The organism is Actinomadura sp. B10D3, assembly GCF_039871695.1.
GTDB lineage: Bacteria > Actinomycetota > Actinomycetes > Streptosporangiales > Streptosporangiaceae > Spirillospora > Spirillospora madurae.
Map to the genome: position 1 here is coordinate 1 of NZ_JBDPLY010000025.1, position 54,925 is coordinate 54,925.

54 protein-coding genes and 1 rRNA gene (1 of these 55 cut by a window edge) are annotated in these 54,925 nt (G+C 73.5%); 32 read left to right on the forward strand and 23 right to left on the reverse strand.

Features of this window, described 5'->3' with window-relative positions:
- Positions 1–103 (forward strand): 5S ribosomal RNA (gene rrf / locus ABGB11_RS30125); the annotation flags it as partial.
- Positions 104–217: 114 nt separating this feature from the next.
- On the opposite strand, the gene ABGB11_RS30130 is transcribed toward rrf, so the two are convergent.
- Both ABGB11_RS30130 and ABGB11_RS30135 read right to left on the reverse strand, forming a co-directional pair.
- The gene (locus ABGB11_RS30130; RefSeq protein ID WP_347638270.1) at positions 218–718 is read right to left on the reverse strand and encodes a tetratricopeptide repeat protein; all 501 of its coding nucleotides are present in this window, start codon (positions 716–718) and stop codon (positions 218–220) included.
- 183 nt (positions 719–901) lie between these two features.
- Entirely contained in the window at positions 902–2,134 is a 1,233-nt protein-coding gene (locus ABGB11_RS30135) for an MFS transporter (protein ID WP_347638272.1), read from the reverse strand.
- Positions 2,135–2,197: 63 nt separating this feature from the next.
- On the opposite strand from ABGB11_RS30135, the gene ABGB11_RS30140 reads away from it, so the two are divergent.
- Positions 2,198–2,785 carry a TetR/AcrR family transcriptional regulator gene (locus ABGB11_RS30140; protein ID WP_347638274.1) on the forward strand — a complete coding sequence of 196 codons (588 nt, stop codon included), beginning with the start codon at positions 2,198–2,200 and terminating at the stop codon, positions 2,783–2,785.
- 69 nt (positions 2,786–2,854) lie between these two features.
- Here ABGB11_RS30140 and ABGB11_RS30145 read toward each other — a convergent pair whose 3' ends face one another.
- Entirely contained in the window at positions 2,855–3,295 is a 441-nt protein-coding gene (locus ABGB11_RS30145) for a hypothetical protein (protein WP_347638276.1), read from the reverse strand.
- 64 nt (positions 3,296–3,359) lie between these two features.
- Here ABGB11_RS30145 and ABGB11_RS30150 point away from each other — a divergent pair, with 64 nt between their 5' ends.
- The 6 genes from ABGB11_RS30150 to ABGB11_RS30175 all read left to right on the forward strand — a co-directional run bounded on the left by ABGB11_RS30150 (position 3,360) and on the right by ABGB11_RS30175 (position 10,857).
- A complete protein-coding gene (locus tag ABGB11_RS30150) occupies positions 3,360–3,986 on the forward strand; it encodes a LysE family translocator (RefSeq protein ID WP_347638278.1) in 627 nt (208 codons plus the stop codon).
- Between the two features lie 57 nt (positions 3,987–4,043).
- Entirely contained in the window at positions 4,044–5,345 is a 1,302-nt protein-coding gene (murA, locus tag ABGB11_RS30155; RefSeq protein WP_347638280.1) for a UDP-N-acetylglucosamine 1-carboxyvinyltransferase, read from the forward strand.
- A gap of 81 nt (positions 5,346–5,426) precedes the next feature.
- Positions 5,427–6,581, forward strand: coding sequence for a cytochrome P450 (locus tag ABGB11_RS30160; RefSeq protein WP_347638282.1), 1,155 nt, complete (start codon positions 5,427–5,429; stop codon positions 6,579–6,581).
- 49 nt (positions 6,582–6,630) lie between these two features.
- Positions 6,631–7,488: a hypothetical protein gene (locus tag ABGB11_RS30165; RefSeq protein ID WP_347638284.1), complete on the forward strand. Its 858-nt coding sequence runs from the start codon at positions 6,631–6,633 to the stop codon at positions 7,486–7,488.
- Between the two features lie 87 nt (positions 7,489–7,575).
- Positions 7,576–9,177: a long-chain-fatty-acid--CoA ligase gene (locus tag ABGB11_RS30170; RefSeq protein WP_347638286.1), complete on the forward strand. Its 1,602-nt coding sequence runs from the start codon at positions 7,576–7,578 to the stop codon at positions 9,175–9,177.
- Positions 9,178–9,282: 105 nt separating this feature from the next.
- Entirely contained in the window at positions 9,283–10,857 is a 1,575-nt protein-coding gene (locus ABGB11_RS30175; RefSeq protein WP_347638288.1) for an FAD-dependent monooxygenase, read from the forward strand.
- A gap of 85 nt (positions 10,858–10,942) precedes the next feature.
- On the opposite strand, the gene ABGB11_RS30180 is transcribed toward ABGB11_RS30175, so the two are convergent.
- Positions 10,943–11,350, reverse strand: coding sequence for a DUF2795 domain-containing protein (locus ABGB11_RS30180; RefSeq protein WP_347638290.1), 408 nt, complete (start codon positions 11,348–11,350; stop codon positions 10,943–10,945).
- A 98-nt stretch (positions 11,351–11,448) separates the two neighbouring features.
- Between ABGB11_RS30180 and ABGB11_RS30185 the strand changes: the two genes are divergently transcribed.
- On the forward strand, positions 11,449–11,790 hold the full coding sequence (locus ABGB11_RS30185) for a hypothetical protein (protein WP_347638292.1): 342 nt from the start codon (positions 11,449–11,451) through the stop codon (positions 11,788–11,790).
- Between the two features lie 19 nt (positions 11,791–11,809).
- On the opposite strand, the gene ABGB11_RS30190 is transcribed toward ABGB11_RS30185, so the two are convergent.
- On the reverse strand, positions 11,810–13,213 hold the full coding sequence (locus ABGB11_RS30190; protein ID WP_347638294.1) for a cytochrome: 1,404 nt from the start codon (positions 13,211–13,213) through the stop codon (positions 11,810–11,812).
- A 141-nt stretch (positions 13,214–13,354) separates the two neighbouring features.
- On the opposite strand from ABGB11_RS30190, the gene ABGB11_RS30195 reads away from it, so the two are divergent.
- Positions 13,355–13,543, forward strand: coding sequence for a DUF5302 domain-containing protein (locus ABGB11_RS30195; protein ID WP_347638296.1), 189 nt, complete (start codon positions 13,355–13,357; stop codon positions 13,541–13,543).
- 61 nt (positions 13,544–13,604) lie between these two features.
- Here ABGB11_RS30195 and ABGB11_RS30200 read toward each other — a convergent pair whose 3' ends face one another.
- The 3 genes from ABGB11_RS30200 to ABGB11_RS30210 form a co-directional block, all read right to left on the reverse strand.
- Positions 13,605–14,243 (reverse strand): pyridoxamine 5'-phosphate oxidase family protein, encoded by a 639-nt coding sequence (locus tag ABGB11_RS30200; protein ID WP_347638298.1) that lies wholly within the window; start codon positions 14,241–14,243, stop codon positions 13,605–13,607.
- 77 nt (positions 14,244–14,320) lie between these two features.
- A complete protein-coding gene (locus ABGB11_RS30205) occupies positions 14,321–15,289 on the reverse strand; it encodes an MBL fold metallo-hydrolase (RefSeq protein ID WP_347638300.1) in 969 nt (322 codons plus the stop codon).
- Positions 15,290–15,442: 153 nt separating this feature from the next.
- Positions 15,443–16,333: a hypothetical protein gene (locus ABGB11_RS30210; protein ID WP_347638302.1), complete on the reverse strand. Its 891-nt coding sequence runs from the start codon at positions 16,331–16,333 to the stop codon at positions 15,443–15,445.
- Positions 16,334–16,440: 107 nt separating this feature from the next.
- On the opposite strand from ABGB11_RS30210, the gene ABGB11_RS30215 reads away from it, so the two are divergent.
- Positions 16,441–16,653: a DUF5988 family protein gene (locus ABGB11_RS30215; RefSeq protein WP_347638304.1), complete on the forward strand. Its 213-nt coding sequence runs from the start codon at positions 16,441–16,443 to the stop codon at positions 16,651–16,653.
- On the opposite strand, the gene ABGB11_RS30220 is transcribed toward ABGB11_RS30215, so the two are convergent.
- A complete protein-coding gene (locus ABGB11_RS30220; protein WP_347638306.1) occupies positions 16,650–17,978 on the reverse strand; it encodes a M20/M25/M40 family metallo-hydrolase in 1,329 nt (442 codons plus the stop codon). The genes ABGB11_RS30215 and ABGB11_RS30220 overlap by 4 nt on opposite strands.
- A gap of 205 nt (positions 17,979–18,183) precedes the next feature.
- On the opposite strand from ABGB11_RS30220, the gene ABGB11_RS30225 reads away from it, so the two are divergent.
- From ABGB11_RS30225 to ABGB11_RS30260, 8 genes are read left to right on the forward strand one after another with little or no spacing between them, the layout of a single operon-like run.
- Positions 18,184–19,803, forward strand: a complete 1,620-nt coding sequence (locus ABGB11_RS30225; RefSeq protein WP_347638308.1) for an ABC transporter substrate-binding protein — start codon at positions 18,184–18,186, stop codon at positions 19,801–19,803.
- Between the two features lie 6 nt (positions 19,804–19,809).
- The gene (locus tag ABGB11_RS30230; RefSeq protein WP_347638309.1) at positions 19,810–20,736 is read left to right on the forward strand and encodes an ABC transporter permease; all 927 of its coding nucleotides are present in this window, start codon (positions 19,810–19,812) and stop codon (positions 20,734–20,736) included.
- A 7-nt stretch (positions 20,737–20,743) separates the two neighbouring features.
- Positions 20,744–21,700 carry an ABC transporter permease gene (locus ABGB11_RS30235; RefSeq protein WP_347638311.1) on the forward strand — a complete coding sequence of 319 codons (957 nt, stop codon included), beginning with the start codon at positions 20,744–20,746 and terminating at the stop codon, positions 21,698–21,700.
- 8 nt (positions 21,701–21,708) lie between these two features.
- Positions 21,709–22,743, forward strand: coding sequence for an ABC transporter ATP-binding protein (locus ABGB11_RS30240; RefSeq protein WP_347638313.1), 1,035 nt, complete (start codon positions 21,709–21,711; stop codon positions 22,741–22,743).
- Entirely contained in the window at positions 22,727–23,746 is a 1,020-nt protein-coding gene (locus ABGB11_RS30245) for a dipeptide ABC transporter ATP-binding protein (protein ID WP_347638315.1), read from the forward strand. Before ABGB11_RS30240 ends, ABGB11_RS30245 begins: the two co-directional genes overlap by 17 nt.
- Before the next feature lie 43 nt (positions 23,747–23,789).
- Positions 23,790–24,650 (forward strand): fused MFS/spermidine synthase, encoded by an 861-nt coding sequence (locus ABGB11_RS30250; RefSeq protein ID WP_347638317.1) that lies wholly within the window; start codon positions 23,790–23,792, stop codon positions 24,648–24,650.
- A gap of 33 nt (positions 24,651–24,683) precedes the next feature.
- Positions 24,684–25,457, forward strand: a complete 774-nt coding sequence (locus ABGB11_RS30255) for an SDR family oxidoreductase (RefSeq protein WP_347638319.1) — start codon at positions 24,684–24,686, stop codon at positions 25,455–25,457.
- A gap of 60 nt (positions 25,458–25,517) precedes the next feature.
- Positions 25,518–27,521: an ATP-binding SpoIIE family protein phosphatase gene (locus ABGB11_RS30260; RefSeq protein WP_347638321.1), complete on the forward strand. Its 2,004-nt coding sequence runs from the start codon at positions 25,518–25,520 to the stop codon at positions 27,519–27,521.
- 7 nt (positions 27,522–27,528) lie between these two features.
- Here ABGB11_RS30260 and ABGB11_RS30265 read toward each other — a convergent pair whose 3' ends face one another.
- From ABGB11_RS30265 to ABGB11_RS30315, 11 genes are all read right to left on the reverse strand, one after another.
- On the reverse strand, positions 27,529–28,665 hold the full coding sequence (locus ABGB11_RS30265) for a hypothetical protein (RefSeq protein ID WP_347638323.1): 1,137 nt from the start codon (positions 28,663–28,665) through the stop codon (positions 27,529–27,531).
- A gap of 86 nt (positions 28,666–28,751) precedes the next feature.
- Positions 28,752–30,344, reverse strand: coding sequence for a fused response regulator/phosphatase (locus ABGB11_RS30270; protein ID WP_347638325.1), 1,593 nt, complete (start codon positions 30,342–30,344; stop codon positions 28,752–28,754).
- A complete protein-coding gene (locus ABGB11_RS30275) occupies positions 30,341–32,053 on the reverse strand; it encodes an ATP-binding protein (protein ID WP_347638327.1) in 1,713 nt (570 codons plus the stop codon). Before ABGB11_RS30275 ends, ABGB11_RS30270 begins: the two co-directional genes overlap by 4 nt.
- Positions 32,054–32,056: 3 nt before the next feature.
- Entirely contained in the window at positions 32,057–33,109 is a 1,053-nt protein-coding gene (locus tag ABGB11_RS30280) for an ATP-binding protein (RefSeq protein ID WP_347638329.1), read from the reverse strand.
- Positions 33,097–33,507 carry an ATP-binding protein gene (locus tag ABGB11_RS30285; protein ID WP_347638331.1) on the reverse strand — a complete coding sequence of 137 codons (411 nt, stop codon included), beginning with the start codon at positions 33,505–33,507 and terminating at the stop codon, positions 33,097–33,099. The genes ABGB11_RS30280 and ABGB11_RS30285 overlap by 13 nt, the downstream gene beginning before the upstream one ends.
- Positions 33,504–33,890: an STAS domain-containing protein gene (locus ABGB11_RS30290; RefSeq protein WP_347638333.1), complete on the reverse strand. Its 387-nt coding sequence runs from the start codon at positions 33,888–33,890 to the stop codon at positions 33,504–33,506. The genes ABGB11_RS30285 and ABGB11_RS30290 overlap by 4 nt, the downstream gene beginning before the upstream one ends.
- Positions 33,890–34,723: an STAS domain-containing protein gene (locus ABGB11_RS30295; protein ID WP_347638335.1), complete on the reverse strand. Its 834-nt coding sequence runs from the start codon at positions 34,721–34,723 to the stop codon at positions 33,890–33,892. Before ABGB11_RS30295 ends, ABGB11_RS30290 begins: the two co-directional genes overlap by 1 nt.
- Before the next feature lie 191 nt (positions 34,724–34,914).
- On the reverse strand, positions 34,915–35,751 hold the full coding sequence (locus ABGB11_RS30300) for a DUF4253 domain-containing protein (RefSeq protein WP_347638337.1): 837 nt from the start codon (positions 35,749–35,751) through the stop codon (positions 34,915–34,917).
- Between the two features lie 112 nt (positions 35,752–35,863).
- A complete protein-coding gene (locus tag ABGB11_RS30305; RefSeq protein ID WP_347638339.1) occupies positions 35,864–36,034 on the reverse strand; it encodes a hypothetical protein in 171 nt (56 codons plus the stop codon).
- A gap of 12 nt (positions 36,035–36,046) precedes the next feature.
- Entirely contained in the window at positions 36,047–38,473 is a 2,427-nt protein-coding gene (locus ABGB11_RS30310; protein WP_347638341.1) for an FtsX-like permease family protein, read from the reverse strand.
- Positions 38,470–39,216, reverse strand: a complete 747-nt coding sequence (locus ABGB11_RS30315; RefSeq protein ID WP_347638343.1) for an ABC transporter ATP-binding protein — start codon at positions 39,214–39,216, stop codon at positions 38,470–38,472. The genes ABGB11_RS30310 and ABGB11_RS30315 overlap by 4 nt, the downstream gene beginning before the upstream one ends.
- A 172-nt stretch (positions 39,217–39,388) precedes the next feature.
- Here ABGB11_RS30315 and ABGB11_RS30320 point away from each other — a divergent pair, with 172 nt between their 5' ends.
- Genes ABGB11_RS30320 through ABGB11_RS30330 form a run of 3 tightly spaced genes read left to right on the forward strand, consistent with a single transcriptional unit; the run spans position 39,389 to position 41,696 of the window.
- The gene (locus ABGB11_RS30320) at positions 39,389–40,609 is read left to right on the forward strand and encodes a sensor domain-containing protein (protein WP_347638345.1); all 1,221 of its coding nucleotides are present in this window, start codon (positions 39,389–39,391) and stop codon (positions 40,607–40,609) included.
- The gene (locus ABGB11_RS30325) at positions 40,597–41,235 is read left to right on the forward strand and encodes a response regulator transcription factor (RefSeq protein WP_347638347.1); all 639 of its coding nucleotides are present in this window, start codon (positions 40,597–40,599) and stop codon (positions 41,233–41,235) included. The genes ABGB11_RS30320 and ABGB11_RS30325 overlap by 13 nt, the downstream gene beginning before the upstream one ends.
- 17 nt (positions 41,236–41,252) lie before the next feature.
- The gene (locus tag ABGB11_RS30330; RefSeq protein WP_347638349.1) at positions 41,253–41,696 is read left to right on the forward strand and encodes an NUDIX hydrolase; all 444 of its coding nucleotides are present in this window, start codon (positions 41,253–41,255) and stop codon (positions 41,694–41,696) included.
- Here the strand turns inward: ABGB11_RS30330 and ABGB11_RS30335 are convergent.
- Positions 41,693–43,027 carry an aminotransferase class I/II-fold pyridoxal phosphate-dependent enzyme gene (locus ABGB11_RS30335; protein ID WP_347638351.1) on the reverse strand — a complete coding sequence of 445 codons (1,335 nt, stop codon included), beginning with the start codon at positions 43,025–43,027 and terminating at the stop codon, positions 41,693–41,695. The genes ABGB11_RS30330 and ABGB11_RS30335 overlap by 4 nt on opposite strands.
- A 131-nt stretch (positions 43,028–43,158) precedes the next feature.
- On the opposite strand from ABGB11_RS30335, the gene ABGB11_RS30340 reads away from it, so the two are divergent.
- The 6 genes from ABGB11_RS30340 (at position 43,159) to ABGB11_RS30365 (ending at position 50,011) form a co-directional block, all read left to right on the forward strand.
- A complete protein-coding gene (locus ABGB11_RS30340; RefSeq protein ID WP_347638353.1) occupies positions 43,159–44,097 on the forward strand; it encodes an ABC transporter substrate-binding protein in 939 nt (312 codons plus the stop codon).
- A complete protein-coding gene (locus ABGB11_RS30345; RefSeq protein WP_347638355.1) occupies positions 44,094–44,903 on the forward strand; it encodes a nitrilase-related carbon-nitrogen hydrolase in 810 nt (269 codons plus the stop codon). The genes ABGB11_RS30340 and ABGB11_RS30345 overlap by 4 nt, the downstream gene beginning before the upstream one ends.
- On the forward strand, positions 44,900–45,841 hold the full coding sequence (locus tag ABGB11_RS30350; RefSeq protein WP_347638357.1) for an ABC transporter substrate-binding protein: 942 nt from the start codon (positions 44,900–44,902) through the stop codon (positions 45,839–45,841). The genes ABGB11_RS30345 and ABGB11_RS30350 overlap by 4 nt, the downstream gene beginning before the upstream one ends.
- A gap of 7 nt (positions 45,842–45,848) precedes the next feature.
- Entirely contained in the window at positions 45,849–46,787 is a 939-nt protein-coding gene (locus ABGB11_RS30355) for an amino acid ABC transporter permease (RefSeq protein ID WP_347638359.1), read from the forward strand.
- Between the two features lie 26 nt (positions 46,788–46,813).
- Positions 46,814–47,566: an amino acid ABC transporter ATP-binding protein gene (locus ABGB11_RS30360; RefSeq protein ID WP_347638519.1), complete on the forward strand. Its 753-nt coding sequence runs from the start codon at positions 46,814–46,816 to the stop codon at positions 47,564–47,566.
- A gap of 78 nt (positions 47,567–47,644) precedes the next feature.
- Positions 47,645–50,011 (forward strand): penicillin acylase family protein, encoded by a 2,367-nt coding sequence (locus ABGB11_RS30365; RefSeq protein WP_347638361.1) that lies wholly within the window; start codon positions 47,645–47,647, stop codon positions 50,009–50,011.
- Here ABGB11_RS30365 and ABGB11_RS30370 read toward each other — a convergent pair.
- Complete coding sequence (locus ABGB11_RS30370) at positions 49,989–50,156, reverse strand: hypothetical protein (protein ID WP_347638363.1); 168 nt, start codon at positions 50,154–50,156, stop codon at positions 49,989–49,991. The two genes, ABGB11_RS30365 and ABGB11_RS30370, sit on opposite strands and share 23 nt — an antisense overlap.
- 90 nt (positions 50,157–50,246) lie before the next feature.
- On the opposite strand from ABGB11_RS30370, the gene ABGB11_RS30375 reads away from it, so the two are divergent.
- A complete protein-coding gene (locus ABGB11_RS30375; RefSeq protein ID WP_347638365.1) occupies positions 50,247–51,107 on the forward strand; it encodes an alpha/beta hydrolase in 861 nt (286 codons plus the stop codon).
- Here the strand turns inward: ABGB11_RS30375 and ABGB11_RS30380 are convergent.
- A complete protein-coding gene (locus tag ABGB11_RS30380; RefSeq protein ID WP_347638367.1) occupies positions 51,082–52,023 on the reverse strand; it encodes a LysR substrate-binding domain-containing protein in 942 nt (313 codons plus the stop codon). The two genes, ABGB11_RS30375 and ABGB11_RS30380, sit on opposite strands and share 26 nt — an antisense overlap.
- Before the next feature lie 111 nt (positions 52,024–52,134).
- Here ABGB11_RS30380 and ABGB11_RS30385 point away from each other — a divergent pair, with 111 nt between their 5' ends.
- The 3 genes in view from ABGB11_RS30385 to ABGB11_RS30395 are tightly spaced (at most 11 nt apart) and all read left to right on the forward strand, a layout consistent with a single transcriptional unit that may run on beyond the window.
- Positions 52,135–53,571 (forward strand): 2-hydroxymuconic semialdehyde dehydrogenase, encoded by a 1,437-nt coding sequence (locus tag ABGB11_RS30385; protein WP_347638369.1) that lies wholly within the window; start codon positions 52,135–52,137, stop codon positions 53,569–53,571.
- Between the two features lie 11 nt (positions 53,572–53,582).
- Positions 53,583–54,368 carry a fumarylacetoacetate hydrolase family protein gene (locus ABGB11_RS30390; protein WP_347638370.1) on the forward strand — a complete coding sequence of 262 codons (786 nt, stop codon included), beginning with the start codon at positions 53,583–53,585 and terminating at the stop codon, positions 54,366–54,368.
- A protein-coding gene (locus tag ABGB11_RS30395) for a fumarylacetoacetate hydrolase family protein (protein WP_347638372.1) crosses the window boundary here: on the forward strand, positions 54,368–54,925 show its 5' portion. The gene runs 186 nt beyond the window's last position; the window shows 558 of its 744 coding nt (coding positions 1–558); it begins with the start codon at positions 54,368–54,370; its stop codon lies beyond the right edge, outside the window. Before ABGB11_RS30390 ends, ABGB11_RS30395 begins: the two co-directional genes overlap by 1 nt.

A 54,925-nucleotide genomic window follows, 5' to 3' on the forward strand; every position in this document is an offset into this window, starting at 1 on the left:
CGAGGGGGAAACACCCGGTCCCATTCCGAACCCGGAAGTTAAGCCTCTCAGCGCCGATGGTACTGCATGGGAGACTGTGTGGGAGAGTAGGACACCGCCGGACTCATATTGCAGGAAGGCCCCGCCGATTTCCGGCGGGGCCTTTCTCATTTCACCATGCCGATCCTGGCTGTCGGATGCCGTGGAACGGTGCCAGCAGTGTCGAGTGAGCCAGGAGCTACCCGGCGGGGCTTTCCTCCAGCAGAGCCTCGGCGTAGGCGGCGAGCGAGCGGTTGTACCGGGGGAGGTGGCGGGAGAGGGCGCGCAAGGTTAGCGACACCGCTTCTCTCTCGCGTCCGGCATCGGTGAGTGCGAGTGCGAGAAACGCGATCACGGCGTCATCGAGGTCGTCCGACACGGCGTCGCGTGCGGTGGTCAGCAACGCGATGCTCTCCTCGGCCCGGCCGAGATTTCGAAGGGTGCTGGCGTACTGGATCGTCCCCTCGCGGCGACGCTTCCCGGCCAGTCCGGCCTCGAACGCCCTCTGGTAGTGGACGGCGGCCTCCGCCTCGTTGCCGATCGAGTCATGGGCCGACGCGATCTCGTACTCGGCGACCGCGTCGCCGGGCGGAAGCTCGCCGGCCAGTTCCTCGACCTTGGCGAGGAAGGCCGCCGACTCGTGGTCGTCGAAGGAGGCCCAGAGATCGGCGATCCGCCGCTCCCAATCCGAGGTGATCATGGGGTCGAGGATAGGGCCCGAGGTCACCGTCGCGGGGGCGGGCCCCGTTCCGGGGCAGCGGCGCAACGGTTGTGCAACCTCCGACCGTGCAGAATTGGTCCGCTCGATACTGGTCGGGATCATGGTCGCGCCGGTGCCAACCCACACATCTTGCACCGGCGCGGCCACCGTCCCGGCGAGGAGTCAGGTGCGCGCCTCGCAGCGGACGCGTTCGGCGAGTCCCCCCGCGGCGACAGGAGCGGGGGCGTTGCGCTCCGCCAAGCCGAACAGGGCCAGGGCCAGCAGGGCGCAGGCTCCGGCCCCGACGGGCAGCGCCCCGGCGCCGAGGATGCCGAGCAGCCATCCGCCGAGGCCCGCACCGAGCGAGGCTCCGACGTAGACGGCGCTGCTGCTGAGCGCCAGAGCCTGCGGGCCGCTCTCAGGTCCGGCGAACGCCAGGACGCGCGCCTGGACCGGCGGCGGAACCGACCAGGCCGCCGCCGACCACACCAGCAGCAACGGCACGACGAACGCCAGATGCGCCGGACGCAGCGACCAGACCAGCGCCAGCCCCGCCATCGCCGCGGTGAAGACGGCGGCTGCCAGGGCGAACGTTCTCGCCGGGCCGAAGCGGTCGACCAGCGTGCCGCTGAACCGCCCCCCGATGATTCCCGCGACGCCCGTCAGCACAAGGAGCCCGCCCAGCCCGGACGACGAGATACCCGCCATCCCGTCCAGGAGGGGCGCGAGGTACGTCTGGATCATCAGGTTGCCGAGCACGGCCGCGACGGCGGCGCACAGCACGAACAGCACGGCCGGACGTCCCAGCGGTCGGAGCCGTTCACCCAGGCCGGCCGGGGGCGGCGGCGCGACGTCTGGCACAGCGATGCGCAGGAAGGCCAGGGAGACGAGACCGAGCAGGCCGCCCGTCACGAACGTCGCCCGCCAGCCGAAGGCCGCGCCGACCCAGGTTCCGAGCGGGACGCCGACGACGATGGCGCCCGTCAGCCCGGCCATGACCGTCGCCAGGTCGCGGCCCTGCCGGCCCGGCGGGGAGAGGGCGGCGGTGACCGCGAACACGGTCGGCAGCACGACGGCGGCGGCGAGGGCGGCGACGACCCGCAGGGCCATCAGCGCCGGATAGGACGTGGCGAGCGGCACGGCGAGGTTGGCGGCGCTGAACACCAGCATCCCGCCGGCGAGCAGGTGCCGCCGCGACCACGACGCCGTGACCACCGCCGCCACGGGGGCGCACACGGCACAGACGACGGAGAAGACGGTCACCAGCTGCCCGGCCGCGGCCTCACTGACCGAGAGGCCGGTCGCGATGGACGGCAGCACGCCCACGATCACGAAGTCGTCGGTCTGGAGAGTGAACGCGGTCAGGGTGAGGGCGACGAGCCACAGCCCGCTGGACGGGCGCCGGAAGGTGAGCATGGCGGTTAAGGTAACACGTGTTACCTTATAGGCTGAACATTCCGACGTGAAGGAGGGCAGGGAGTGGCCAGGCCGCGCGACCCGCGTCGCCGCATCGAGATCCTCGACGCGGTGCTCGACCATCTTGCCGAGCACGGGATGTCCGGCCTGTCGATGCGCCCGATCGCCCAGGCCCTGGGCCAGAGCACGCGCGTTTTGACCCACCACTTCGCCGACAAGGACGCGCTGCTCGCCGCGCTGCTGAAGCGCCTGGACGAGATCCAGCACGAGCGGCTCCAGGCGACGGAAGGCTGGGACGACACGGACCGGGGGATCGGAGCGATCATCCGCGCCTCCTGGGACCGCCACCTGGCGCCGGAGAACATCGCGCACACCCGGCTCGTCCTCGAGATCGAAGGACTCGCCGCCGCCGGACGTCTAGGCGACAAGGTTCCGAGATTCCTGGCGGAACGCGCGGAGTTCGTCGCGGGCGCCTTGACCGCCCGCGGACTCGATCCCGCCCAGGCGCGCATCAAGGCGACCTTCCTCAACAGCGCCTACGCAGGCCTGCAGACCGACTTCCTCACCACCGGGGACCGGGAACGAACCGAGACCGCGCTCGCCGAACTCTGCGCGCTCGCCGACTCGTGGACGGAGACGGCCGCAGTCTGAGCGGTCGGCACGGATCGCGATCGCCTGAGCGCCGAACCGTCACAGGACGGTCCAGCCGGTGTCCCTTGATCACGGAAACGCGTGCTCGCTCCGTGCCCGAACCGGCGCCTGTAGGCCGCATTCAGCCCGCCGTTGGAACAGCGTGGCGGTGAGGAGGCGGCTCCGGTGGAGGCGCTCCAGGCCCTCGGAGACGTCCGGCCAGGCACGGAGGCGGTGCCAGGCCCGCACCAGGTGCTCCCGGTCGGCGTCGGTGAGCGCGTCGAGCCCGTGGGCGGGCAGCACCTCGTCCAGCATGAGGCGGTGCAAGGCGTCCAGCGGGCCCCACGGCAGGTCTCCGGCGACGACCCGTCCGAGCGTGGGGCGGTAGCGGCGCCGCCAGCTCTCGGCGACGGCCGTCCAGTCGGCGTGGAGGCCGGCACGTTCACCGACCTCGGCCAGCTCGGCCGCCACGCTCGACCGCCAGTCGGTCAACGTCCCGAACACATCGAACACCGCCGCGTCAACGTTCATGGCAGCCACATCGAGCACGCCCGCCGGAGGAGCGAACCGTAAGGAGCGTCGATAGGATTCGATCATGGCCACCGCCGTGCTCGCGTTCGCCCTCGCCGCGATGATCGTCAATGTCATGCCCGGCCTGGACACGTTGCTCGTGCTCAGGACGTCCATCGTGCAGGGGCGGCGCAGCGGGCTCGCGGCGGCGCTCGGCATCCTGACCGGGTGCGGCGTCTGGGGGCTCGCGACGGCGGTCGGGCTGACCGCCTTGCTGACCGCCTCGCAGGTGGCGTACGACGTGGTGCGCGTGTGCGGCGCCGCGTACCTGGTCTGGCTGGGCACGACGGCGCTGTGGCGCGCGCGGAGGAAGTCCGGCGGGGGCGCCGCGCCGGAACCCGCCGTGGCCGCGACCGGCTTCGCGGCCTTCCGGGCCGGGGTGGGGACGAACCTACTGAACCCGAAGGCCGGCGTGTTCTACATGAGCCTCGTCCCGCAGTTCATGCCGCACGGGGCGCCGGTGTTCGGCACGACCATCCTGTTCACCGCGATCGACCTGGTCGAGCTGGCGGTCTGGTTCTGGCTCGTCTCGGGGGCGGCGGCCGCGCTGGGGGACAGGCTCCGGCGGCCGTCCTTCCGGCGGCGCATGGAACAGGTCAGCGGCGTGGCGTTCATCGGCTTCGCGGCGAACCTCCTGGCGGACCGTCCCTGATCCGCAGCCCGCGGGGAATGCCGGAACCGGACTCGCCGGACGCCGTAGGCTGCTCGGATGACTGACAAGTTGTGGCGCATCGAGCCGTCGGGGCCGCTTCGCGGGGACGTCACCGTGCGGGGGGCGAAGAACGCGGTCAGCAAGCACATGGTCGCGGCGATGCTGGGGGACGGGCCGAGCACCATCGGCAACGCGCCCGACGTCGGCGAGGTCGGCATCACCGCGGGCATGCTGGAGCATGTCGGGATGACCGTGGAGCGGTCCGGCGGGGACGTGACGGTCGTGCCGGGGCCGGTGACGGACCCGAGCGTCGGCAAGGCGTTCACCGGGCTGAACCGCATCCCGATCCTGATGCTCGGCCCGCTGCTGCACCAGGCGGGCGAGGCGTTCGTCCCGCTGGTCGGCGGCGACCCGATCGGGCGGCGGCCGGTCGATTTCCACGTCGAGGCGCTGCGGGCGTTCGGCGCCGAGGTGTCGCACGCGGCGGACGGGATCCACGCGCACGCGACACGGCTCGTGGGCACGCGGATCGACCTGCCCTACCCGAGCGTCGGCGCCACGGAGACGGTGCTGCTGGCCGCCGTGCGGGCCGAGGGGAAGACCGTCATCCGGAACGCCGCGACGGAGCCGGAGATCATCGAGCTGGCGCTGTTCCTCCAGCGGATGGGCGCGCGGATCTCCTTCGCGCCCGACCGGCGGATCGTCGTCGAGGGCGTCGAGCGGCTGAGCGGCGCGCAGACGCGGCTGGACGGCGACCGGATCGAGGCGTTCTCCTACCTGGTGGCCGGGCTCGTGACCGGGGGAGAGGTCCGGGTGCACGGGTGCCCGCAGGACCGTCTCGTCACCGCGATCACCACGCTCACCAGGATGGGCGCCGAGTTCGAGATCACCGACGACTGGATCATGGCGTCCGCGCCGGACGGGCTGAGCCCCGCCGCGGTGCAGACCGACACGCACCCGGGGTTCGCGACGGACTGGCAGACCCCGCTGATGGTGCTGTTCACCCAGGCGGACGGCATGTCGGTGCTGCACGAGACCGTCTACGAGAACCGGCTCGCCTACGTTCCGGCGCTGCAGGGCATGGGCGCGGAGATCGAGGTGTACGACACCTGCCTCGGCGGGCCCGCCTGCCGGTACCACGACACGGCGGCGCTGCACTCGGCCGTGGTGCGCGGCGTGACGAAACTGCGCGGCGGGGACGTCACCATGCCCGACATCCGGGCCGGGTTCTCGGCGGTGCTGGCGGCGGCGGTCGCGGAGGGCCCCTCCACGCTGCGCGGCGTCCACCACATCGAACGCGGCTACCACCGCCCGGTCGAGCAGTTCCGGGCACTGGGGCTCTCGCTGCAGGCCGACTAGCGAGGCGGCCAGGCTCGGCCGGGCGATTCCCACGCGCCACTCCGTTCCCTACCGTGGTGATCAACCGCCGAAGGGACGATCGTGGAGTTCGACCGGACCGACCCCTACCCGTTCTACGCACGGGCCCGCGAGACGGAAGGGCTGACCTACGTCCCCGAGCTGGAAGCCTGGCTCGTCGCCCGGCATACCGACGCGCGGGCGGTCCTGCGCGATCCGGAGACGTTCTCGTCTGCGAACGCGCTGCGGCCCGAGGTGCTGCCGGCGCCGGAGGCCCTCGCCGTCCTGCGGTCGGTGCCGGAGGGCCGTCCCGTCGTGGTCACCGCGGACGGCGACGACCACCGGCGGGTGCGCGAGCCCCTGACCCGCGGGCTGTCGCCGAAACGGGTCGCCGAGACCGTGCCGTTCATCACCGCGCGGGCTCAGGAGCTGGTGGCCTCCTTCGCCGGCGACCACCGGGTCGAGCTGATGGGACGGTACGCGCGCGTCCTGCCGGGCGAGGTGATCGGCCACCTGCTGGGCATCGACCCGGCCGACGTCCCGGCCCTGATCGAGGGAAGCTATCGCGCCGACGACCTGGTCTTCCGGCCGATGAAGACCGCGGAGCAGGTGGCCGCCGCCCGGTCGGTCGCCGGCATGAAGCGGACGCTGGACGCCCACGTGCGGAGCCGCGAGCCGCGCGACGATCTGTGCGACGAGATGGTCCGCGCCATCGAGCCGCACGACACGCTGCTGTCGAACCTGCAGAACATCCTGCTGGCCGGGCACCTGACGACGACGGCGCTCATCGGCACGGCCGTCCTGCATCTGCTGCGGAACCGGGAGCAGTGGGAGCTGCTGTGCGAGCGGCCCGACCTGGTCCCGGCGGCCGTCGAGGAGACCGCCCGGCACGATGCCGCGGTCCAGGGGTTCCGCCGCGTCACCACCCGGCCGGTGACGGTCGCGGGCACCGAGCTCCCCGCGGGCGCGGAACTCTTCGTCGCCTTCGCCGCGGCCGGGCGCGACCCGCGGGCCCACGAGCGCCCCGACGAGTTCGACATCACCCGGACGCCCGCACGGCACATGGCGTTCGGGCACGGCGTCCATGCCTGCCCGGGCGCGCAGCTCGCCCGCGAGCAGGTGAGGATCACGCTGGAGACGCTGACCCGGGAGCTCCCGGGACTCCGCCTCGCGGAGCCGGTGAGGATGAGCCGGAGCCTGATCCACCGGTCGCCCGAGGAGCTGGTCCTTACCTGGTGATGGCCGGAACCTACAAGACGGGTGCCCGGGCGGCGGCCACGCTGGAGTCATGAACCTGACGAAGGCATCCGCATTCATGGCCACGCACGCGCGTCCCCTCGACCGGCGGCGGTTCGAGCTGCTGACCGGCGAGGGCGACCGGGACGCGCTGCTCGCCGCGCTCAACGCCTACCGCAACCCCGACGGCGGCTACGGCCACGGCCTCGAACCCGACCTCCGGTCGCGCACCAGCCAGCCCGGCCCGGCGCTGCACGCGTTCGAGGTCTTCGAGGAGCTGGGGCCGGCCACGGCGCCGGAGGCGGTCGCGCTCTGCGACTGGCTGGACTCGGTGGCGCTGCCGGACGGCGGCCTGCCGTTCGGGCTGCACGTCCCCGACCCGGCCGGGTGCGCGCCGTTCTGGGCCGGCGCCGACCCGACGGTGTCCTCGCTGCAGATCACGGCGGTCGTGGCGGCGACGGCGCAGCGCGTCGCCGTCCACGACAAGGCCGTCGCCTCGCACCCGTGGCTCGAACGCGCCACCCGCTACTGCCTCGACGCCCTGCGCGCGAAGGACGAGCTGCACGCCCTGGAACTGGCATTCGCGCTGTGGCTGGCCGACGCCGTCGAGGACATCGAGGCCATCGACCTGCTGGGACGGCACATCCCCGAGAACGGCCTCGTCCACGTCCAGGGGGGGCAGGAGGACGAGATGATGCGGCCGCTCGACTTCGCCCCCTACCCCGGGCGCCCGGTCCGGAGGCTGTTCAACGACGACCTCGTGGCCGCCGAGCTGCGGCGCCTCGACGAGGAGCAGCAGGACGACGGCGGGTGGCGCGTCGACTTCGCCTCCTACTCGCCCGCCGCCGAACTGGAATGGCGCGGCTACGCCACGGTCAAGGCCGTCTCGATCCTGACCCGCAACCCCTGAGCCCGCCGCGGGACCCGTGCGATCCTGGGGGCGCAGGCGACATCCGCTGGGGGCCGGAGCCTCCAGCAGACGGCACCGGAGGCTCCCATGGACAACGGCCCGGGCTACACGGCGCTCACCCCGCTGGCGTTCCTGCGGCGGTCGGCGGAGGTGTTCCCCGGCAAGACCGCGTACGTCCACGGGGACCGCCGCACCACGTACGCGGACTTCGCCGCCGAGGCGACCCGGCTGGCCTCCGCGCTGCGCGCCTCCGGGATCGGCCCCGGGGACCGGGTCGCCTACCTGGCGCCGAACATCCCGGAACTGCTCGTCGCGCACTTCGGCGTGCCGCTCGCCGGAGCCGTCCTCGTCGCGATCAACACCCGGCTCGCCCCCGAGGAGATCCGCTACATCCTCGACCACTCGGGAGCGAAGGCGCTGGTGATGGACGCGGCGCTGCACCCGTCCGTGGCGCCGCTCGCCGGCGGCCTGCCGCAGGTGGTGACCATCCCGGCCGCCGGCGCCGACCCCGACCCGGCGGTCGGCGGCATCGGCTACGGGGAGCTGACGGCGCGCGGCTCGGACGGCCCGCTCTCCTGGGACGTCGACGACGAGAACGCCGCCATCTCGATCAACTACACGTCCGGGACCACGGGACGTCCCAAGGGCGTCATCTACACGCACCGCGGCGCCTACCTCAACGCGCTCGGCGAGGTCGTGCACTCGCGGCACACGCCCGAGAGCGTCTACCTGTGGACGCTGCCGATGTTCCACTGCAACGGCTGGTGCACGCCGTGGGCGCTCGCCGCGATCGGCGGGAGGCAGGTGTGCCTGCGCGCGGTCGTTGCGGGCGAGGTGTGGCGGCTCATCGACACCGAGGGCGTGACGCACCTGAACGGCGCCCCGACCGTCCTGGTGACGATCGCGAACGCGGCGGAGGCACATCCGCTGGAGCGGGGGCTGACCGTCACGACGGCGGGCGCGCCGCCCAGCCCGACGATCATCGGGCAGATGGAGGCCCTCGGCGCGAGCATCGTGCACGTGTACGGGCTCACGGAGACCTACGGGCCGTACTCGGTGTGCGACCCGCAGCCGGGGTGGCCGGAGCTGGCCGCCGGCGACCGGGCCCGCCTGCTGGCCCGGCAGGGCGTCGGCATGATCCAGACGGACGGGCTGCGCGTCGTCGACGACGACATGAACGACGTCCCCGCCGACGGCGCGACGCTCGGCGAGATCGTCATGCGCGGCAACAACGTCATGAAGGGCTACTACCGGGACGAGGAGGCCACCGCGCGCGCCTTCCGCGGCGGCTGGTTCCACTCAGGCGACCTCGGCGTCCTCCACCCCGACGGGTACGTCGAGCTGCGCGACCGGTCCAAGGACATCATCATCTCCGGCGGCGAGAACATCTCCACGGTCGAGGTCGAGCGGGCGATCGACTCGCATCCGGCCGTGCTGGAGGTCGCCGTCGTCGCGGTCCCCGACGAGAGATGGGGCGAGCGTCCGAAGGCGTTCGTCGTGCTCCGCGACGGGCACGCCGTCACCGGGACCGAGCTGGTCGAGCACGTCCGCAAGAGCCTCGCCCGGTTCAAGGCGCCCGACGCCGTGGAGTTCGTCCCCGAGCTGCCGAAGACGTCCACCGGTAAGATCCAGAAGTTCCAGCTCCGCGAGCGGGAGTGGGCGGGCCGCGACCGCCGCGTCCAGGGCTGAGACCCCCGGCGCGACAGGGCCTCCGGCGAGGTGATGGCCGGCGGTTCGTGGGAAGTGTTCCCTGCGCGACGGCCGAGCGCCGGCCGCCGAGCGAGAGGGGATCGGATGCCCACCGGGAGGCCCGCCGGAAGACCGGACGGGGACGTGCTGATCGTGGGGGCGGGCCCGACCGGCCTCCTGCTGGCCGGCGACCTGGCCGCGGCCGGGATCGCCTGCACGGTGCTGGAGCGCCGCGAGCAGCAGGCGAGCAACCTGACCCGGGCGTTCGCCGTGCACGCCCGCACCCTGGAGATGCTGGACGCCCGCGGCGTCGCGGAGGAGCTGGTCGGGACGGGCGAGCGCGTCGCGCAGCTGCGGCTGCTCGGCGCGACCGGCCTCGACCTGTCGCGGCTCCCGGGGCGCTTCCCGTACGTCCTGGTCACACCGCAGTACGAGACGGAGCGCGTCCTCACGGAGCGGGCGCTGGCCGCCGGCGCGGAGATCGTGTACGGGGCCGAGGCCACCGGGCTCCGCCAGGACGCGGCCGGCGTCGACATCGACGTCCGGGCCGCGGACGGGACGACCCGGACCCGGCGCGCCGCCTACGTCGTCGGCGCCGACGGGGTCCGCAGCACGGTGCGGCGGGCGCTCGGGCTGCCGTTCCCCGGCCGGGCGGTGGTGCGGTCGGTGATGCTCGCGGACGTCCGGCTGGACGAGGCGCCCGCCGACGTCCTGACCGTCGGCGCGACCGGGGACGCGTTCGCGTTCCTCGCCCCGTTCGGCGACGGCTGGTACCGGGTGATCGCGTGGAACCGCCGGCACCAGGCGCCCGACTCCGCGCCCGTCGACATGGACGAGCTGCGGGAGGTGGCGCGCCGCGCGCTCGGCACCGACCTCGGCATGCGCGACCCCCGCTGGACGTCGCGGTTCCACAGCGATGAGCGGCAGGTCCCGCGGTACCGGGTGGGCCGGGTGTTCCTCGCCGGGGACGCCGCGCACGTCCACTCCCCGGCGGGCGGGCAGGGCATGAACACCGGGATCCAGGACGCGGCGAACCTCGGATGGAAGCTCGCGGCCGGACTACAGGGGTGGGCGCCGTCGTGGCTGCTCGACAGCTACCACGAGGAGCGGTATCCGGTCGGCCGGCTGGTTCTGCGGGGCAGCGGCCTGCTGCTGCGGTTCGCGCTGGCCGAGCCGCTGTGGCTGCGGACGGCGCGCGGCGCGGCGGCCTGGGCGGCGACCCATACCCGGCCCGTCGCCCGGCGGATGGCCGGCGCGGTCTCCGGCATCGACATCGCCTACCCGGCCCCGCGCGGTTCCCACCGCCTCGCCGGCAGGCGGGCCCCGGACGTCCCGCTGGCGGGCGAGCCGGGACGGCTCTACCGGCTGCTCGGCGACGGGCGGTTCGTCCTGGTCGTCGCGGCGAACGACCCGGCCGTCACCTACCTGGCGACCCGGCGGTGGGCCGGGCGCGTGCACTGCGTGACGGCGGGCGGCGCGACCCGGACGACGGCGCTGGTCCGCCCGGACGGGTACGTGGCGTGGGCGACCGACGAGACGGCGCCGGACCGGCGGGCCGCGGCGATCAGGGACGCGCTGGAGCACTGGTGCGGGCGGCCCGCCGACCGTCCCGCCCACGACCCGCGCCCGGCCGAGAGCGTCCCGGGCGACGACCTGCCCCGGGACGGGGGGACTCGTTGACCGGGCGCGGCATCCGGCTGCCGGCACGGCAGCGGGATCTGGCCGCCGCCGGCCAGATCCCGCTGCTCCGCGCACGCGCGGCCGGTCAGTAGCGCCGCTCCTCCCTGCCGTAGCCGAGCTCCTCGGCCACGTCGGCGACGTTCTCGTACTCGCGCCTCGGGAGTCCGCGCAACCGCTCGATCAGCTCGCCGGACGCGTCGGCCTCGGCCGCGTGCCGGACCAGCTCGTTCTGGCGGGCCGGGTAGCGGACGCCGGTGAGCATCCGCGCGAGCGCGCTGCGGGACTCGACGTCCTGCGCGCTCATGCCGGGCGGGGACCCCTCCCGCTCGTCGGCGGCGGCCGTGTCCGGGTCGGCGGGCGGATCGTCGGAGAAGGGTTCGGTCTCCTTGAACTCCTCGGCGTGCGTGGGATGCCCGCCGCTGACCATGCCCCGGGTCTCGCGGCCGATCTCCTCGTCCAGCTTCGCGCCGTGCTTGTCGCTCTTGTCTGGCATCGTGCGTCCTCCCTGCGCGCGTACCCGTCGATCGTTCCCGGGCGGGCGGGCCCAAACATGCGGGCGATCCCGCGGCGGAGGCGGGTACGGTGTGGCGCATGCTGCCGGAGGAGGGCGTGAACGCCGTCAGGGTCGTGGTCGCGCTGCTCGTCCGGGGCGACTACGAGGAGCTGGAGACGCTGACCGAGGGACGCCGGCTCAGCGCGTCCGACATGGCCGCCGCCCTCGCCGGGCACGACCTGGTCAGCCCGCCGGAGGAGGCCTTCCGGCAGCTGGAGGTGACCGGCGCCGATCAGGTGTCCGCCGCCGAGCGCGCCTTCCACGTGACCTTCCCGCTCTGGACGGCGCGGGAGGGCCTCTCCGCGCTGAGGCTGCGCCTCACCGTCACCGAGATCATGGCCGGCGTGTGGGCCGCGGACCTGGACGGCATCGGCCCCTGACGCCGGCGCGGGTGGCCGGTCAGGACTGCGGGATGCGCATCAGCTTCAGCACGCGCCGCACCAGCGAGTTCGGCTCGGCCCCGGCCGGCGGGTCCGGCTCGGTGTCCTCCTCCGGCTCGGCGGGGGCGGGGGCGGGGCGCGGCGGCCCCCCGGCCAGCTCGTAGGTGACCGGCAGGGACCGCAGCCCGCGCATGATCGGCGACGACCGCCACGGGAGCTGGTCGGCGGGCAGCGCGAGCCGTAGCGTGGCGAACCGGTCGAACAGCCGCTCCACCGCGATGGTGGTGATCGTGGTGGCGAGGTCGCGGCCGAGGCAGGCGTGCGGCCCGGCGCCCCACGCCAGGTGCGCGCGCGAGCTGTAGATCGAGTCGGGCGTGGTGGACCCGGTGAACGCCGGGTCCAGGTGCGCGGCGGCGGGCGACACCATGACCGGGTCGCCGGCCGCGATCTGGAACCGGCCGAGGCGCACGTCCGTCCTGGCCCAGCGGAACGCCAGGTTCGCCATCGGCGGGTTGGCCGCCGACGCGCGGTTGATCGCCTCCTGGAGCAGGCCGGCCGACAGGCTGTCGCGGGCGCCGGTGTCGCCGATGAGCACCTCGGTGATGGTGTTGCAGATCAGCGTCCCGGTCACGTCGCCGACGAGGCCGGTCATCATGGCCATCTCGGCGGTCAGCTCCTCGGCCGTCAGGTCCGGCACGGCGGCCAGCATCGCGGACGGCAGGTCGTGCCCCGGCGCGGCCATCCGCGCCGCGCACAGGTCCGCGACGCGGGCGTTCCGCCGCTCGGACGCCTCCTGCGCGTCCGGGCCCGCGTCCATCACCCGCCACAGGTCGATGATCAGCTCGTCGCCGCTGTCCGCCCCGGAGCCGAGCAGCCGCCCGATGACCATCAGCGGCAGGGGCCGCGCGTACTGCGCCGACAGGTCCGCCCAGCCGGACGGGCCGCCGTTCTCCGACAGCACCGTGATCAGCTCGTCGGCGTACCGCCGGACGGCCTGCTCCAGCGCCTTCGCCTCGGGCCGCGTCCGGTCCTGGAACGGTCGCAGGCCCTCGCTCCAGGCGCTGCGCAGCCGGGTGGACTCGGCGCCGTCGCGGAACCCGCAGTTGTCCGACCCGACGACCGGCAGCATCGGCCAGTCCGCGGGGACCTGGCCGTCCCGGTAGGCGCGCCAGGAACCGATCCGCCTGCTCCAGATGCCGCGCGTGTCGCGCAGGATGTCGAGCGTCTGCGCGTACCCGATGACCAGCCAGGCCGGGACGCCGAGGACGTCCACCGGCGCGACGGGCCCGTACTCCGCGCGGAGCCGCTCGTAGAACACCGCGGGCCGGGCCTCGTAGTCGCGGTTCAGGAGCGGCTGGACGGCCAGCGACTCCAGCGGCGGATGGGCGGGGAGGGGTTCTGCGTGGGGTGTCTGCGGATCCACGTGCACAGACCCTAGGAGAGATCATTCGCCTGCGGCCGGTTTATGCTGGAATCTCCCACGATGATCTTGTGGGGGCACGAGTCCGCGGCCCACGCGGGGTATGTGACGCTAGGTGTGCCCGAACGAGAGCTGGAGGTCCGCATGGCCGACTCGGCAGGAGAGCCCGACCAGGGCGAGGACGACGTGAAGCGCAGGTTCCGGGAGGCCCTGGAGCGCAAGCGCGGAGCGGCGGGCAAGAACGCCGGTGCCGGCGGCAGGAACGGCTCGAAGGTGCGCGGCACCCACGACCGGGCCGATCACCAACGCCAGTTCCGCCGCAAGAGCGGCTGACGGGGACGAAGCGCCCCTGACTCCGCTGTGACCGACGGCCCCCGCGTGGAACGCGCGGGGGTCAGCCCTTGTACAGCAGTTTGGAGTAGTTCGCCTCGGTGTAGTGCTGTTCGAGCCGGTCCAGCGATTCCTCGGTGTACTGGACGTCCTTGACGATGCGGGCGTGCGACGGCAGCGCCTCCGGCTCCCACGAGTCGGGCTTCCACAACTTCGAGCGCATCAGCGCCTTCGCGCAGTGGAAGAAGATCTGCTCGATCTCCACGACCAGCGCGAGCGCGGGGCGGTGCCCCTTGACGACCATCGCGTCGAAGAACGGCGCGTCGCGGACGAGCGTGGCCCGGCCGTTGATCCGCAGCGTCTCCCCGCGCCCCGGGATGAGGAAGATCAGCCCGACGTGCGGGTTGCCGAGCACGTTGAGGAACCCGTCGGCGCGGCGGTTCCCCGGACGGTCCGGGATCGCGATCGTCGTGTCGTCGATGACGTGGACGAAACCGGGCGGGTCGCCCTTGGGGGAGACGTCGCAGTTGCCGTCGGCGTCGCTGGTGGAGATGAGGCAGAACGGGGAGTTGGCGAGCCACTCCCGGTCCCAGTCGTGCAGCGTGACGCGCTCCTTGTCGATCGCGCGCCGCATCGGCGCGCCGAGAAGCTCGCGCAGCTCCTGCGCTGACGTGATCGCAGTGAACTCGGGGGCGACCGTCATCGCGCCGCTCCTTCCACCCCGGGGGGAACCGGCGATCATCGTAACCCGGGCGTGACCGGGCGCCCGGCGGCGGGGGGTCAGCGCCGGACGGCGTAACTGCGGACCCCGCCCGCCTCGTGTGCCTCCAGCACGCCCTGGTCCGTGAGCACGTCCAGGTGCGCGTCGATCTCCAGGACGGCCAGCATCCTGCTGAACGCGTCCAGGTCGCCGAGGCTGCGCCGGCGGCGCGTCCACGGCATGGCGGCCGCCACCTCGAACGCCGTGCCGCGGCCGGCGCGGACCTGCGCCGCCGCGATCTCCAGCCGCTCGGCGTGGTGCTCCAGCAGCTGGTCGACCCGGGTGTGCACGCTCGGCGTCACCGGGCCGTGCGCCGGCAGCAGCAGCGTGTCGGGCATCCCGCGGACCAGCCGCAGCGACTCCAGGTAGCTGCGCAGCGGCTTCGGCTCGGGCTCGGTCTCCAGCCCGATGGACGGCGTGATGTGGGGCAGGATGTGGTCGCCCGCGAACAGCAGCCCGGCCCCGGCGTCCCGCAGGACGATGTGCCCGCGGGTGTGCCCCGGCGTCGCGAAGACGTCCAGGCCCCGTCCGGTCAGCGCGAGCCGCTGGCCGTCGTCCAGCCACGAGTCCGGCATCGTGTGCGGGACGTCGCGCTCGGACCCGTCCACGGGCCTGCCCGCGATCTCGTCGGCGAGCTCGTGCGCGCCGCACCGGCGGAGCAGCTCCACCTGCCGGGGGTGCAGCCCGAGCCGCCGGTCGAACGCCTCGATCGACGGCCGCTCGCCGCGCCCGATCCGCACCCGCGTCCCGAAGGACTCGCGCAGGGCGAGGGCCTGCGAGTAGTGGTCCCAGTGGGCGTGGGTGACGAGGAACTGCGCCACGTCGTCCAGCCGGTGGCCGAGCGTGGCGAGGGCGCCTTCGAGCGCGGCGCGCGAGTCGGGCATGGCCCAGCCCGAGTCCACGACGACGAGGCCCTCGGGGTCCTCGATGACGTACACGTTGACGGCGTGCAGCGACGGGATCGGCAGCTCCAGGGGGACCCGGTGCACACCCGGCGCCACCTGGTGAGCGCCCGGTTCGGTCCAGTCAGTCGGCTGTTCCACGACCGGTGCCGTCACCGCACGCCCCCTCTGAAATCGAATCACGTTCGAGAACGAAGGTACTTCATCCCGTCCGGCCGCTTGACCGGCAGGGTGCCGAGGTCAGCCGTGGCGTGCGTCACGGTCGGCGGCCCGCCGGGTGTCCGCGGCGGCCCTGCGCGCCTCCCGCGCCGCCTCCTCGGCGCGGGTCCGGTTCTGCTCGGCGCGCGCGGCCCGCCGGGACGCGGCGTCCCGCTCGGCGATCGCCCGGTCCAGCTCGTGCCGGAGGCGGCCCACCTCCGCGGACGCCTCCTCGACCTCGCGCCGGGCGGCGTCGGCGCGCTCTTCCCGCTCGGCCAGCTTCTGCTCGGCCTGCTCGGCGCGCTTGCGCAGCGTCTCGGCCCTCTTCGCCCGCGCGGCGCTCGTCCGCGTGATGTTCGACCGCGCCCGCTCGGGCTCCTTCTTCTCCTTGGGGCGCCGTTCGGGCTTCTTCTCGGGCTTCGGTTCGGGACGCTCCTTCTCCTCCGCCGGCGCCATCGGGAACCCGGCCGGGACGAAGCCGGTGTGGCTGCGCGGCTGCGGGAGCCGTCCCGCGCGCACCTCCTCGGCGACGTCGGCGTCCACCGTGGCGGCCTGGAGGGTGTCCTCCACCTCGCGGACGGCCTGCTCCCGCAGCGGGCCGCCCGCCTCGGCCGCGAGATCGGCGGCGCGGCGCACCAGCGCGCGGACCAGCCCGGCCCGGCGCTGCTCCAGGTCTCCGAGGCCGCGGCCGGAGGCCCAGGCCGCGCGCATCTCCTCGCCGACGTCCAGCAGGTCGCCGAGCTCGCCGGAGGCCGAGCGCGCCAGCAGGTTTACCGCCCAGGCCGACAGCGTCGGCCGCCGCAGCCCCCCGATCCGCTTCGCGAGCGCCGCGTCGCCGTCCGCCTTCGCCTCCTGGGCCAGGCGCTTGCGCCTGTCCACGAACTCGGCGGGCGGGACGCCGTAGAGCTCGTCGGCCGCGCTGGAGAAGTCCACGCCTGGTCTCTACCCGCCCGGCGTCCCGGTGATCTCGGACGCGGTGATAGGGCGATACGTCCCCGCGGAGCATTGGCGGAACGTTCCCGGCATGTGACCATCCGCTCATGGACACCTCGTTGAAGGCCTTCCTGGAAGGCGGCCCCGCGGACCTTCCGCACCGGATCGTCGGGATCACCCCGCCCGGCGCCGAGCTGAGGCTCCCCTTCCGCGGCGGATACGAGCACTTCAGGGCGACGTCCCGGCACCGGGACACCCCGGAGGGCAGGCTCCCGGTGTTCCGCTGGTCCGGGCGCACCAGCGCCCCCGGCCCCCTCTAGCGGGTGTCGAGGAACCGGTCCAGCACGCGGGTGCCGAAGGCCAGCCCGTCCAGCGGCACCCGCTCGTCCACACCGTGGAACATCCCGAAGTAGTCGAGCTCCGGCCCGAGCCGCAGGGGCGCGAACCCGAAGCTCGTGATGCCGATCCGGTGAAACGACTTGGCGTCGGTGCCGCCCGCCATCACGTACGGGACGGGACGGGCGAGCGGGTCCTCGGCGCGGAGCGACCCGGCGAGCGCCGCGAACGTCGGGCCCGCCGGGTCGGCCGCCGGGGCCTCCTCGTAGTTGATGAACTCGCGGGTGACCTTCGGGCCGAGCAGCCGGTCGACCGTGGTGAGGAACTCCTCGCCCGTGCCGGGCAGGTAGCGGCCGTCGACCTGCGCGGTCGCCGTGCCGGGCACGACGTTGACCTTGTAGCCGGCGTCCAGCCGGGTCGGGTTCGCCGAGTTGCGGATCGTCCCGGCGAACAGGAGCCCGGCGCGGCCGAGCCGCGCGGCCTCATCGTCGAGGCGGTCGTGGTCGATGGTGGTGCCGAGCGCGTCCGCGAGCCCGTCCAGCAGCGCCCGCACGCCCGGCGTCAGCCGGACGGGCCACTCGTGGGCGGCCAGCCGCGACACCGCGTGCGCGAGTTCGGCGACCGCGTTGTCGGGTGCCGGCTTGGAGCCGTGCCCGGCGGTGCCGCGCGCGGTCAGCTTCATCCAGGTTGTGCCGCGCTCGCCGGTCGCGATCGGGTAGACGCGCGCGCCGCCCGCGTCCACGCTGAACCCGCCGGACTCGCTGATCGCCTCCGTGCACCCCTCGAAGAACTCCCGGTGCTCGCGCGCCACGTACCGGGAGCCGTAGTCGCCGGTGCACTCCTCGTCGGCCAGGAACGCCAGGACCAGGTCGCCGCGGGTGCGCCGGCCCTCCCGCATCCGCCGCCGGACGGCCGCGAGCGTCATCGCGAGGCTGCCCTTCATGTCGACGGCGCCACGCCCCCATACACACCCGTCGCGGACCTCGCCGGAGAACGGCGGGACGGTCCAGTCCGCCGCGTCGGCGGGGACCACGTCCAGATGGCCGTGGATCAGGAATGCGGGGTGGGACGGGTCGGTCCCGGCGACGCGGGCGAGCACGCTCGCGCGGCCGGGCGCCGACTCCACGATCTCGGCCGCCACGCCGGCCTCGTCCAGCAGCGCGGCGACGTGCTCGGCGGCCGGCCGCTCCGGGTGCGCCACGCCCTCCCCGCGGTTCGTGGTGTCGAACCGGATCAGGTCGGCGCAGATCGCCGCCGCCTCGGCCCCCGCCAGGTCCGCCGCCTCGTCCGCCCTCGCGCGCAGCTCCACCCCATCAGCCCCTTCCGCAACGAACCTTCATTTTGCTCTCGCGCTGACCTGTGTCAATGAATGATCAAAAACGTCTCGATCCGGTTTCGACTCCGTCAGCGGCGTACCCAAACCGTCAACCTTGGGACGACGCTGCCAGCAATCTAGGTGGCGGCGGGCGGTCGAGCCGTCCGCGCGACGAAGCAAAACGGGGCCGAGGAGGAGCATGACCAGCCTGAGGGGTGCCGGAAGGGGCGTCCGCGTGAAGGTGGCGGCGCTCGCCGCGGTGGCGCTGGCCGCGTCGCTCGGCCTGACCGCCTGCGGCGGCGACGACGCCAAGGCCGGCGACGGCACGTTCACGGTGGGCCACTCCGAGCCCGACCACCTGCTGCCCGCCAACACGACGAGCAGCTACTCCTTCGACGTCATCACGGAGATGTTCGACAACCTGATGACGCTGACCAACGACGGCAAGGCCGTCCCGCTGGCGGCCGAGTCGGTCACCTCCGACGACCAGAAGGTCTGGACGATCAAGGTCAAGGCCGGGCAGAAGTTCCACAACGGCGAGCCGGTGACCGCGCAGAGCTTCGCGGACGCGTGGAACAACGCCGCATACGGGCCGAACGCGATGGGCGCCAACGACTACTTCTCGTACATCAAGGGGTACGAGGAGATGAACCCCGAGGACGAGGACGCCAAGCCGAAGGCGGACAAGCTGTCCGGGCTCGAGGTCGTCGACCAGAACACGCTCAAGGTCACGCTGAACGATCCGTTCAACCAGTTCCCGCAGCTGCTCACCTATCCGGCGTACGCGCCGATGCCGAAGGCGGGGCTCAAGGACCTCAAGGGATTCGACGACCAGCCGATCGGCAACGGCCCGTACAAGATCGAGGGCAAGTGGGAACGCAACAAGCAGATCAAGCTGGTCGCGTTCGAGGGCTACACCGGGCCACGCAAACCTAAGAACAAGGGCGTGACCTGGAAGAGCTATTCCAGCGCCGACACCGCCTACACCGACCTCCGGGCCGGCCGGATCGACGTCCTCCAGACCATCCCGGCCGGGAAGGTGTCCGAGGCCAAGCGGCTGCTGGGCGACAGGTTCCTGCCGCGCAAGATGGGCACCATCGACTACCTCGGCTTCCCGCTGTTCGACAAGCGCTTCGCCAGCGCCGACCTGCGCAGGGCGTTCTCCATGGCCATCGACCGCGAGGGCATCAACAAGGCGGTCTACAACGGCGACTACATCCCCGCCGACTCCCTGCTCCCGCCGATCATCTCCGGGTACCGCCAGGGCGCCTGCGGCGAGCTGTGCACCTACAACCCGACCAAGGCCAAGGAGCTGTACGAAAAGTCGGGCGGCTTCGAGGGGACGCTGGAGCTGTACTTCTCCAATGCGCAGCCGACGTACGCGCAGTGGATGACGATCGTCGCGAACTCCCTGCGAGACAACCTCGGCATCCAGAAGATCGAGTTCCGCCAGGTTCCCGCCTCCGACTACTTCTCCATGCTCAGGGCGCGCGAGGAAAAGGGCCCGTACCGGCAGAACTGGGAGGCCGACTACCCGAGCGCGCAGAACTACCTGGAGAACATGTGGCGCTCGGACGCCAACCGCATGGGCTGGGAGAACAAGGAGTTCGACGAGCTCATCGCCAAGGCCAACCGGTCGTCCGACCAGCAGGAGGCCCTGAAGCTCTACAACCAGGCCGAGGACGTCGCCATCCGTGAGATGCCGATGATCCCGCTGTGGACGTGGGTGGGCCAGGGTGGCCGGTCAGAGAAAGTGGACAATGTCAAGATCACCCCGTACGCGTCGGGGCTGGTCGCCACCGAAGTGACGGTGAAGTAGCCGGCGATGTGGCGCTACGTCCTCCGGCGGCTCCTGCAGGCGGTCCCGGTCTTCATCGGCACCACGCTGTTCATCTACGCGATGGTGTTCGCGCTGCCGGGCGATCCGATCCAGGCGCTCGCCGGGGACAAGCCGGTTCCGGAGAACGTCCTGCAGACGCTCCGGGACCGGTACAACCTGAACGACCCGCTGCTGGTGCAGTACGCGAAGTACATGTGGGGCCTCGTCCAGGGCGACCTGGGCGAGAACTACACCGGCCAGAGCGTGTCGGAGATGCTCAGCGGGCGCTGGGCGGTGACCGCGCAGCTCGCGGTCACCGCCTGGCTCTTCGAAATGGGCATAGGGATCATGCTCGGTGTGTGGGCGGGCCTGCGGCGTGGCAGGCTCGCCGACACCCTCGTCCTCGGCGGGACGACCCTGGTGATCGCGGTCCCGGTGTTCGTGCTCGGCTACCTCGCGCAGATCCTGTTCGGCCTGCACTGGAAGATCTTTCCGACGGCCGGGACGGACGACGGGTGGCCGATCAGCTACCTGCTGCCCGGCCTCGTCCTGGGCTCGCTCGGCCTGTCGTACGTGGCGCGGCTGACCCGGACGAGCCTCGCGGAGAATCTGCGGGCCGACTACGTCCGCACCGCCAACGCCAAGGGGCTGTCCCGGGCCCGGGTCATCGGGCGGCACGCCCTGCGCAACTCCCTGATCCCGGTGGTGACCTATCTGGGCGTCGACTTCGGCAACCTGATGGGCGGCGCGATCGTGACCGAGGGCATCTTCAACCTGCCCGGCATCGGGCAGCAGGTGTTCACCTCGATCCAGCTCAAGGAGGGCCCCGTGGTGGTCGGCGCGGTCACGCTGCTCGTGCTGATCTTCCTGCTGGTCAACCTGATCGTGGACCTGCTGTACGGGGTGCTGGACCCGCGGATCAGGTACGAGTGAGGAGAACATGACGATCAAGGAGCCGGACGCCGGGCCGCCGGGCGCCGAGCCCGCCGCGGGCGCGGGGGCCCCGGGCACCGGCGCCGCGGCCGTCGCGGTCGCGGGCGGCGAGATCGGCAGGGCCTCGCTGTGGGACGATGCCTGGCGCGACCTGCGGCGCCGCTGGGTCTTCTGGGGCTCGATGGCGATCCTCGCCGTGGTGGCGGCGATGGCCGCGTTGCCGCGGCTGTTCACGGCCACCGAGGCCAACAAGGGGTGCGACCCGAACGTGGCCAAGCTCGGCCCGTCCGGCGACCACTGGTTCGGCACCGACCTCGCGGGCTGCGACTACTACGCGCACGTCGTGCACGGCGCCCGCCCGACCCTGCTGATCGGCGTCGCGGTCACGCTGTTCGCGCTGCTGATCGCGCTCGTGTTCGGGATGCTCGCGGGTTACTACGGCGGTGCCGTCGACGCACTGATCGCCCGGCTCACCGACGTGTTCTTCGGGCTGCCGTTCGTGCTGGGCGGCACGGTCATCCTCGTCGCCTTCCCCGGGCACGGCGTCGGCGCGATGACGCTGGTGCTGGTGCTGCTCGGCTGGACGACGATGATCCGCATCATGCGCGGCCAGGTCATCGCCGTCCGGGACGCCGACTACGTGCACGCGGCGCGGCTGCTCGGCGCGTCCGACCGGCGGATCATGATGCGGCACATCCTGCCGAACGCGATCGCCCCGGTGATCGTGATCGCCACCCTCAACGTCGGCCACGTGATCGTGGGCGAGGCGACGCTGGACTTCCTCGGCGTCGGCCTGCAGTACCCGGAGGTCTCCTGGGGCCTGCAGCTCAACCAGGCGAAGGACTCCTTCATCGACCATCCGCACCTGCTGATCTTCCCCGCGGCGTTCCTGTCGGCCACGGTGCTGAGCTTTCTGATGCTCGGCGACGCCGTCCGCGACGCCCTCGACCCGAAGCTGCGGTGATCGGAGACATGAGCACGGAACTGAAGGACGACCCGGTACCGGCGCCCCGGCCCGGTGCGCCGCTCCTGGAGGTCGACGACCTGCACGTGCGGTTCCGCGTACGGGACCAGGACGTCCGCGCGGTGAACGGCCTGTCGTACACCCTCGCCGAAGGGGAGACGCTCGCGATCCTCGGTGAGTCGGGGTCGGGCAAGAGCGTCGCGGCGCAGGCCGTGATGGGCATCCTCGACGTCCCGCCCGCCCGCATCGAGCGCGGGTCGGTGAAGCTGCGCGGCGAGGAGCTGCTCGGCCTGCCCGAGAAGCGCCGCCGCGCCTACCGGGGCGACCGCATCTCGATGATCTTCCAGGACGCGCTGACCGCGCTGAACCCCGTCTTCACGGTCGGCGACCAGCTCCGCGAGATGTACCGGGTGCACCGCGGGCTCGGCCGCCGGGAGGCCAGGGACAAGGCCGTCGAGCTGATGGAGCGGGTCAGGATCCCGTCCGCCGCCAGGCGGCTCGGCGACTACCCGCACCAGTTCTCCGGCGGCATGCGCCAGCGCATCATGATCGCGATGGCGCTCGCCCTGGACCCGGACGTGCTCATCGCCGACGAGCCGACCACCGCGCTCGACGTGACCGTGCAGGCGCAGATCATGCGGCTGCTCGCCACGCTCCAGGACGAGCTGCGCATGGGCATGGTGCTGATCACCCACGACCTCGGCGTGGTCGCCGGCGTCGCGGACCGGATCGTCGTCATGTACGCCGGGTCGGTCGCCGAGCAGGCGCCCGCCCGCGAGCTGTACGCGCGGCCCGCCCACCCCTACACCCGGGGGCTGCTGGCGTCGGTGCCGCGGCTCGACCGGCGGGACGCGGCGCTCGTGCCGATCAAGGGCTCGCCGCCGAACCCGGCCGCGCTCCCGCCCGGCTGCCCGTTCCAGCCGCGCTGCCCCCGCGCCGAGGCGGTCTGCGCCGCCGAGACGCCGCCGCTCGTGACGGTCGCCCCCGGGCACGACGCCGCCTGCCACTTCGCCGCGGAGGTGTACGGTGCCGGAGCAGAGTGAGCAGCCGATCCTCCAGGTCGAGGGGCTCGTCAAGCACTATCCGGTGACCCGCGGCATCGTGTTCCGGCGGGCGGTCGGGCACGTCAAGGCCGTGGACGGCGTCGACCTGGAGCTGCGCCGCGGCGAGACCCTCGGCGTCGTCGGGGAGTCCGGCTGCGGCAAGTCGACGCTGGCGAAGCTGCTGCTCGCCGCCGAGCGGCCGACGGACGGCACGGTCCGCTTCGATGGCCGCGACGTCTTCGCGCTGCCGAAGAGCGAGCTGCGGGCGATGCGGCGCCGCATCCAGATGGTGATGCAGGACCCGTACTCGTCCCTCAACCCGCGCATGACGGTCGGCGACATCGTCGGCGAGCCGTTCGCTACCCACCCGGAGGTCGCGCCGAAGGGCGAGCGGCGCCGGCGCGTCCAGGAGCTGCTGGAACTGGTCGGCCTCGACCCCGGCCATGTCAACCGGTACCCCCACCAGTTCTCCGGCGGGCAGCGGCAGCGCGTCGGGATCGCCCGCGCCCTGGCGCTGCGGCCCGACGTCATCGTGTGCGACGAGCCGGTGTCGGCCCTGGACGTCTCGGTCCAGGCGCAGGTGATGAACCTCCTCGCCGAGCTGCAGCGCGAGCTCGGCCTGGCCTACGTGTTCATCGCGCACGACCTCGCCGCCGTCCGCCACATCTCCGACCGGATCGCCGTCATGTACCTGGGCAAGGTCGTCGAGACCGGCGACCAGGAGCAGATCTACGAGCACCCCACCCATCCGTACACGCAGGCGCTGCTGTCGGCCGTGCCGGTGCCCGACCCGGACGCGGCCGGCTGGACGGACCAGATCCGGCTGGAGGGGGAGCCGCCGTCGCCGATCGACCCGCCGTCCGGCTGCCGGTTCTGCACCCGCTGCTGGAAGGCGCGGGACGTCTGCGCGGAGGAGGAGCCCGCCCTGGAGGCGCGCGACGGTTCCGCCCATCCCAGCGCGTGCCACTTCGCGGCGGAGGTCACGCTGACGGAACGGACGTGAGGTACCGCGGGCCGTGCGGGGCGCGGTCCGTAGGGTGGAGGCCATGGCACGCAAGGGCAGGCACGGACCCCGGCCGCGGACCTACGAGATCGCCGGCGGGGAGGCCGAGCTCCTGCGGGACGCCGACCGCGACGGCGGCTGGATGCTCCTCGTCGACGGCGTGCCCCAGTCGTACGTGAACCTGACCGACCCGACCTACCTCGACTTCGAGTACATGCGGCTGATGGGCGACGTGGTCGACTCCCTCGGGCCGGACGGCGAGGCGTTCGACGCGGCCCACATCGGCGGCGCCGGATGCACGCTGCCGCGCTACATCGCCGCGACGCGGCCCGGCTCCCGGCAGGTCGTGCTGGAGCCCGACGCGGAACTGGTGCAGCTCGTCCGGGAGCGGCTGCCGGTCAAGGGCGTCCCCGGCCTGCGGATCCGCGTCACCGACGGGCGCACCGGGGTCGCGGCGCTCCCGGACGAGGCCGACGACCTCGTGGTGATGGACGCGTTCGCCGGGGCGTCGATGCCGCCGGAGCTCGCGACACGCGAGTTCGTCCTGGACGCGGCGCGGGTGCTGCGCCCCGCCGGCGTCTACCTGGCCAACGTCGCCGACGGCTTCCGGCTGCCGTTCGCCCGGCGGGTGACCGCGACGGTGCGCTCGGTGTTCCGGCACACGCTGCTGATGGGCGATCCCGGCGTGCTGCGAGGCCGCCGCTTCGGCAACCTGATCGTCGCCGCGTCGCGCGAACCGCTCCCGGTCGCGGAGCTGACCCGCCGCGCGGCGGGCGGCATCGTCCGGGCGCGGCTGCTGGAGGGCGGCGACCTCGCCGCCTTCTGCGCGGGCGCGGCGCCGCTGCGCGACGGCGAGGAGATCGTCACGCCCGTCCCGCCGCCGCAGGTCTTCGGGAGGTCCTGACCCGCGACGGCGCCACATGAGAAGGAGGAAGCGATGATTCTCGTCACCGGGGCGAGCGGCACGCTCGGCACGCCGGTCACCCGGCTGCTCGCCGAGGCGGGCGCGGACGTGCACGGGCTCAGCCGCCGCGCGCGGGAACCCGAGGCCGGGGTGACCTGGCACCAGGGCGATCTGTGGAAGGGCGAGGGCGTCGACGCCGCGCTCGAAGGCGTGGAGACGATCGTGCACTGCGCCAGCGACCCGTTCCACACCAAGCGGGACCTGGCGGCCACGCGCCGGCTGGTCGAGGCCGCGCGCAGGCAGGGCGCGCCGCACCTGATCTACATCTCGATCGTCGGCGTCGACAAGATCCCCTACAGCTACTACCGGACCAAGCACGCGGTGGAGAGGCTGATCGAGGACTCCGGCCTGCCGTACACGATCCTGCGCACCACCCAGTTCCACACGCTCCCGGACATGGTCTTCACCGTCCTCACCAAGATCCCCGGGGTGGTGGCGCTGCCCAGGAACCTGCGCGACCAGCCGATCGACGTCGGGGAGGTCGCGGAGCGGCTCGCCGAGCTCGCGCTGGCCCCCGGCCCCGCGAGGCGGGTGGAGGACATGGGCGGCCCGGAGGTGCTCACCGCCGAGGAGATGATGCGGGACTACCTGGCGGCGCGCGGCCTGCGCAAGCCCGTGCGGCTTCCGCTGCCGCTGCCGGGGAAGGCCGCGCGCGGATTCCGGGAAGGCCACCATCTGACCCCGGACCGGGCGGTGGGGAAGCGGACTTGGAGGCAGTTCCTGGACGAGACCCGTACGCATCGGTAACGGACGGATTCCCCTCCCGTATCGGCCTCATGCGGCCGCGCCATGTCCCATAATCGAGCGATGGAGTCGTCCACCCGAATTCTCATTCTCGGCATGGACTCGTCGGGGAGAATTCTTCAGTTCGACCGCAATGCCGCTGCCGTGCTGCGCCCGGACCCGGACGACCTGCTGGGCGCGCACCTGGACGAGGTCATCCCCGGTGCCCGGGAGCCTCTGCTGGAGGCGCTGAAGGCCAGGCGGGAGCGGACCGCCATGCTCGCTGTGGAGAACCCCGCGGGCGGGTCCCTCGACGCGGTCGTGACCGTCCATCCGATGAACGGCGGCGCGCCCGACGTCGTCGCGCTCGCCGTCGTGCGGGTTCCGGTGCCGCTCGCGGACCGTTTCGTGGACCCGGCGGTCATCCGGCGGGCACTGCTGGACGACGCGCTGCCGCGGATCGGCTCCACGCTCGACCTGGAAATGCTGGCCCGCGGCCTGATGGACGTGCTCGTCCCGCATTTCTGCAATTCCGGTGCGCTGATGCTCCTGGAGAGCCATATCGACGCCGACGAGCCGCCGGAGGGTCCCGACGGCCCGCAGCTGCGCCGGATGGCGATCGGGTTTGACGACGAGGATCCGGCCTGGGACGCGACCTTCCCGACGGGGGAGTCCCTCGTCTACCCGGAGGGCAGCCCGCACGTGCTCTGCCTGGAGTCGGGCGAACCGGTGCTGCGCGCCCTCGGCGGCGAGGGCGCGGCCAGGCTCGCCGCCGCGTGGCGGCGCCCTCCCGTCGCCGAACTGCTCAAGGGCGCGTCCCTGCTGCTGCTGCCGATCACGTCGGCGGCGGGCATCCTCGGCATCTTCGTGTGCACGCGCAACGCCGCGCACCGGCCGTTCGACGCCTACGACGTCGAGATCGGGATGGAGTTCGCCAACCGGGCGTCCATCTTCATCGAGAGCGCCCGGCAGTACTCGCGGGAGCGCGCGACCGCGCTGACCCTGCAGCGCAGTCTGCTGCCGACCGGGCTGTCCGCCCCGTCGCCGGTCGAGGTGCACCACCGCTACCTGCCGGGCAGCCGCCTCATCGAGGTCGGCGGCGACTGGTACGAGTCGATCGCGCTGCCCGGCGGCCGGGTCGCCCTCGTGGTCGGGGACGTGGCCGGGCACGGCGTGAAGGCCGCCGTCACCATGGGCCGGCTCCGCACCGCGATCCACACCCTCGCCGGCCTGGAGCTGCCGCCCGCCGAGGCGCTGGAGCGGCTCGACTGGCTGATGGAGACGCTCGGCGAGCGCGAACCGCACTTCGCCACCTGCGCCTACGTCGTCTACGACGCGGTCAGCGGCCGCTGCGAGGTCGCCAGCGCCGGGCACCTGCCGCCGCTGCTCGTCCCGCCCGGCGCCGACTCGGAGTACCTGCCGGTGCCGCCCGCGCCGCCGCTCGGCGTCGGCGGCGACGGCCCGATCGTCAGCCGCGAGTTCACCGTCGAGGACGGCACGCTGCTGTTCCTCTACACCGACGGCCTGGTGGAGAACCGGGCCCGCGACATCGACGACGGGCTCGCCCGGCTGCAGGCGACGTTCGGCCCGGGTGCCGCGGCACGGCCGCTGGAGGACCTGTGCCAGGCGGCGCTCGACGGCGTCTACGACGACCAGCACCGCGACGACATCGCGATGCTCGTGGCGCGGCTGGCGCGCATCCCCGCCGACCGGCACGCCTCCTGGGAGCTGCCCGCCGAGCCCGCCGCCGTCCGCCGCGCCCGCGGCCTGATCCGCGACCGGCTGGCCCGCTGGGGCCTGGAGGACATGGCCTACACGACCACGCTCCTGGCGTCCGAGCTGGTCACCAACGCGATCCGGCACGCGGGCGGCCGGATCGGGCTGCGGCTGGTGCGGGAGGGCGGCCTGGTCTGCGAGGTGTTCGACTCCTCGGACGGGCGGCCCCGCATCCGCCACCACGACGAGGAGGACGACGACGCGAGCGAGTCGGGCCGCGGCCTGCACGTGGTGGGGCGGCTGGCGCAGCGCTGGGGCGTCCGCCGCACCAAGGGCGGCAAGGTGGTCTGGTGCGAGCAGGAACTGCCGTGACCGCGCCCTAGCGCAGCACCGAGATGTGCACGTGGTCGTAGTGGTTCTGGGTGATGCTGCCGCGGTCCTCCATCGGCCGCCAGCCGCCGCCGCGGACGTTCCAGATCCGCTGCCGCCAGATGACGTAGGAGATCCCGAGCCGGCGCGCGTTCGCCACGGCGTACGCGGCGACCTGGTCGCCGTGCCGCTGCGCCCCCGCGCTCGGCATCCGGCCGCCGGTGCTCTCCATGAAGTCGCAGGCGCGGCCCACGCCGTGGTCCTGCGGGTCGCCGGTGGAGCGGTGGCAGCCGATCACCGGGAACGGGCCGAACATGCCGGCGATCTCCAGCAGGACGGTCCGCATCGTGGGCGTCATCATGTTGCCGGTGATGGGCGTGCGGTCGCCAGAGGCCCCGTCCGGACGCCCCGTGACCTGCGGCCGGCCCCTGCGTTTCCCGGAGCCGGCGGGGGTCTTCGGCGCCGCCAGCGCCGCCACCTTCGTGCCGCGCGGAAGGATCCTCCGCAGCCGCTTCGCCAGCTTCGCGGTGTCGGCCTTCGGGGCGCTGATGACGAGCCCGTTCCCGTCCGGCAGGCCGAGCGCGCGGGCCTGCCGGCGCGACACGACCGCGTCGATGTCGCCGATGCCCATCGACGCGTAGGCGCCGACGCGGACCCGCCCCGGGCTCGTGCTGCGGCCCGCGGTGACGACCGAGCCCAGCGGCAGCGCGTCCCGGCCCTGCTCGAAGGAGACGGCGAGGCCGCCCAGGGCGATGGTCTGCCACAGCTGGTCGGATTCGGCGGTCGGCCCCGGGACGAACGCCCGGAACCCGGACGGGTCGACGCCGAGCAGCCCCATCCGGCGCCCGCCGACCTGCGCCCGCGCGGCGTCCACGACCGTGACCCCGGCGACGCCGTCGAGCCGCCTCGCCCGCTCGACCGCCTGGGGCGGTAAGGAGGACGGACCCGCCACGAGCAGGTGCGGCGTGTACCGGCGGGTGAGCGGCGCGACGGTGGGCGTCCGCGGCGCCTGGTCCACCGAGACGAGGTTCCCGGGCTTGGCCGGCCCATCGTCGGTTCGGCGGTGCACGATGACGCCGACGTCGGCCGCCAGGGTGAGGACGACGCCCGCCGCGATGCCCGCGCAGAGCCCCCTGCCGCCTCGCATCCGTGCCCGACCCCCTCGCCGTCCTCCGCCGCATCGTAGGGGAGCGGGCGCCGCGGCGCGGTGCCGGATGGCGCCGCGGCGCAGGGTCAGACGGCGCCGCGGGCCTCGTCGCGGCGGAGCACGATCATCGCGACGTCGTCCTCGCGGTGCCCGAACTCGGCGAGCACGCGGTCGCTGAACCGCTCGAGGTCGTCGTCCATGCGGCCCGCGACGACTCGCAGCCGCTCCAGGTTGTCGGCCAGCGGGATGCCGCGGTCCTCGATCAGCCCGTCGGTGAGCAGCATGACGATGCCGCCCGGCGGCACCACGGTCTCCTCGACCGCCACGTCCTCCGCGGGGAACCCGAGCAGCACGCCGCCGCCCGAGCCGTAGCAGGCCCGGCCGTCCGAGATGTGCAGGGGCGGGATGTGCCCGGCGCTGGCGATCTGCGCGGCGCCCGTGCGGGGATCCAGCGTCAGCAGGCACATCGTCGCGGTCTGGTCGCCGTGGTAGCGCTCCAGCACGTCGTTCAGCAGCCGCAGGATCGTGACGGCGTCGTGGCCTTCGGCGGCGAAGGCCCGCAGCGCGTGCCGGATCTCCGCCATCACCGTCGCGGCGAGCAGCGAGTGGCCCTGCACGTCCCCGATGGCCACCAGGACGCGGTCGCCGCGGTCGAGGACCTCGTAGAAGTCGCCGCCGACCTCCGCCTGGTCGCCGGAGGGCGCGTACCGGACGGCGAACGCCCAGCCGGGCACCGGCGGGGTCGCCGCCGGAAGGAGGCTGCGCTGGATGGTGAGCGAGACCGTGTGCTCCTCGGTGTAGGACCTGAGCGCCTCCATCGCGAGGGCCAGGGTCTGGCCGAGCTGGCGCAGCAGGTCGGTGTCGCCCTTCTCGGGGACGCCGCGGGCGTCGATCACGATCGCGGCCGCCGGGCGGTCCGCCTTCAGTCGCGAGACCACGATCACGGCGTCCCCCTCCACCACCGTGCCGGGCATCAGCTCCCGCCATGCCCCGGCCGGCATCCGCATGACCTCGGTCCCGGTGTCGTCCGCGAGCCCGGTCATGCCGGCCAGCCGGGGGAGCAGGCCGGACGGATGGTCGCGGTACTCCGGCCCGCCGCCGCGCTCCACGGTCCGCACCGGCCTGCCGTCCAGCGGCTGGGTGAACACCGCGGCCGGCGTCCCGAAGATCGTGTGGGCGCCGTGGACCGCGACCGCCGCGAGCTCCTCGAAGGACTCGGCCGCGTTGATCCGCAGGGACGTGCGGGTGAAGGCCGCCAGCCGGGACGCCATCCGCTCCGCCCGGTGCAGGGCCCGGTAGTAGCGCAGCACCGCCTCCACGGTCGCGAGGAACTCGCCGGGATCGATCGGGTCGGTCATGTAGGCGTCCGCGCCCCGGCGCAGCCCGTGGACGCGGTCCGCGGTGTCCACGGCGTGCGCCGAGATGTGGATCACGGGCAGCGATCCCGTCCGCGGGGTGGACTTGATCCGCTCGCAGACCTCGATGCCGCTCATGTCCGGCAGCCGTACGTCCAGTACCACCAGCTCGATCTCGTGCTCGGCGAGCTGCCGCCAGGTCTCCGCCGCGGACGCGGCCTCCACCACGGCGTGCCCGGCGCGGCGCAGCCAGCTGCCGATGATGTAGCGCTTGGTGTCGTTGTCGTCGACCACCAGCGTCGTGCACACGGGCGTGCCGGTCATGCCGGCCCCCCGGTGCCGCGGAGGCCGGGAGTTTCGCCGGCCAGGGCGGTGCGCACCGCATCGGCGAGCGTCTCCGGGCCGATCCTGTCCTTGGCCAGCACCGCGCCCGCGCGGTCCAGCCGCGGGTCGTCCGAGGCCGCCACGTCCGCCGAGGTGACCAGCACGACCGGCGGCTCCGGTGGGAGTCCGGCGAGGACGTCGACACCGTCCACTTCGGGCATGCGCAGGTCCAGCAGGATGAGGCCGGGCGGGTCGGCGGCGACGGCGGCGAGCGCGACACGGCCGTCGGCGGCCTCGCTGACCCGCTCCGCGGCCTCCTCCACCAGGCCGCGCAGGAGCCGGCGGGTCGCGTCGTCGTCATCGACGATCAGCACGTGGCCGAGACCGAGCTCGGCCAGGGGCCGGTAGGGCGGCAGCCGCAGCGTCACCGTCGTCCCCTCGCCCTCGGCGCTCTCGAGGAAGAGCTCGCCGCCGAGCGCGGCGGCGAGGTGGCGGGCGTAGGGCAGGCCGAGCCCGGTCCCCCGCGCCGTGCCGCCCGGCGCCCGGTAGAACTCCTCGAAGACCCTTTCCTGCTCGCCGGGCGGGATGCCCGCGCCGGTGTCGGTGACGACGAACTCGGTGTGCCGGGGCGTCGCTCCGGCGGTGAGGCGGACCTCCCCTTCCGCCGTGAACTTCAGCCCGTTGCCCACCAGGTTCCGCAGGATGCGGGAGAGCATCTCCGGGTCGGTCACGATGACGGGGGGCGCACGGGACACGTCCACGGAGAGCGTGAGCCCGGCCTGCTCGGCCATCGGGCCCATCAGCTCCGCCAGGTGCGTCAGCAGCGCCGGGACGTTCACCGGCGCCGGCCGCGGCTCCAGCCGGCCCTGCTCGGCCCTCGCCATGTCGAGCAGCTCGTTGACCAGCGCCAGCAGGGTGCCGCCGGTCTCGCCGATCAAAATGATCTGCTGGCGCTGCTCCGGGGTGACCGGGTCGGCGGCGGGATCCAGCAGCAGCCGGGACAGGCCGATGATCCCGTTCACGGGGGTGCGCAGCTCGTGGCTGATGTTGGCCCAGAACCGGTTCTTGACCTCGACCGCCCTGCGCAGCTGGTCGGACTTCTCCTCCAGGTCGGCGTGCAGCGCCACCACGCCGCTGTTGGTCTCCTCCAGCTCCTCGGAGATCTCGTTGTAGAGGGCCATCACGCCGTGGTTGGTCGTCTCCAGCTCGGCGTTGAGGTTCCGCAGCTCCTCCAGTGCGGCGAGGAGTTCGGCGTTCTGCGTCCTGAGCTCCTCGAGCGCGGGGGCGGGCCGGAGCCGGCGGAGCCGGACGCGCAGGGCGGCCACGTCCTCGTCGGCCAGCGGAGCGGCGCCGGAGGGAAGGTCCTTGCGCAGCCGGACGCGGTCGCGGTCGCCGGTCCGGTCCTCCTCGACCAGGGTCATCAGCCGGGCCGCAGCGTCCAGCGCCTCCGGCGGGCGGTCCGGCCGGGCCCGCCCGAGATCGAGCTCGACCTCCAGGCCGGGGCGCCCGCCGCGGTCGAGGCGGAACACGACGGACACCCTCCCGGCGGACGCGTACAGCTGCCGCCCGGCCTCGCTGAGCGCGGTGGCGACCCGGACCTGGTCCTGGTGGTCGAGGCCGACCGCGGCGGCGACGTGCCGGCCGGCCTGCCGGACGGCGAACACGCCGTGCTCGTCCACGATCTCCATGCGGAGCAGGTCGCCGGCCATGCGTCACCTCCCTCCGGCCGCGGTGACGGCGAGCACGGACCGGTCGTCCCGCCGCACCCCGGCGTCGCGCAGCAGGGTCGCCGCGATCAGCAACGGGTCGCGGCGGCCGTGCCGGCCGGCGAGGTCCCACTGGCCGGTCAGGCCGTCGGAGTGCAGTACCACCACCGCGTCCGGCGGCAGGTCGTAGGAGTGCTCCCGGATCCGGTCGGAATGGACGCCAGCGATCCCCGGGACGGAGATCATCCCGGTGCGGCGCTCCGGCCCGACGATCCAGGCGCCGATGTTCCCGATCCCGGCGAACCGGACCCGCCCCGCGGACGGGTCGACCGAGGCGACGCCGACCGCGCCGCCCCGGGTGGCCGCCATCCGCCGGTGGACGTGGCGCAGGACGTCGCCGGGCCGGGCGTGCGGCGCCGCCTCGTGCGCCGCCCTGACGGCCTCCCACGACGCCCGCGCCGCCAGCGGGCCGTGCCCGAGGCCGTCGCAGAGCAGCGCGTGGACCGTCCCGCCTTCGAGCCGCGCCGTGTACGCGTCGCCGCACACCTCCTCGCCGTCGATCGTCACGGCGAGGCCGGCGAACGGCGGGTCCGCGCCGCCCTGCCCGGCGGGCGTGCCCGGAGGCAGGAACCGCGCGTACAGCACCGTGCCCGTCCGGGGCAGCGAGAACATCCCGCAGCGGTCGGAGAGCCGCTCGATCGATCCGAGCCCGAGGCCGAGGGTGCCGCCGGTCGAGTAGCCGTCCGCGCGGGAGACCGGCACGTCGGCGATCCCGGGCCCGCGGTCCATGCACACGAACTCCAGCAGCGCGGTCTCACCGGACCGGACGATGCGCACCACCATCTCGCCCTGCCGCGCGTGCCTGGCGAGGTTGGTGGCCGCCTCGGTCGCCGCGAGCTGGACCTGGCCGAGGCGCTCCCCGCCGAACCCGAGCCGCTCGGCGAACGCGGTGATCCGCCGCCGCACGCCGGCCGCCGCGCTCGGCTCCTCCACCCGCACCAGCAGCGAGTCGCCCGCCGCCGGGCTGGTCGTCCATCCGCCGCCGCTCAACGGAGCCATTTGGCCACCGTCACCGTGGTGCCCCTGCCCGGTTCGCTCCGCAGGCTGAACTCGTCGCTCAGCCGGCGGGCGCCCGAGAGGCCGAGCCCGAGCCCCGTCCCGCTCGTCCAGCCCTCGCTGAGCGCCTGGTCCACGTCCGCGATGCCGGGGCCGTCGTCGGTGAAGACGACGCGCACGCCCCGGCGGCCTCCCTCGCCGGTGGCCTGCTCCACCCGTACCGTCCCGCCGCCGCCGTGCGCGTAGGTGTTGCGGGCCAGCTCGCTCGCCGCCGTGACGATCTTGGTCTGGTCGACCAGGGACAGCCCCGCCGCCGCGGCGGCCGACCGGACCAGGTGCCGGACCCGGACGACGTCGTCGTTGGAGGCGATGGGCATCTCGCCGCCGGACGGCAGGGTCATGGGCCGTCCGCCGCGGCGGTGCGGGCGCCCGGCGGCCCGGCGCCGAGCTGCCGCATGCCCTCCTCCAGGTCCAGCGCGGTGCGCACCCCGCCCAGTGACAGCCCGAGCTCCACGAGCGTGATCGCCACCGCCGGGCGCATCCCGACGACCACCGTCTCGGCGTCCATGAGCCGCGACATGGAGGCGATGGTCGCGAACATCCGGCCGATGAACGAGTCGACGATCTCCACCGCGGTGATGTCGATCACGACTCCGCGCGCGCCGGTGCGGGAGACCCGCTCGGCCAGGTCCTCCTGCAGCGCCATGACGGTCTGGTCCTGCAGGTCGGTCTGGATCGACACGAGCAGCACGTCCCCGATCTTCAGGATCGGCACCCGTTCCATCAGTCCTCCCGCCCGGCGGCCGTCCGCACGCCGGCGCGCGCGAGCGTGTAGGCCAGTGCGTCGGCCATGGTCGGCTTGGTCACGATGTCGCCGAACTCGATGCCGAGCGTCACGATCGTCTGGGCGATCTGCGGCCGGATTCCCGAGATCACGCAGTGCGCGCCCATCAGCCGGGCCGCCATCACCGTCTTCATCAGGTGCTGGGCGACCTCGGTGTCCACGGCGGCCACGCCGGTGATGTCGATCACCGCGAACCGGCAGCCGGTCTCCATGAGCGTCTGCAGCAGCGTCTCCATCACGATCTGGGTGCGCGCGGAGTCGAGGGTTCCCACGAGCGGGACGCCGAGCACCCCGTCCCACAGCTTCACAACCGGCGTCGACAGCTCCAGCAGCTGCTCGGCCTGGTCGGCGATGACCTGCTCGCGCGCCGCCGCGTAGGTCTCGAACGTCGCCAGTCCGAGCTCGTCGACGTAGGCCGAGAAGTCGATGATCTCGCCGTAGGCGCGCTGGTCGCGGGTGGTCCTGATCTGCTCGTACAGCGCCTGCTTCAGGGCGAACACGCTGATCGCGGTCTCCCGCGGGCTGAATCCCTGCCGGGCCCGGTTCCGCGAGATCTCCGCCAGCGTCGCCCGCAGCTCGCCCGTGGCCGCCTCGTCGCCGTCCAGGGAGCGCTCGACCAGCCCGTACAGCTCGGCCAGCTCCGTCTGGACCTCACGCTCGGTGAGCCTTCCGCGGAGACCGGGGGTCACCAGCTCGACCCAGCGGGCCAGCACCGGCTCCCGCCAGGAGCGCAGCAGCTCCGTGATCCGTACATCGCCCGAGCCGTCGGTCATCGCCGCGCTCCCTCCGTGCCCCGGTCCGGACGGCGGTCGCTCGGCGGGGGTCGCCCGCGCGCATCATTCGGAGGGTCCGTCCCGGCCGCGCCACCCGGTGCTCACCCGCCCCACGGTAACCGCGGAATCGGCGGGCCCCACCGGTGGTGGCCTGGACGTTTACGTGAGATGACCACCTTTTGGCTTTGATCTCAATCCCACCAGAATGACCAGTTCGTCTTGCCGCGGATCTCCTCCGCGTAGCCGGCCAGCGTCCCCGGGCCCTGGAACAGGATGTCCGGGCAGAACGCCCAGTGCTCGGCCGCGACGTGCACGGCGTGCCGGGTGGTGACGGGGGGCGCGGCGACGCTGAGCTCCAGCGTGTTGAAGCCGAGCCCGATGACGCGGGCGCCGAACCGGTCCTCCCAGCCGCGCAGGACGGCGGCGAGCGGCGCGGTCCACTCGTTGTGGTTCAGGGCGCCCTGCCAGCCGACGGCGGCGAGCGCGTCGGCGCCCCGGTCCACCGCCACCAGGCCGAGCGACAGGCCGCGGGCGGCGAGGGCGCGGGCGTGCCGGTCGGCCACGGCGTCCGGGTCGTCGACCGGGACGCCCGCCGGGGCCGGGCCCGGACAGTGCCGCCCGAACGGGGCGAGGTCGTCGTGGTCGCCGTCCGCCTGCTCCGCCCAGTCGGCCCACACCTCGTACATGAACGCGTGGGGCTGGTAGTTGCCGACCTCGGCGACCGGCTCGGGGGCGATCTGGCCGGCCGCCCACGGCTGGTCGGTCTCGTCCATCAGCAGGGGCCACAGGCCCGAGCGCGGGTGCTCGGTGCGGAACCTGGCCCACACGCCCCCGCCCACCGGGTCGTCGCTCAGCCAGAAGGCGGGCCGCATGAGGAACTGCCGCTGCGGGTAGCCGGGGTCGGGCCAGACCAGGTCCCCGTCGGGCAGCGGCACCGACAGCGTCCGCCCGGCCGCGCCGTCCCCGGCGCCGCCGTCGAACAGCTGCGGCAGATCGCCCGGCAGGTGCCGGACCTCCACATCATCCATTTCACGCCGTTCCGGTACAGAGCATGCCAGTGGCGATCGTAACGGCGGTGAGGCCGCCCGGGGGGACGAGCCGTGCGGTTCGGCCGTCCCGGGCGGCGGGGAGGGCGGCGGGTCACTGCCCGCGGCGCCCCCGGAGGAGGAAGTCGATCAGCACCGCGACGACCGCGGCGCCGGTCAGGGCGCTGACGGCGATCTGCAGCCAGGTGTCGCCGAGGACCACGTTCGAGATGGCGTTGACGGCGATGAGGATCACGGCCAGCGTCCAGCGGGTGGAGTTGCTCATGGACGTCTCCTTTCAGGAGAGGGAGGGGGAGGTGCGCCGGCGCAGGACCGCCCGCGCCGGCAGGAGGATCGCGGCGGCCGCGGGGCCCGCCGTGCCGAGCAGGACGGCCGCGCAGGTCAGCGGCGGGACCGAGGGGAGCGGGAGGCCGGTGACGGCCGCCGCGAAGGTCAGCAGCGTCACGGCCGCGATGAGCGCCCCGGCCGCGATGCCGGTGCCGAGCACGATCGCGGCCTCCAGCCGCAGCATCCGCAGCACCTGGCGGCGGGTCGCGCCGACCAGCCGCAGCAGGGCGAACTCGCGCCGTCGCGCCGCCGTGGCGACCGCGAGCGTCGTGACGAGCCCGATGAGGACGAACCCGGTGATCGCAGCGACGATCATGCGGCCGGCGAACCCCTGCAGCCTGATCTCCTGCGAGAGGCCCGTCCGGAACGCGGCGGGGGAGACCACCCGCACGCCGGCGTAGGCGGTGGTGACGGCCGCCAGGTCCGCGTCCCCGCGAACGAGGACGTGGTCGTCGAGGGGTGCCGACGAGTGCGCGGCGACCAGCTCGCGCGGGAGCAGGACGTCGCCGAAGCCGAAGCCCCGGTCGTAGACCGCCACCACGCGGGCGCGGACGCGCGTCCCGTCGGCGAGCCACAGCGCCGCCGTGTCGCCGACGTCGACGCCGCCCGCCACGTCCCGGCCCAGCGCGACCGCGTTTCCACGCAGGTCGGCGAGCCGTCCCGAGGAGACGCCCGGATCCATGGTCGCCGCGGCGTCCGGGCCGACGCCGCGGGCGTCCAGCGAGCGGAGGTTCTTCTCGCCCAGCTCCTTGACCGCCATGACGACGCCGGTGCGCTTCACCGGCGTCGCGGCCGTCACGCCGGGGGTGCGGCGCACCGCCTCGGCGACCCCGTGCGGGAGGCCGGGGCCGGACGACACCACGACCCGGTCGGCGCGAAGGCCCTCCTCCGCCTGCACCCGCGCGGCATGCGCGACCGTGGACTGCGCGAACAGCTGGACGCCCCCGAACGCGACCGCCAGGGCGACCGGCGTGATCAGCGATCCGGCGCGCAGCGCGGCGGTGCCGGCGGCGTGCCGGGCCATCCGCCCGGACACCGGGGCGACGCTCCGGGCGGCCCGCCCGAGGACCCGGGTGCCGAACCGGGCCAGCAGGGGGCCGAGGAAGGCCGTCGCGATGATCAGTGAGATGACCAGGCCGCCGAGCGAGGCGTTCGCGGTGGGCCCGGTCGCGCCGACCGAGAAGCCGAGCGCGTTCAGGCCGAGGACGAGGAACGCCACGCCGGTGACGACGCGCCACCGGGGCAGGCCGGAGGGCTCGGCCGCCGCCTCGCCGAGCGCCTCCACCGGGCGGATCCGCGACACCCGCAGCGCGGCGAGGAGCGAGGTCGCGGCGGCGGCGAGGACCGCGGTCGCGGCCGCGGCCAGCGGGGGCAGCGGGCTGAGCGACAGACCGAAACCGTCCGGCAGCACGCCCTCGCGGACCATGGCGGCGTGCATCCCCGCGCCGAGCGCGAGGGACAGCGCGCCGCCCGTCACCGCGGCCGGGACGGCGATGCGCATCGTGTCCCGCACGATCACGCCCCGGACCTGGCCCGGCGTCGCCCCGACCGCCCGGAGCAGCGCGAGCTCGCGGCCCCGCTCCCGCACCGACAGGACGATCAGCCCGCCGAGGACCACGCACGCGGTCATCACGGCCAGGCCGCCGAACGAGGCGGTCAGCTCCACGATGCCGGGGCGCGCCGCGGCCGCGGCCGGGTCCTCGGCGTCGCCGCGCGCCGCCCCGGTCGCGACGGTGAGCCCCGGGGCGGCCTTGCGGAGCGCGTCCCCGTCCGCGTCGCCGATGACCGCGAGGGCGTCGGCCCGGCCCGGGTGCCCGCCGAGGGCGGCGGCCGTCGCCGTGGTGAAGTAGGCCGCGCCGGGGCCGTCCGCGACGAGCCCGGACACCCGGTACGGGCGGGGTGCCCCGCCGGCCTGCACCCGGACCTCGTCGCCGGGCCTGGCGCCGGCGGAGGCGCTCAGCACCACCTCGTCCGGCGCCTGCGGCGCGCGGCCCGCGCTCAGCCTGGAGGGACGCAGGGCCGCCGACTCCCAGCCGTGACCGGTCACGGTCTGGCCGGTGGAGAGCAGGACCGGGAAGGAGACGTCCGCCACCACGTCCCGCACCCCAGGGACGGCGCGCAGCTTCACCGCGACCGTGAGCGGGACCGGGGCGCGCTCGGTCAGGGGGCGGCTCTGCCTCTCCGGCTCCTCGCCGAACCGCTTCATCCGGTCCTCGACGCTCTGCGGCCCCGTCACGACCGCCGCGGCGGCGCCGAACCGCTCGACCGGGGCGTGGGCCCGCAGCGCCGACTCCAGCAGCACCCCGCACGCCCCGACCAGCGCCGCCGCGAACGCCAGCGCCGCGAAGATCCCGGCGGCCGGGCCCCTGCCCCTCACAGCGTCTCCCAGCGGGCCATGACGGCGGACGCGGTCGGGGCGGCCAGCTCGTCCACGATCCGGCCGCGGCTGAGGAACACCACCGTGTCGGCCCACGCGGCCGCCACCGGGTCGTGCGTGACCAGCACGACGGTCTGGCCGGTCAGGTCCACCGCCTCCCGCAGCATCCGCAGGACGTCGCGGGCCGTGCGCGGGTCGAGCGCCCCGGTCGGCTCGTCCGCGAACACGACCTCGGGACGGGTGATCAGCGCGCGGGCGAGCGCGGCGCGCTGCTGCTGCCCGCCCGACAGCTCCGGCGGCCGGTGCCGGAGCCGGTCGGCGAGCCCGACGCGCGAGACCACCTCGCCGAGCCAGGCGGGGTCGGCCTCGGCGCCGCCGAGCCGCAGCGGGAGCGTGATGTTCTGCTCGACGTCCATGGACGGGATCAGGTTGAACGCCTGGAAGACGAAGCCGATCCGCTCCCGGCGCAGCCGGGTCCGCTTCGCCTCGCTCAGCCGGCCGAGGTCGACGCCGCCGATCCGGACGGTGCCGGCGGTCGGGCGGTCGAGCCCGGACGCGCAGTGCAGGAACGTGCTCTTGCCCGACCCGGACGGCCCCATCACCGCGGTGAACCCGCCGCGCGGGAACGCCCTGGTGACGCCGTCCAGCGCCCGCACCTCGCCATAGGTCTTGGTGACCGAGTCCAGGCTGACCGCGCCAAGACCCGTCGCCGCCGCTGGGGCCTGGGCCGTCATCGTCGTCATGTCTTCCCTCCGTGGGACGCCGCCTCTCACCTGGACGAACCTAGGTTTAAGAGGTGGCCGGGCACATTGCCGCGTACTACCGAATCGGTGGTGTAGCGGGCTACACCACGGCATGGGTGCAGGCACGGGTGCGCGGTGCCCCGGCGTCGCTTACGGTGTGCTTCGAGGCGACATGGACAGGGCCCTGAGACGCAGCGCGGACGCGACCGCGGAGCTGGTGCGCGCGCTGCGCACCGGCCTCCCCGCGCTGGCCGGGCTCGTCCCGCTGGTGGCCGTCCTGGTGCTGCTGCCGATCGCCCTGCCCTGGCTGCCGTCGGCCGCGAAGGCGCTGCGGGCGCTGGCGAGCGCGGAGCGGCGCCGCGCCGGCCGCGTCCTCGGGCGCGAGATCCCCGAGCCGTACCCGCCCTCCCGAGGGGAGGGCGTGGCCGAGGCGCGCCGCCTGGTGCGCTCGCCGGCGACCTGGCGGGACGCGGCCTGGCTGGCGGTCCACGGCCTCACCGCCCTCGCGACCGCGATGATCGCGGTGGGGGTGTGGCCGGCGATCCCGTTCACGCTGTCGCTGCCGCTGTGGTGGTGGGCGGCGCCGGAGGGCTCCCAGTCGGCGTTCATCACGCTGGACAGCTGGCCGAAGGCGCTGACGATGCCCTTCCTCCAGGGCGCCTTCGACCTCGCCATCCTGCTGTGGCTGGTGCCGCGGCTCGCCCGCTGGCAGGCGCGGCTCGCCGAGGTCCTGCTGTCCCCGACCCGCCGGACGAGCCTCGCCGAGCGGGTCGAGGAGCTGACCGAGACGCGTGCCGAGGCCCTGGAGGCGCACGGTGCCGAGCTCCGCCGCATCGAGCGCGACCTGCACGACGGCACGCAGGCCCAGCTCGTCGCCGCCGCGCTGCGGCTCGGGCTCGCCGACCGCCGCTTCGACGGCGACCCGGAGGCCGCGCGGGCGTTGTTCCTGGAGGCCCGGGAGGGCATCGAGGAGGCGCTCGCCCAGCTGCGGACGGTGATCCGCGGCATCTACCCGCCGATCCTGTCCGACCGGGGCCTCGCCGGGGCGCTGCGCGCGCTCGCCGCCGGACAGCCGATCCCCGTCGAGACGGACGTCGAGGACGGCCGGGCGCCCGCCGCCGTCGAGGCCGCCGCCTACTTCGTCGTGGCCGAGGCCCTCACCAACATCGCCCGGCACAGCGGCGCCCGGCGCGGCCGGGTCGAGGTCCGCCGCGCCCCCGGCCGGCTGACGATCAGCGTGCGGGATGATGGCAAGGGCGGGGCCGACCCGGACCGCGGCAGCGGCCTCGCGGGCATCCGCCGCCGGGTGGCGGCGCTCGACGGGACGACCCGCCTCGACAGCCCCGGCGGGGAAGGGACGACGCTCGAGGTGGAGCTGCCGTGCGGATCGTGATCGCGGAGGACAACGCCCTGCTCCGCGAGGGCCTCGTCATGCTGCTCGAAGCCGACGGCCACGAGGTCGTCGCGTCCGCCGCCGGCGGGCCCGACGTGCTGCCCGCGCTGCTGGAGCACCGCCCGGACGCCGCCGTCCTCGACGTCCGGCTCCCGCCCGGGTTCCGGGACGAGGGGCTGCGCGCGGCGATCGAGGCGCGCAAGAGGCTGCCGGGCCTGCCGGTCCTGGTGCTGTCGCAGTACGTCGAGGAGACCTACGCGGCCGAACTGCTCGCGGGCGGCGCCGGCGGGGTCGGCTACCTCCTCAAGGACCGCGTCGGCCGCGTCGACGAGTTCCTGGACGCGCTGTCACGCGTCGCCGCGGGCGGCACCGCCCTCGACCCCGAGGTCGTCTCCCAGCTGATGGCGTCCCGCCACGACCCCCTCCAGGCGCTCACCCCGCGCGAGCACGAGGTGCTCGGCCTGATGGCGCAGGGCCTCGGCAACGCCACGATCGCGGCCACCCTCGTCATCACCGAGCGGTCGGTCAGCAAGCACATCGGCGCGATCTTCGCCAAGCTCGGCCTGCCGCCGTCCGACAGCGGGCACCGCCGCGTCCTCGCGGTCCTCGCGTACCTGAACGCATGAGGGGCCTGCCTGGACGCGTGAGGGTCCGCCGAGCCGTCCGCGCCCTCCTCCTGGACGGCGACGCGCTGGTGCTGCTGCGCCGCACCCGCCCGGACCGCCCCGTCTACTGGACGACGCCGGGCGGCAAGATCGAGCCCACCGACGCGAGCCCGGAGGCCGCCCTGCGCCGGGAGTTGGACGAGGAGCTCGGCGCGACCGCGGGGCCGCTCCGCCAGGTGTTCGCGTGCGGCGAGCAGAGCCCCGACGTGCACCGCCTGAACACCTTCTACGTGTGCCGCCTGGAGACGATGGACCTGTCCCGCAGGCACGGCCCCGAGTTCGACGACCCTGCCAAGGGCCGGTACGACGTGGACCTCGTCCCGTGCACGCCCGCCGGTCTCGCGGAGATCGACCTCATTCCCGAGACCCTCGCCGCCTACCTGAGCGAGTACGCCGACGACCTTCCGGGTCTCCTCCCTTAGCGGGGGCGTGCGGCCAGCGCGATGAGGTCGGCCAGTTCAGGGAGCGGAAACGGCAGGTCGTGCAGGCGGCTCGTCGCGATCCGCAGGTGCGGCGCGGACGGGACGACCTGGTAGCGGCTGCCCGGCGCGGCGGCGACCCCGTGCGCGGCCAGCGTGACCAGAGCGTCGGACTCGTCCGCGACCGGCACCCACAGCATCAGGCCGTCGCGATTGCCCGTGGGCACGCCCCGCTCCGCGAGCGCGGCGGCCAGGCCCTCGCGGCGCTCGGTGTAGGTGCGGCGGGCATGCGCGACGGTCTCGCGGGTCGGCGGGTCGCTCAGCAGGTGCGCCAGCGCGTCCTGCAGGATGCGGCTCGTCCAGCCGGTGCCGAAGCTGCGCAGCACCCGGACCCTCTCGACCGGCTCCGCCGCGCCGCCGACGACGGCGATGCGCAGGTCGGGGCCGTGCGACTTGGAGTACGAGCGGACGAGGACGGTGCGGTCCGGCAGGTGCGTCCCGACGCTGACGGCCGGTGAGGTGGACACCTCGCCGGTCCCGTCGTCCTCGATCACCAAAGTGTTGGCGGGGGCGAGGAGCGCGGCGAGGTCGGCGGCGCGGCCGGCGGTCAGCGCGTGCCCGCGGGGTGTGTGTGCGCGCGGCTGGTACACGAACGCCGCGGGCCTGGACGTGAGGGCCTCGGCGAGCGAGCCCGGCACCGGGCCCTCGGCGTCGCAGGCGACCGGGACGATCTCCGCCCCCTGCGCCTCCAGGATGTCCAGCAGGCGGGCGCCGGTCGGGTCCTCGACGGCGATCCGGTCGCCCGGGACGGCGACGGTCTGGCAGACGAGCTGGACGCCCTCGTACCCGCCCCCGACGGTCAGGAGGCCGGGCGCGGGGAACGGCCAGTCGGGCTCGACCGCGGCGCGCAGCGCGGGCGTGATCGTCTCCCGCGTGTAGTCGTTCAGGTCCGCGGTCCGCGCGCCGGCCGCGAGCGCCGCGTCCAGGGACGGCAGCAGGGCCGGATCGGGCGCGGCGACCGCGAGGTCGATCGCGAGCCGGGTGCCGAACTCGCCGATCCGCTCGTACCGGGCCGGATGCGGGACGTTCGGCGGCCCGATCACCACCGTGCCGCGGCGCCGCTGCGCGCTCACGACGCGGTGCCGGCGCAGCGTCGTCCAGGCGTCGGCGACGGTTCCCGGGCTCACCCGCAACTCCGCGGCGAGCCCGCGGACCGTCGGCAGCCGGGTGCCCGCCGGGATCTCCCCGCTGCGGATCAGGCTCGTCAGCGCGGCGGCGATGCCCCGGGCCGACCTGTCTGCGATGCGCTCGGCCAGCCATGGCGCGTCGATCACGAACCCCTCCGGCAAAGTTTTGTGCAGTAACAAAACGCCCATTGTACTGGCTACAAACAGACCCTAGAGTCGGGACGCATCGCGCCCCGAGGCGCGTCTCCAACCCCTCCTACATGCGGAAATGGAGCGTCGTGCCGGTTCCACGGATACGCCTGGCGGTGCGGGACTGGGACCACGTCGTCCCGCTGCTGACCGGCCGGGCGCGCGCCCGCGGGGCGGCGCTGGAGATCGAGACCCGGGACATCACCCCCGACGTCCTCGCCGAGCCGGGCCTGCACGGCGGCGAGACGTCCTTCAGCCGCTACTCCCTCGGCCGCTCCGGCGGCGACGATCGCCTCGTCGGCCTGCCGGTCTTCCTGATGCGCGGCTTCCGGCAGCGCTGCGTGCTGGTCCGCCGGGACAGCCCGCTCACCTCGCCGCGGGACCTCGCGGGCGCGACGATCGGGCTCACCGGCTGGCCCGACTCCGGCAACACCTGGACGCGGGCGCTGCTGCGGGCCGAGGGCGTCGACCTGTCCGCCGTCGAATGGCGGGTCGGGCCCCTCGCCGCCGGTGAGACCGGCAAGGACCGCGTCGGCCCCCGCCCGCTGCCCGGCAACGTGCGGGTCGCGGAGACCTCCCTCGTCGAGGGCCTCGCCGGCGGGACGTTCGACGCGATCTTCACGCCGTTCATGCCGCCGGAGATGTTCACCGCCCGCGGCCGGTTCCGCCACCTGTACGGGGACTACCGGGCCGCCGAGGCCGCCTACTACGGCCGGACGGGGTTCGTCCCCGGGATCCACCTCCTCGCCCTCAAGCGCGAGGTCGTGGACGAGCACCCGTGGCTCCCCGAGGCGCTCCAGGACGCCTTCGAGGAGTCCAAGCGGATGTGGCTGGAGCGGCGCCGGCTGCTCGCCGACACCACGCCCTGGCTGCTGGACGAGCTCGAAGCGCAGGCGCGGATCTTCGGACCCGACTGGATGCCGTACGGGACCGAGGCCAACGCGGCCATGACCGCCGCGTTCTGCGAGGAACTGCACGAGCAGGGCATCGCGCCCCGCCCGATCAAGGCCGAGGAGCTCTTCGGATGAGGATCGCCGTGGGCCAGTTCGCCTCCACCGAGGACTGGCAGACCAATCTCAAGACCTGCATGGGGCTGATCGACGAGGCGGCCGAGGATGGGGCGGACCTGCTGGTCCTGCCCGAGGACTCGCTCGCCCTGTTCATCGAAGAGCCGGAGCGGATCGCCGAGGCGGCGCAGCCGCTCGACGGCCCGTTCGTGACCGGCCTGCGCGCCCGCACCGAGGGCTCGCCGACGACGGTCGTCGCCGGCGTCCACGAACCGGCCGGGGACGGCAAGGTCTTCAACACCCTCGTCGCCGTCCAGGACGGCGAGCTGGCCGCCGTCTACCGCAAGGTCCACCTGTACGACGCGTTCGGGGCGCGCGAGTCGGACCGGGTGGCGCCCGGCGACGGCGAGCCCGTCGTCCTCGACTGCGCCGGCTGGCGCGTCGGACTCATGACCTGCTACGACGTACGATTTCCGGAGATGGCCAGGCTGCTGGTCGACGCGGGCGCCGAGGTGCTCGCCGTGCCGGCGGCCTGGGTGCGCGGCCCCGCCAAGGAATGGCACTGGCAGGTCATGGTGACCGCCCGCGCGCTGGAGAACACCTGCTACGTCGCGGCCTCCGGCGAGTGCGGCCGCCGCAACATCGGATCGAGCATGGTCGTCGACCCGCTCGGCATCGTCCGCGACCGGCTGGGCGAGCGCCCGGGGCTGCTCTGGGCCATCGCCGACCGGGACGAGCTGGCCGACGCCCGCGGCCTGCTGCCCGTGCTCGCCAACCGCCGGTTCCGCGTCGACCCGTCCATCCGTCCCGTAGAGGAGTCCGCATGAGACGCGCCATCGCCGCCCTGTCCGCGGCGGCCCTGCTCGCGGGGGCCGCCGCGTGCGGGGCGAACCCGCCGGAGGCGGAGGGCATCCTGAACGGCAAGTCGTCGCAGGGCGTCGACGAGGCCCAGCTCCGCCAGACCCTCGACCGCGAGCTGCACGGCCGGCTGCCCGCGAAGAACAAGGCGTCCGGCAAGCTGATCTCGGTCAACAACGGGTCGTTCCCGCCCTACGAGATCGCCGGGTCGGACGGGCGGTCGCTGAGCGGCGCGTCCGCGGACCTGACCACCGCGCTCAGCCAGCTGCTCGGCGTCAGGATCGAGCACGTCACCGTGGACGGCCTGCCGAGCCTGCTCACCGGGATCAAGGCCGGCCGGTACGACTTCGCGATGGGCCCGGTCGGGGACTTCCCGGAGCGCGAGGCCGCCAACGACTTCGTCGACTGGGTCCGCGAGTTCGTCGTGTTCGCCGTCCCGAAGGGCAACCCGAAGCGCATCGGCTCCATCGCCGACACCTGCGGGACGAAGATCTCCGTGATGGCGGGCGGCTCCGCGGAGGACGTCGTCAAGACGCAGTCCTCCACGTGCGTGCAGGAGGGCAAGCCCGCCGTCGAGGTGCAGTCCTACAAGGACCAGCCGACCGCGATCCTCGCCGTCCGGTCGCACCGGGCCGACGGGTTCTTCTCCTCCCAGGCGCCGCTCAGCTACTTCGTCAAGCAGTCGGGCGACGACCTCGAACTCGCGGGGACCGGCAAGCCCAACGGGTTCGACGACCTGTACCAGGGCTCGGTGGTCGCCAAGGACTCGCCGCTGCGGGACGTCCTCCTCGAAGGGTTCCGCAGGCTCATGGAGAACGGCACCTACAAGAAGGTCATGACCAAGTGGGGCCTGGCCTCCAACATGCTCGACAAGCCGGGCGTGAACCTGGCGCCCAGAGAGGGGTGAACCGGACGTGACCCTGACCAAGGAGCAGTCCCGCGACACCGTCGCCGACGTCGACGTGGCGGGCGCCGCGCACGTCCGGCACCCGCTGCGGTGGGTCGCGTCGCTCATCGTGCTCGTCCTGGCCGCCCAGTTCACGCACCTGCTGTGGACCAACGACAACTTCCAGTGGGACGTCGTCGGCCGCTACATGAACGCCTCGATCATCGGCGACGGCATCGCCATCACGATCGAGCTGACCGTCATCGCGATGGCGGTCGGGATCGCGGGCGGCGTCCTGCTCGCCGTCGGGCGGCTGTCCGACAACCCGCTCCTGCGCACCGCCTGCGGCCTGTACGTGTGGTTCTTCCGCGGCGTGCCCGTCCTCGTGCAGCTCGTCATCTGGTACAACCTGTCGGCGCTGATGCCGCGGCTGTCGGTCGGCATCCCGTTCGGGCCGGAGTTCCTGCACGGCGACACCAACCACCTGATCACCCCGCTGATCGCGGCCATCCTCGGCCTCGGGCTGAACGAGGCCGCCTACATGGCGGAGATCATCCGCGGCGGCCTGCTGGCCGTCGACCCCGGCCAGACCGAGGCGGCGCAGGCGCTCGGCATGGGCGGCGCCCGCACCTTCCGCAGGATCGTGCTGCCGCAGGCGATGCGGTTCATCATCCCGCCGACCGGCAGCCAGGTGATCAACATGCTGAAGGCCACCTCGCTGGTCAGCGTGATCGCGCTCGCCGACCTGCTCTACACCGTCCAGTCGATCTACAACCGGACGTTCCAGACCATCCCGCTGCTGCTCGTCGCCTGCCTCTGGTACCTGGTGATCACCTCGATCCTGTACGTCGGGCAGTCGTTCATCGAGCACCACTACTCGCGCGGCGCGACCCGCAACGCCCCACAGGGCTTCTGGGACTTCGTCCTGATGCGGCGCCGCCGCCCCGCCCCGGAGGTGTCGCCGTGACCGCCCCTGTGAAGGAGTCCGTGCCGATGGTGCGGGCGCGCAACGTCCGCAAGAAGTTCGGGCACCTGGAGGTGCTGAAGGGCGTCGACCTCGACGTGAGCCCCGGCGAGGTCGTGGTGGTGCTCGGGCCGTCCGGGTCGGGCAAGTCGACGTTCCTGCGCTGCGTGAACCACCTGGAGACCATCGACGGGGGCTCCGTCCACGTCGACGGCGAGCTGATCGGCTTCACCGCCTCCGGCGGGAAGGTGCGGCACCTGCGCAAGCGCGACGTCACCCGGCAGCGCCGCGAGATCGGCATGGTTTTCCAGCAGTTCAACCTGTTCCCGCACCTGACCGTGCTGCAGAACGTGATCGAGGCGCCCACCGGCGTGCGCGGCGAGCCCCGCGCCGCGGCCCGCGCGCGGGCCGGCGAGCTGCTCGCCAAGGTCGGCCTCGCCGACAAGGCGGACGGCTACCCCCGGCACCTGTCCGGCGGCCAGCAGCAGCGCGTCGCGATCGCCCGCGCCCTCGCCATGCGGCCGAAGCTGATGCTGTTCGACGAGCCGACCTCGGCGCTGGACCCCGAGCTGGTCGGGGACGTCCTGGACACCATGAAGACCCTCGCCGAAGATGGGCTCACGATGATCGTCGTCACGCACGAGGTCGGCTTCGCCCGCGAGGTCGCCGACCGCGTCGTCTTCATGGACGGCGGCGTGATCGTCGAGTCGGGCCGCCCGTCCGACATCCTGGACAACCCCACCAACGAGCGGACGAAGGCGTTCCTGAGCAAGGTCCTCTAGGCCCTGGCCGGGACCGGACCTTGCCAGGACCGCCGGCATATGTCAGCTTTGCGGGGCCTCTGTGATCAAGGAGCCCCGATGCCGCGCACCGCATCGCCGGGAGCCGGAGCCGTCCTGGCCGCCGCCCTGCTGATCCCCGCCACCCTGGCGGTCCCGGGAACGGCATCCGCCGCGACCGTCGGCGGACGGACCATGTCGGCGACGATCCGCTACACCGAGTACGGCATCCCGCACATCACCGCCAAGGACTACGCCGGCCTCGGGTACGGCACCGGGTATGCGGCGGCGAAGGACAACGCCTGCCTCATCGCGCAGGGCATCGTCACCTTGCGTGGGGAACGCTCCAGGTACTTCGGGCCCTCGGAGCGGCCCGACAGGTCGTTGTCCTCTGCGTCCACCAACCTGGCCAGCGACGTCTTCTTCATGGCCGTCAACGACAGCGGGGTCGTCGAGCGGCTGGCGGCGGCGCCCGCTCCGTACGGGCCGACCGAGGACGTGCGCCGGCTCAGCCGGGGCTGGGCGGCCGGCTTCAACGGGTTCCTGCGCGAAGGCAAGGTCACCGACCCGGCCTGCAAGGGCGCCCCGTGGCTGCGGCCGATCACCGAGATGGACGTCTACCGCCGCGGCTACGCGCTGGCGATGCTCGGCGGCTCGGGCATGGTGACCGACCAGATCACCGGGGCGGAGCCGCCCGCGGGGAACGCGGTGAAGCCCTCGAAGCAGGCGCCCGGGAAGGCCGCCGAGGGTGCCCGGAACCTCATGGCGGACGCGGGCATGGGCAGCAACGCCATCGCCGTGGGCGGCGGCGCCACGGCGAACGGCCGGGGCCTCCTCCTCGGCAACCCGCACTATCCCTGGCACAACGGGCGCCGCTTCTGGCAGATGCACCAGACGATCCCCGGCGAGCTGGACGTGAGCGGCGCCGCACTGCTCGGCGCGCCCTCGGTCAACATCGGCCACACCTCGACGTTCGCCTGGAGCCACACGGTCGCGACGGGCGTCCCCTTCACGCTCACCGAGCTGCGCCTGGTGCCGGGCGACCCGACGTACTACCTCGTCGACGGCAAGAAGGAGAAGATGACCCGGCAGCGGGTCACCGTCCAGGCCAGGCAGCCCGACGGCTCGCTCAAGCCCGTCACAGCGACGCAGTGGCGCACGCGGTACGGGCCGGTCGTCACGTCAGTGTCGTCCATCGACCTGCCCTGGACGACCTGGAACGCCTACGCGATCACAGATCCGAACGCCACGAACCTGCGCCTCGCCAACACCTCGCTCGCGCTGGGCAGGGCGCGCACCACCGATGACGCCGTCCGCGCGCTGAAGCAGACCCAGGGCCTGCCGTGGGTCAACACCATCGCCGCCGACTCGCGCGGCGAGGCGCTCTTCGCCCAGATCCAGGTCCTGCCGAACGTCACCGACGCGTTCGCGGACCGCTGCAACACCCTCCTCGGCCACCTGACGTTCCGGCAGGGCGGCCTGGCGATCCTGGACGGGACGAGATCGTCCTGTGCCCCCGGCAGGGCCCCGGGCACCGTCCAGCCGGGCATCCTCGACCCCGGCCGCTACCCGGTGCTGACCCGCGCCGACTACGTCACCAACTCCAACGACAGCTACTGGCTGTCGAATCCGAACGAACCGCTCACCGGCTACGACCGCATCATCGGCGACGAGAAGGCCGCCCGCTCCCTCCGCACCCGCAGCGGCCTGGTCGCCGTCCGGGACCAGCTCGCCGGCGGGCGCTTCACACGCTCCGGCATGCAGAGCCTCGTCTTCGCCAACCGGAACCACGCGGGCGAGCTCGCGGCGTCGGGCACCGTGGCCATGTGCCGCGACATGCGCCTCGGTGAGCCCTGCGACATCCTGGCCGGGTGGGACAGGACGGCGGATGCCGGCAGCCGCGGCGCTCTGCTCTTCGACCGCTACTGGCGCAGGGCCACCGACGCATGGGACCTGTGGAAGACCCCGTTCGACGCGTCCGACCCGGTCGACACGCCCCGCGACTTCAACACGAATTCCTGGGCGGCGCGCAAGGCCCTCCGGGACGCCGTCGACGAGCTGACGTCGTCCGGCATCCCGCTCGACGCTCCGCTGGGCGACCACCAGTACGTCGTCCGCAACGGCGAGCGGATCCCGATCGGCGGCGGCACGGAGGGTCTCGGCATCCTCAACAAGATCGAGGCGCCCTGGACTCCGGGGAAGGGCTACGCCGAGGTCACGACCGGCTCCAGCTACGTACAGGTCGTCTCCTTCGACGGCGATGCCTGCCCCGACACCCGGACGCTGCTGACCTACTCCCAGTCCGCCGACCCCACCTCTCCGCACTACGCCGACCAGACCCGCTTGTTCTCGAGGAAGGCGTGGGTGACCGAACGCTTCTGCGCCGATGAGATCAGCAAGGCTCCCGGGCTCGACGTCATCAAGCTCAGCGGGAACCGAGCCGGCTGAGCCCGTCGAGAAGGCAGTTCAGCCCCTCGGTGAACGCGGTGTCCCAGCCGTCGTCACCGAGATGGCCGTGTTCGGCGAGGTTCGGATACAGGTCGCGGTTGCGGGCGACGTACTCCGCGGCGTCCTGCTCCTGAGCGTCTCGCATGACAGGGCCGCGATAGCGGGATGCCGGACGGGTATTTGATCATTCCGCCGGAGGGCGCGAGGCTGCGAGGGAACTGGGGAGGGCGTGGCAATGGACGACTGGCCGGGAAGCGGGCTCACCGACGAGGAGCTGGACGTCGCCTACAACGTGCGGCGGAAGGCGGGCCCCGAGCTGTTCGAGCGGCACATGGCGCGGTACCGGGAGATGTCCGAGCAGGCGGTCGAGGGGCTTTCCGGGCATCGCGGGATCGTCTACGACGAGGCCGGCGGCGAGCGCCTCGACGTGTGGGGAGTCGGCGGCGAGCCGCGTCCCGTGTTCGTGTTCCTGCACGGCGGCTACTGGATGGCGCTGTCGCGGGACGTGTCGTCGTTCATGGCGCGGACCCTGCACGAGCACGGCATCGCGACCGTCGTGCCCGACTACACGCTCGCGCCGAAGGCGAGCCTGGAGGAGATCGTCCGGCAGGTGCGGGCTTCCATCGCCTGGATCCACCGGCACGGGCGCGAGCACGGGCTCGATCCGCGGCGGATCGTGGTCGGGGGCAGCTCGGCGGGCGGGCACCTGACCGGCATGACGATGGTCGGCGGCTGGCAGGAGGCGCTCGGGCTGCCCGAGGACGTCGTCAAGGCGGCCATGCCGATCAGCGGGCTGTTCGACATCAGGCCGATCACCCGCATCTACGTCAACGAGAACGTGCAGCTGGACCTGGAGCGGGCGGCGGCGCTCAGCCCGGCGCTGCTCCCGGCGCGCTACCGGTGCCCGGCCGTCGTCGTGGCCGCCGAGCACGACGGGGACGGCTTCCTGGAGCAGTCGCGGCTGTTCCATCCGCTCTGGGACGCCGGCGACCTGATGATCGTGCCGGGGCGCGACCACTTCGACGTGGTCCTCGACCTGGCGGACGCCGCGTCGATGCCGGGGAAGGCGCTCATCGACCTGGTTCGCGCCGTGTGATCGCGGCGGCCTCGCGCCGCAGGTGGTCGAGCATGAGGCGGGCGGACGGGGTCGGCGCCCGGTGCGCGGGCAGCGTGACCCCCACCTGGCGGCGGACGGGCTCCAGCGGCACCGGCAGCGGCGCGATGTCGGCGTCGGTGCGGGCGACGAGCTCGGGGAGCGCGGCGATCATGTCGGTGTCGCGGACCAGCGTGCGGACGGTCAGGACCGACGTGCACTCGACCAGGTTCCCGGGCGGTTCGAGGCCTTCGGCGCGGAAGACCTGCTCCAGCTCGGTGCGCAGCGCCGTCTGTTCGAGGGGCAGCACCCACGGGTAGGCGAGCAGGTCGGCGAGGCACGGGTCCGGAAGGGACCGGGCCGGATGGCCGCGGCGGGCGACGAGGCGGACCGGCTCGCCGTAGAGGGTGATCTGCCGGAGGCCGCGCAGGTCGTCGATCGGGTTGAGGCGGCCGAGGATGAGGTCGATCTCGCCGTCCAGCAGGCGCGGCACCTGGGCGTCGAACGTGGCCTCCTGGACGATGACGGTGATGCCCGGCCTGTCCTGCTTCAACGCCGCGATCGCCCGGGGGAGCAGGACGTTGGAGCCGGCCAGCAGCGTGCCGATGGTGACGGTGCCGACCGCGCCGTCCGCGAGCCCGGTGATGCGCTCGCCGGCGCGGCGCAGCTCGGCCAGGACGGCGCGGGCGTGCTCGACGAACACCTCGCCGAACATCGTGGGCGTCACCCCGCGCGGGCCGCGGGTGAACAGGTCGACGCCGAGGATGCCCTCGGCCTCGCGCAGGCTGCGCGTCACCGCGGGCTGCGCCAGGTGCAGGTGCTCCGCGGCCCGCAGCACGCTTCCCTGGTCGGCGATGGCGACCACGAGCACGAGGTGCCGCAGCTTCAGCCGCCCGTTGAGCAGATCGATCGCGCGCATGCCGCCTTACTATCACGAGTTCGTGATAGCTCCCAGGCTGTTTGGTATTTGCCAGGCATACCCGGGCGGGCGGAGGATCGGGGAGTGCCGAAGCGTCCGGGAGGAACTGGAATGAAGGCCGAGCACTACGTCGGCGGGGTGTTCCGTTCGGACGGGCAGGCCTTCCCGCTCATCGCGCCGGTGGACGGCACCGAGCTGGGCTCCGTCCCCGAGGCGACGCGGGAGGTCGTCGACGACGCGGTGGCGGCCGCGCGGGCCGCGCTGAAGGGCGCGTGGGGATCGGCGGGGACCGGTGACCGGGCGGCCGCGCTGCGGCGGATCGCCGACGGCGTCCAGGAGCGGTTCGAGGAGTTCGTCGACGCCGAGGTCGCCGACACCGGCAAGCCGCGGGACCTCGCCTCGACCGTCGACGTCCCGCGGGCGATCGGCAACTTCCGCGCGTACGCCGACCTGCTGTACGGGCGCCCCGAACGGGCGTACATGACCCAGGTGCCCGGGTGGAGCGGCGGGACGGGCGAGGCGCTCAACTACACCGTGCGCAAGCCGCTCGGCGTGGTCGCGGTCATCTCGCCCTGGAACCTCCCGCTGCTGCTGCTCACCTGGAAGGTCGCGCCGGCGCTCGCGGCCGGGAACGCCGTCGTCGCCAAGCCGTCCGAGGAGACCCCGTCCACCGCGACCCTCCTCGCGCGGGTCATCGACGAGGCCGGGCTCCCGGACGGCGCGTTTAACCTGGTGCACGGGCACGGCGCGGGCGCGGCGGGGGAGTTCCTCACCGGCCATCCCGGCGTGGACGCGATCGCGTTCACCGGCGAGTCGGCCACCGGCACCGCGATCATGCGCAACGCCGCGGACCACGTCACGCCCGTCTCGTTCGAGCTGGGCGGCAAGAACCCGGCGCTCGTCTTCGCCGACGCCGATCTCGACGCGGCCCTGGACGGCACGGTCCGCTCGTCCTTCACCCACTCCGGCCAGATCTGCCTCTGCACCGAGCGCGTCTACGTCGAGCGGCCCGTCTTCGAGGAGTTCACCGCGAGGCTCGGCGAGCGCGCCCGGGCGCTGGACGGCTACGGGCCGATGATCTCGGCGGAGCACCGGGACAAGGTCCTGTCGTACTACCGGCTCGCCCGCGAGGAGGGCGCCACGGTCGTCGCGGGCGGCGGCGTGCCGGAGTTCGGCGACGCCCGCGACGGCGGCTTCCACGTCGAGCCGACCGTGCTCACCGGGCTCCCGGAGACGGCCCGCACGGTGAAGGAGGAGATCTTCGGCCCGGTCTGCCACGTCGCGCCGTTCGACACCGAGGAGGAGGCCGTCGCGCTCGCCAACGACAGCGTGTACGGACTCGCGGCCACGGTGTGGACGCGGGACCTGTCGAGGGCGCACCGGGTATCGCCGCGTCTCGAAACGGGCATCGTCTGGGTGAACTGCTGGAACCTGCGGGACCTGCGCACGCCGTTCGGCGGCGTCAAGGCGTCCGGAATCGGCAGGGAAGGCGGAGAGTACTCGCTGGACTTCTTCTCCGATCCCGTCAACATCTGCGTCCAGATCTGAGAGCGAGCCCCGTGACCACCGACATCGACGCCGCCGCCGACCGGCTCCTCGGCGCCTACGCGACCGGCACCCCGTGCGCGCCCGTCCGCGACCTGATCACGGCCGCGGACGACGCCTACGCCGTCCAGGACCGGCTCACCGAACGCTGGCTCGGGCAGGGCCGCCGGCTCGCCGGACGCAAGATCGGCCTCACGTCGCGGGCGGTGCAGCGGCAGATCGGGGTGGACAGCCCGGACTTCGGCATGCTGTTCGCCGACATGGCCGTCCCGGACGGGGAGGAGGTCCCCGCCGGGGCCGTCCTGCAGCCGCGCGCCGATGCCGAGGTCGCGCTGGTGCTCGACCGGGATCTGACTCACGAACGGCACACCGTCGCCGACGTGATCCGCGCGACCGCGTTCGCGCTGCCCGCCATCGAGGTGGTCGGCAGCCGCGTCCGCGACTGGGACATCACGCTCGCCGACACCGTCGCCGACAACGCCTCGTCCGGCATGTACGTCCTCGGCAACCGCCCCGTCCCGCTCACCGGCGTCGACCTGCGGCTGTGCGGGATGGTGATGGAGCGGCGCGGCGTGCAGGTCTCCACCGGCAACGGCGCGGCCTGCCTCGGCCATCCGCTGAACGCGGCGCTGTGGCTCGCCGACACCCTCGTCGCGGTCGGCCGCCCGCTGCGCGCCGGCGACACCGTGCTGACCGGCGCGCTCGGCCCCGTGGTCCCGGCCGCCCCCGGCGACGTGTTCGAGGCGCGCATCGACGGGCTCGGCGACGTCCGCGTCGCGTTCGGCAAGGAGGACTCGTGATGGTGGACGTGCACGCGCTGGCCGCGACGCTGGACGAGGCCGCCCGCGACGTGCGGGCGATCCCGAAGCTCACCGCGAGGACGCCGCTGGACGTCGCGACCGCCTACGCGGTGCAGCGCGCCGGGATCGACCTGCGGCTGCGGCGGGGCGAGCGCGTCGCCGGGGTGAAGATGGGCTTCACCAGCCGCGCCAAGATGGTCCAGATGGGCGTGGACGACGTCATCTGGGGCCTGCTGACCGACGGGATGCCGGCCGAGGCGTCGGTGGACGTGTCGCGCCTCATCCATCCCCGGATCGAGCCCGAGATCGCCTACCTGATCGGGCGGGAGGTCCGCTCCGCCGCCGGGGTCGAGTCCGCCGTGGCCGGGGTCGCGGTCGGGTTCGAGGTGCTCGACTCCCGCTACACCGGCTTCGAGTTCACGCTCCCGGACGTCATCGCCGACAACGCGTCGGCGGCCCGGTTCGGGTTCGGGACCTGGCACCCGCCCCGCGACGTGTCCAACGTCGGGCTGCTCATGGAGATCGACGGGCGTCCGGTCCAGACGGGCTCGTCGGCC

Excerpts from the sequence above, each read along its gene's own strand:
- ABGB11_RS30130 (WP_347638270.1), bottom strand. The coding sequence starts at position 718 with ATGATCACCTCGGATTGGGAGCGGCGGATCGCCGATCTCTGGGCCTCC.
- ABGB11_RS30135 (WP_347638272.1), bottom strand. The coding sequence starts at position 2,134 with ATGCTCACCTTCCGGCGCCCGTCCAGCGGGCTGTGGCTCGTCGCCCTC.
- ABGB11_RS30145 (WP_347638276.1), bottom strand. The coding sequence starts at position 3,295 with ATGAACGTTGACGCGGCGGTGTTCGATGTGTTCGGGACGTTGACCGAC.
- ABGB11_RS30150 (WP_347638278.1), top strand. The coding sequence starts at position 3,360 with ATGGCCACCGCCGTGCTCGCGTTCGCCCTCGCCGCGATGATCGTCAAT.
- murA (WP_347638280.1), top strand. The coding sequence starts at position 4,044 with ATGACTGACAAGTTGTGGCGCATCGAGCCGTCGGGGCCGCTTCGCGGG.
- ABGB11_RS30165 (WP_347638284.1), top strand. The coding sequence starts at position 6,631 with ATGAACCTGACGAAGGCATCCGCATTCATGGCCACGCACGCGCGTCCC.
- ABGB11_RS30170 (WP_347638286.1), top strand. The coding sequence starts at position 7,576 with ATGGACAACGGCCCGGGCTACACGGCGCTCACCCCGCTGGCGTTCCTG.
- ABGB11_RS30175 (WP_347638288.1), top strand. The coding sequence starts at position 9,283 with ATGCCCACCGGGAGGCCCGCCGGAAGACCGGACGGGGACGTGCTGATC.
- ABGB11_RS30180 (WP_347638290.1), bottom strand. The coding sequence starts at position 11,350 with ATGCCAGACAAGAGCGACAAGCACGGCGCGAAGCTGGACGAGGAGATC.
- ABGB11_RS30185 (WP_347638292.1), top strand. The coding sequence starts at position 11,449 with ATGCTGCCGGAGGAGGGCGTGAACGCCGTCAGGGTCGTGGTCGCGCTG.
- ABGB11_RS30195 (WP_347638296.1), top strand. The coding sequence starts at position 13,355 with ATGGCCGACTCGGCAGGAGAGCCCGACCAGGGCGAGGACGACGTGAAG.
- ABGB11_RS30200 (WP_347638298.1), bottom strand. The coding sequence starts at position 14,243 with ATGACGGTCGCCCCCGAGTTCACTGCGATCACGTCAGCGCAGGAGCTG.
- ABGB11_RS30215 (WP_347638304.1), top strand. The coding sequence starts at position 16,441 with ATGGACACCTCGTTGAAGGCCTTCCTGGAAGGCGGCCCCGCGGACCTT.
- ABGB11_RS30225 (WP_347638308.1), top strand. The coding sequence starts at position 18,184 with ATGACCAGCCTGAGGGGTGCCGGAAGGGGCGTCCGCGTGAAGGTGGCG.
- ABGB11_RS30230 (WP_347638309.1), top strand. The coding sequence starts at position 19,810 with ATGTGGCGCTACGTCCTCCGGCGGCTCCTGCAGGCGGTCCCGGTCTTC.
- ABGB11_RS30235 (WP_347638311.1), top strand. The coding sequence starts at position 20,744 with ATGACGATCAAGGAGCCGGACGCCGGGCCGCCGGGCGCCGAGCCCGCC.
- ABGB11_RS30240 (WP_347638313.1), top strand. The coding sequence starts at position 21,709 with ATGAGCACGGAACTGAAGGACGACCCGGTACCGGCGCCCCGGCCCGGT.
- ABGB11_RS30250 (WP_347638317.1), top strand. The coding sequence starts at position 23,790 with ATGGCACGCAAGGGCAGGCACGGACCCCGGCCGCGGACCTACGAGATC.
- ABGB11_RS30255 (WP_347638319.1), top strand. The coding sequence starts at position 24,684 with ATGATTCTCGTCACCGGGGCGAGCGGCACGCTCGGCACGCCGGTCACC.
- ABGB11_RS30260 (WP_347638321.1), top strand. The coding sequence starts at position 25,518 with ATGGAGTCGTCCACCCGAATTCTCATTCTCGGCATGGACTCGTCGGGG.
- ABGB11_RS30265 (WP_347638323.1), bottom strand. The coding sequence starts at position 28,665 with ATGCGAGGCGGCAGGGGGCTCTGCGCGGGCATCGCGGCGGGCGTCGTC.
- ABGB11_RS30270 (WP_347638325.1), bottom strand. The coding sequence starts at position 30,344 with ATGACCGGCACGCCCGTGTGCACGACGCTGGTGGTCGACGACAACGAC.
- ABGB11_RS30275 (WP_347638327.1), bottom strand. The coding sequence starts at position 32,053 with ATGGCCGGCGACCTGCTCCGCATGGAGATCGTGGACGAGCACGGCGTG.
- ABGB11_RS30280 (WP_347638329.1), bottom strand. The coding sequence starts at position 33,109 with ATGGCTCCGTTGAGCGGCGGCGGATGGACGACCAGCCCGGCGGCGGGC.
- ABGB11_RS30285 (WP_347638331.1), bottom strand. The coding sequence starts at position 33,507 with ATGACCCTGCCGTCCGGCGGCGAGATGCCCATCGCCTCCAACGACGAC.
- ABGB11_RS30290 (WP_347638333.1), bottom strand. The coding sequence starts at position 33,890 with ATGGAACGGGTGCCGATCCTGAAGATCGGGGACGTGCTGCTCGTGTCG.
- ABGB11_RS30295 (WP_347638335.1), bottom strand. The coding sequence starts at position 34,723 with ATGACCGACGGCTCGGGCGATGTACGGATCACGGAGCTGCTGCGCTCC.
- ABGB11_RS30300 (WP_347638337.1), bottom strand. The coding sequence starts at position 35,751 with ATGGATGATGTGGAGGTCCGGCACCTGCCGGGCGATCTGCCGCAGCTG.
- ABGB11_RS30305 (WP_347638339.1), bottom strand. The coding sequence starts at position 36,034 with ATGAGCAACTCCACCCGCTGGACGCTGGCCGTGATCCTCATCGCCGTC.
- ABGB11_RS30315 (WP_347638343.1), bottom strand. The coding sequence starts at position 39,216 with ATGACGACGATGACGGCCCAGGCCCCAGCGGCGGCGACGGGTCTTGGC.
- ABGB11_RS30320 (WP_347638345.1), top strand. The coding sequence starts at position 39,389 with ATGGACAGGGCCCTGAGACGCAGCGCGGACGCGACCGCGGAGCTGGTG.
- ABGB11_RS30345 (WP_347638355.1), top strand. The coding sequence starts at position 44,094 with ATGAGGATCGCCGTGGGCCAGTTCGCCTCCACCGAGGACTGGCAGACC.
- ABGB11_RS30350 (WP_347638357.1), top strand. The coding sequence starts at position 44,900 with ATGAGACGCGCCATCGCCGCCCTGTCCGCGGCGGCCCTGCTCGCGGGG.
- ABGB11_RS30360 (WP_347638519.1), top strand. The coding sequence starts at position 46,814 with ATGGTGCGGGCGCGCAACGTCCGCAAGAAGTTCGGGCACCTGGAGGTG.
- ABGB11_RS30365 (WP_347638361.1), top strand. The coding sequence starts at position 47,645 with ATGCCGCGCACCGCATCGCCGGGAGCCGGAGCCGTCCTGGCCGCCGCC.
- ABGB11_RS30370 (WP_347638363.1), bottom strand. The coding sequence starts at position 50,156 with ATGCGAGACGCTCAGGAGCAGGACGCCGCGGAGTACGTCGCCCGCAAC.
- ABGB11_RS30375 (WP_347638365.1), top strand. The coding sequence starts at position 50,247 with ATGGACGACTGGCCGGGAAGCGGGCTCACCGACGAGGAGCTGGACGTC.
- ABGB11_RS30380 (WP_347638367.1), bottom strand. The coding sequence starts at position 52,023 with ATGCGCGCGATCGATCTGCTCAACGGGCGGCTGAAGCTGCGGCACCTC.
- ABGB11_RS30385 (WP_347638369.1), top strand. The coding sequence starts at position 52,135 with ATGAAGGCCGAGCACTACGTCGGCGGGGTGTTCCGTTCGGACGGGCAG.